This window comes from Rhodococcus sp. NPDC127593 (assembly GCF_042671975.1).
Taxonomy (GTDB): domain Bacteria; phylum Actinomycetota; class Actinomycetes; order Mycobacteriales; family Mycobacteriaceae; genus Rhodococcus_F.
The window spans coordinates 1-57500 of the sequence record NZ_JBHXWI010000036.1 but is presented as its reverse complement, the minus strand read 5'-3'; the positions used below and the strand labels follow the sequence as shown (position 1 = coordinate 57500).

The window sequence follows — 57500 nt, the reverse complement described above, 5'->3', positions numbered from 1 at the left end:
CGGGGCGATGGCAAGGGGCGGGGCGGGGCAGGCCACTCCGACGTCGCTCGATGAGCCGCTGCCTCAGCGCCGCGCAATCGATGCCCCATTCGGTCGCGCTTCGTCGTGGGATTGGGGCATTGTCGCGGTGACCGTTACCTCCAGGCCTGTCGTGCACTCGAGCGGTATTGGTAGAACCCCGTCGGGGTGATTCCGAACCCTTAAGACGGGCAGCGCGAACTTGTCGTTGGTGACGTAGTTGTAGGCGCGGTCGGCGATGAGATGGCGCGGCTTGCCGATGGTGTCACCGAGCGCTTCAACGGCGGGCAGGCCAAACTCATCTTCCGACACCAGGACTGACTGTCAGGAGCAGACGTTCAGCAGCGCCTTGGTCACCAGGAACTCCTCGAGCCCGCTGGCTCCGCACTCGCGCCCGTAGCCGGAGTCGCCTCGCCCGCCGAAGGGAGCCTTCGGGTCGAAAACTCCCCCGTTGATCGAGATCTGCCCGGTGCGCACCCGACGCGCGACGGCCTTGGCGTGCTCCGCGTCGGAGCTCCAGATCGCCCCGGACAGCCCGTACGGCGTGGAGTTCGCCACCGCGACCGCGTCGTCCTCGTCGTCGAATGCCAGGATCACCAGGACCGGACCGAACACCTCTTCGGTCGCCACAGCCATGTCGATCGTGACGTCCGAGAGGATCACGGGCTGCACGAAGAAGCCTCGACCTGGCATGTCGGCGGATCCTTGCGCCGCGACACGCGCGCCCTCACGGATCGCACCGTCGACATGCCGGGTGACCGAATCGCGCTGCACCTCGGAGACCATCGGGCCCACCGTCGTCGCCGCTGACGTCGGGTCCCCGATAATCCATCGTGCCAAGGCGCTCGTGGCCGCCTGCTCGGCCTCTCGCAGACGCGTACGGGGGACCAGCAGCCTGGACAGCGCGATGCATCGCTGGCCCGCGTTCAGCATGCAGTCCGAGACCGTGCGCTTGACCGCCTTCGCGTAGGCGTCAGGCTCCAGGTCGTTGAGGACGATGCTCGCGCTCTTGCCGCCCAGCTCGAGGGCCGCCGGGATCACGCGCTCGGCCGCCAGCGCCGCCACCCGGCGGCCGGCGCCGGTCGAACCGGTGAAGCTGACCAAGCCGGTGTCCGGCGAGGAGACCATGGCCTCACCTGCCGTCCGACCGTCGGCGGCGATGACCGAGACGACGCCGTCCGGCAGCCCGGCCTCGTCCATGACCTCCGCCAGGGCGAATAGGGCCAGCGGAGCCACGGGACTCGCCTTGACGACGATCGTGCATCCTGCGGCCAGTGCGTACGCGAGCTTGGTCGCAGCCTGGTGGAGTGGGAAGTTCCAGGGCACGATCGCCGCCACCACTCCCGCAGGTTCGAGCACCACGTCGGTGCTGCCGGTGGAGTACTCGAAGGCGAACTCCTCGACGAGCGCAGCCGCATCGTCGAAGAACACCGCGGACAGGTCGACCTGCAGCGCCTTCGACATCGACACCGGTGTTCCGACCTCGGCGGTGATCAGGGCCGCGAGCTCGTCTGCACGGTCACGGATCCCCGCGGCGATGGCGCGCAGGATCGCCGCTCGCTCCTTGACATCGGACGAACCCCAGGATTCCTGCGCGCGGCGAGCGGCCGACAGCGCTGCGAGAGCATCGTCGACACTGGCATGCGGGACCCGGCCGGCGATCTCCTCGGTGGAGGGATTCACGACGTCGTAGTAGGCGTCCGGGTCGGATGCCACAGCCCAGGTTCCGCCGAGCCAGTGCTGCTTCCATTCGTGGTTCACAAGACCTCCAGGTCTCTGTAGGGAGGGAGTTCTACAACGTCAGGTCGAGCACCGTGCGCAGGCCTCGGGCTTCACGCAGGTCATCGAGCGCTTCGTGGACCTCCCCGAGCGGGCGACGACTGGTCACGAGTTTGTCGATCGGCATGCGACCGCTGGTGTACAGCTCGAAGAGCCTCGGAAGGTCTCGTTGCGGGTCGATGCCACCCATGAAGCAACCGCGGATCTGCTTGTGGCTGACAGCGACCATCGCGGCGGGCAGGGTCATCGTCGCATCCATGCCGTGCAGGCCGACAGCCACCAGGACCCCGCCGAAGCGGATCACCCCGTAGCCGGCCTCCAGGAGCGCGGTCGAGCCGACCGCGTCGATCGCGACGTCGACCGTCGACGACCCGGTGAGCGCCTTCAACTGTTTGCGGAGAGGAAGGTCCTCGGACGGGTCCACCACGTGGGTCGCCCCGAACTCCAGCGCCTGCTTCCGCCGATGCTCCGACGGATCGGACACGATGACTTTGCCGGCTCCGACCGCGGCGGCGGCCATCACCGCGGCTAACCCGACTCCCCCCGCGCCCATGATGAGCACGCTGTCGCCGGGCTCCGGACACGCGACGTTGAGGACCGCGCCGGCACCCGTCGACACCCCACAGCCCACCAGCGCCGCGACGTCGTCCGGCACCTCGTCGGGCACCGGCACCAGGCCGTTGACCGGCATGACGACATGGGTGCTGAAGGCTCCGATGCCCAGGCCGCGGTAGACCGGTTCGCCGCCGCGGCTGGACGAGGTACGGCCGTCCAGCAGGGTGCCGCGAGCGGACATGCCGCCGCTGTTCTCGCACAGCTCCGCCCGGCCGTTGACGCAGGACCGGCACGCCCTGCACGGCGGACGCATCCACAGCGTCACACGGGATCCGATGCCGGGCGCCTCCGTGTCGGGGCCCAGTGCCTCGACGACCCCCATGGCCTCGTGTCCCAGCATCAGCGGTCGTGGATACGGGAGCTTCCCGTCGATCATCGCCAGGTCACTGCCGCACACACCGGCCGAGACCAGCCGGACGAGCGCTTCGCCTCGTCGCGGCTGATCGATGACGACGTCGTCGACAACATCGATCGAGTCCTCGACCAGCAGGGCTCCGCGAATGTGCAGCTGTCCGTCGTCGTACGAGGGGGTCATGGGCATGCCCTGCTCCTTCACGGTCATCGCAGGGAATCGTTCAGCGCGAGCAGACCGATGGATCCCAGGGTCTCAAGCGTGGACAATGCGGACGCTGGGCGTGCGTATGACCGGATCTGCGGCTTGGTCACCCGGATGAACAGGGCTGGATTGGCCCGGACCGTGGTGACGTACTCGTCCACCACATCGTCTAAGTCCTCTTCGGCGACGGCGCGCGTGATGAAGCCGGACATCATCAGTTCCTCGAAGGACGGCTTGCGCCCCGTCGCGATCCAGTCGAGGGCCCGACCCTCGCCCACCAGATCGATGAGCCCGCCGACCGCACCCCACGAGAGGGGAAGACCGAAGGTCGACTCGGGAACGGCAAGCCGTGCCCCCGTCACGACGACCCGGACGTCGCAGGCGGTCATCAGCAGCATCCCGCCGCCGATCGCGAACCCGCGCACAGCAGCGACCGTGATACCCGGGAACGACCGGATCTGCTCGAAGACCCGACCACCGAGGTCGAGGAACCTCGTGAGCTCCTGCACCTCACCGAGCTGCCCGTCCGGCAGCAGTCGCTCCGCGAGCGCGCGATCCATCCCGGCGCAAAAGCCGCGGCCCTCACCGGATAAGACGAGCGCGAAGACGTCGTCCCGACCGTGGAGGGCGTGAAGCTCTGCGGACAACTCCTCGAGCATCTGGGTGTTCAGCGAGTTCGCCTCGTCCGGCCGGTTGAGGACCATGCGGGCGACGCCGTCTTGAACGGCAACGGTGATCGTGGACAACTTTATCTCCTGTAATTAATGAGTCGTGGATCGACGAGTGCTTACGCGTGCGACTTGTCCTCCGAGGCCTGCGGCCGCGAACCCGGACCCTTCGTGGCGTCCCAGGTGGTCTCGGTCACTCCGATGTCCCGGATCACCGCCTTGCGAATCTTCGACGTGGCCGTCTTGGGGATTGCCTCCACAAAGCTGATGTACCGAGGCACCATGAATCGCGGCAGCCGCTCCTGGCAGTAGGTCCACAGCTCGGTCTCGGTGAGCTCGTCACGCAGGACGACAGCGGCCAGGATCTCGTCCTCGCCCCACTCGGAAGGAACCGCCACGACCGCGCACTCGGCGACAGCCGGATGGTGGAGGACCTGCGACTCGACCTCGACCGACGAGATGTTCTCACCACGTCGGCGAATCGCGTCCTTGATCCGGTCCACGAAGAAGTAGTGACCGTTCGCGTCGCGGATGAAGGCGTCACCGGTGTGCAGCCACAGGTTCGACCAAGCCTCGACGGTCTTCTCCGGCAGGCCCCAGTAGCCGTTCATGAGCGCCCACGGCTCGTCGGCTCGTACGACCAGCTCCCCGGCCTGACCGACCGGTACCTCGTTGTCGTCGCGATCGACGAGGCGAACTTGGTAGCCGTCCCGGACCTTGCCGCAGCTTCCGGCGGGTCCCAGGTCCCACATGTCGGAGACCAGAGGACAGCTGACCTCGGTCATGTTGAAGACGGTGTGGACCCGCAGGTCGAACCGGTCCCTGAACTCGTCGACTTCCGCGATGGCTGGGACCATCAGGACGTTGCGCAGGGGCGTGTCGGCGTCCGAGGCGCTCGGGGTCTGGCGGAAGAGGAAGTTGGTCATCGCTCCCAGCAGCATCGTCGTGGTGCAGCGGTGCTCCTCGATCTCGCTCCAGAACTCGGAGGTCTTGAACTGCTCCTTGATGACTACCCGTCCGCCACACAGCATCATGCTGTAGAACGGGAACTTGCCGCTCACGTGAAAGGGAGGGAACGGCGCGTAGAACGCGTCGTCCGGACCAAGCTCGGACTGGGGCATGATGCCGGTCGAAGTGGCGTACAGCTGCTGCCAGGGCACGATCACCCCCTTCGAGGGTCCCGTCGTGCCCGAGGTGTACAGGACGCACGACGTGTCCCGTGGACGCGGCTCGACGACCTGCGTGGGCGTGGCCCCGGGCCGCAGCGCCGCAGAGTCCCGGACGAGCGAGTGCTCGGAGGACGGGAGGTCCGTGCCGACGGGCGTGGTGTCGTCGTTCCACACCACGACCTGCCACCTGAGACCCGTTGTCCCGGCGGCAATCAGGAAGGTGTCGAGGTACCGCTCGGCCACCACGGCGACCTCGGCGCGCGAATCCGCGAGCACGTGCTCCAGGATGCTGCCCTTGTACTCGGTGTTGACCGGCACCTCCACCGCCCCCTGGGACGCGATCCCCAGCCAGAGCTCGATACCCGCGAAGCTGGGCGGAAGCATCACCAGGACGGTCTGCCCGCGCCCCACTCCCCTGTCCTCCAGCGCCGCAGCCCAGGCCATGGAGGATTCGAGCACCTCTCGCGCGCTGTGCGACCGTCCGTCCACGTGCTGTAGAACCACCCGATCAGGATCTTCCTGCGCCAGCTCGCGTACCAAGGTGGGCAGCATCTCGTCGCTCTTCATGCGGGCACTCCATTCTTGACGTTCTCGGCACCGTGCAGTCTCGCGGCACCCGGTCGGCGGGCGGCCTCGCTCCAACCCACGAGAAAGCTTCCGGCTCGTATCGCGCGGATCGGGTCGTCGAAAACCGGCACGCCGTCGGCCGCCAGCCTCTTGGCGGGCAGCCCGCTGCCCCCGGCCCACGTGACGATCAGCGGCTTGTCGCTGCGCGCGTGCACCGCGAGGATGGCATCGCAGATCGCCGCCTCGCTCGAGCTGGCGTTCCCGATCGAGACGAACACGATGTCCGTCGCCTCGTCATCGACGCACAGGTCCAAGGCTCCTCCGAAGGTCGAAAGGTTGTCGAGGGCCGAGCCGGTCAAGTCGACGGGATTACGCGTCGAGGCATACGCCGGCAACAGCTCGCCCAGCCCGTCGCGGATCACGCCGTCAAGCTCCGGCACGTCCATGCCCATGGCGATACAGGCGTCCGCCATCAGGACACCCGTTCCACCCGAGATCGACACGATGGCGGCACGGTTGCCCGCCGTGCGGCGACCATCCGCGAAGACTCGCCCAGCATCGACGAGTTCGGCCATGGACTCTGCTCGCACCACGCCATGCCTGGCGAACACCTCGGAGTAGTACGCGTCATCCCCCACAATCGATCCCGTGTGAGCCCGCGCGGCTTCTGCGCCGACCTGTGTCCTGCCGACCTTGACGGCGACGAGCGGCTTGTCGAGCTCACGTGCGCGACGCGCCGCCCGCTCGAAGGAGGGCATGTCACGAATGCCCTCGATGTGGGTGAGCGCGAGATGTACCTCCGGCAGCTCGATGACCTCGGCGAGCACCTCGCCGACCGTCAGGTCCGCCTCGTTGCCGGTGTTCGCCACGAAGTGGAAGCCGAGCCCGGCATCGCGGCCAGCGCTGAAGACGAAACTGGCGAACGCACCGCTCTGGGTTACGAGCGCGATCGGGCCGATCGGCAGGTCGCCGTCGTCCAGGGCCGACGCGAAGGTTGCGGTCACTCCATGCGCAAACCCGATCGCGCCGAGGCAGTTCGGTCCGAGGATCCTCATGCCGGACTCCTGGGCAATCGCCGTGATCTCGGCCTGCAGGTCGGGCTCCCCCGCCCGACGGGACTCGCCGAACCCCGATGCGTAGACCACGGCCACCACGATGCCCTGCTCAGCGCACTGTCGAAGCGCTGGAACGACGTCACGCTGCGGCAGCGAGAGTACGGCCACGTCGACCGGCTCAGGTACCTCGGCGACCGACTTGTACGCGACAACACCCTGCACGCCGTCCCGATGACTGTTGACCGGGTACACGGTTCCGCCGTAGCCGTAGCGCCGCAGGTAGGACATGGCGCGACCGGAGATCTTCGTCGGGTCGTCCGAGGCGCCGATCAGTGCGATGGAGCGTGCCGCCAGGATTGCCTGGAGCCATGCGGGGCTGAGCGTCACGGCGAGAACACCTTTCGTTGATCAAATCAGAAATCGATAGTCGGCCTGAGCCACGCACGGTGGGCTCGCTCATGCCACACGACGGGCGTCAGACCTTGGCCGGGTTCCAGAACTCGGGGATCTCCTGCGCCAGGTGGAAGCCGTCGAAGATAGGCATCGGCTCGAACGCGGCCATCGGCATCATGGGCTGGGGAAGCAGGCTGGCGGCGCCGTCGATCTTCAGCGTCTCGCCGGTGATGAAGGATGCAGCGTCGGTTAGCAGGAACGCCGTCGCTCCCGACACCTCACTCTCGGTGCCGATGCGTCCGGCCGGGATGCCTCGGGCCTGCTGGGCGATCCCCTCTCGCTGCTCCGGCGTGTAGGTGTCCATCCCACTGGAGAGGATGACCCCCGGGGCCACGGCGTTGACCCGTACGGCGTGGGAAGCCCATTCCAACGCCATGGTCTGCGTCAGGTTGACGACACCGGCGCGCGCGGCTCCCGTGTGGGCCATGAAGGGCATGCCGTTCCACATGTTCGCCACGATCGACACGATGGAGCCGCCGTGCGTCTGCATGGAGGATCGGTAGACGGCCCGGCTGACCAGGAACGTGCCCGTCAGGTTGAGGTCGATGACCGACCGCCAGCCGTTGGGTGAGATGTCCTCCACCGGCGCGGGGAACTGACCACCGGCATTGTTCACCAGACCGTCGATCCGCCCGTGCTTGTCCACCAGGGAACTGACAGCCCGCTCGACGCTGTCGGCGTCACGGATGTTCAAGGAGACGAAGTCGGCCTGGCCCCCGGCGTCCGCGATCTCTCGAGCAACCTGTTCGAGCGGCTCCGCGCGTCGGCCGGCCAACAGCGTCACTGCGCCCAGCGAGGCAACCTCGTGGGCGATGCAGCGCCCGATCCCCGTCCCACCCCCCGTCACCAGGATGACGCGGTCGGCCAGGCTGCCTTCGCGGAGAACGGACTTGAAAGAGGAGCTCATGATGGTGTGCCTCCAGGAGGTGTGGTTGCGGCAACGTCAGTTGCCATCAGGTGGGTGGACGAGTCGTGGTGTCGGCAAGGAAGTGCTGTCCTGGTCGACGGTGCCTGTCGGGGGCCAGAATCCGCGATCGCAGCGATGCGACGGCGAAGTCGCCACCCGGGGCACATCCGAGCGAGTGCCTCGGGGTCGTCTAAGACCGTTCAGCTCAGTGCGACAGCACCTTGTCCTTGTCGAGTCCCGCGCCCGTGAGCGCACGGACCTGGAGCTCGTCGAAGGATGCGTCGTCGATCTCCTCCTTGCTGAGCAGGCTTCCGACGATGCAGCCGATGAAGCCGAGCGGCATCGAGATCAGGATCGGGAAGCTCAACGGGAAGGGCGCCGTCACGGACAGCGAGTCCGAGATGAGCGGTGCCACTGTGGGCCAGAGCAGCGGTCCCAGCACGATGAGCACCAGCGAGCTGATGAGTCCGGTGAGTGAGCCGATGACCGCCCCGATGGTCCTCATCCGACGCCAGATCAGCGTCATGATCAGCACCGGGAAGTTCGCGCTCGCTGCGATAGACACGGCGAGCGTCGAGAGGAAGGTGATGTTCTGCCCACTTCCCAGCAGCAGCGTGACACCGACCGTGACCAGCACGATGCCGACCGCGGCGACTCGACCGACGGGGATCTCCTGCCGCTCCGGACGTCGGAATGCCTGCGACCACAGGTCGTGTGCGACGGCGCTGGAGGCACTGAGGACCAGCCCGGCCGACACTGCGAGAAGGGTCGCGATCGAGATCGCCACGACAAGTGCCAGCAGCAGGTCTGCACCGAACCCCTCACCTCCCCCGAGGAACACCGCCAGGGCTGGTAGTGCGAGGTTGCCGCCCGCACCAGCCTGCGCGTTACCTCCGTCGCCCAGGGCAGCTCGGGCTGCCAGCCCGAGGAAGATGATCAGGACGTTGAACACGGCGATAAGGCTGATGGCCCAGATGGCCGACTTCCGCGCCTGGGCGGCATCCGGGACGGTGAAGAACCGCATGAGCACGTGCGGCAGCCCGACCGCGGACAAAGTGACGGCGACCGCCATCGAGATGATGTTCAGCGAGCTGCCGTAGGCGTTGCCGCTGGCGAAGTACGAGTCTCCGAGCGCCGACTGCACGGAGGCCAGGTGCGCCACCTGCAACGGGTTCGGGTCGATGCGGATGAGGACCAGGATTGCGAGCAGACCTACGACCGCCATCAGGGATACGGCCTTGATGATCTGCAACCACGTGGTGGCCAGCATCCCGCCGAAGAGGACGTAAGACAGCATCAGCACGGCCGAAACGACAACGCCCCATGTGAAGGCGATGCCGGTGAGCGCTTCCATCAGAACACCGCCCGCCACCATCTGCGCGAGCAGGTAGAAGACACAGATGAACAGTGTCGAGATCGCCGAGACGATACGTACCGGCCCCGCCTGGAGACGGGTGGCCAGCGCATCGGCGAACGTGAAGCGGCCGAGGTTGCGCAGCTTCTCGGCCATCATGAACAGCACCATCAGAAAGATCCCGCACACGATCGCCGCGTAGACGATGCCGTCCATCCCAGTCAGGAAGACCAGGCCGGAGATGCCCAGCAGGGACGCCGAGCTCAGGAAGTCACCGGCGATCGCGATGCCGTTCTTCCGACCGGAGATCGCTCCTCCAGCGGTCCAGAAGTCCGCAGCGGTCCTCGTGCGTTTCGCGGCGGTATAGGTCGCGACCAGCGTGACCGCCAGCAGCATCAATGTCACCACGACGGCGGTCGGGTTGAAGCCTTCAGGCATCAGCGGACTCCGCTCGCGAGGTGAACCTGGTTCCCGCAATTGCCCTGGCGGCCATCGCGTCCCAGACCCGCGCACGCTGCACGTACCAGAACGTAACCACCATGACGATCGTGATGTAGGCGAGTGCCAGAACCAGTCCGACGCTCAGACCGTCCACGATCTCACTGCCCATGGTCTGCTTCGCGAACGCACTCACCCCGATCAGGGTGGTGAATCCGGCCCCGAACAGCGTCCAGGCGACGGCGAAGAAGGCTCGTCTGTCCCTCCTCAGTGCCTGCATATCGGGGCTCGCCCACAGACGGGTCCAGTCGGTGTCGGTTGTTGTCGATGCCACAAGCGCTCCTCAGGTTGCCGGGAATGTGCCGCAGATCACTACCTCCGCACTGTAGGGCACTGTTCCATATATGGGCAAGCGTTTCATATATGAAACGCCGTCGGGCTGTCGAACGTCGAGTTCTTCGAGGGCATCGCGACAGGCGGTGCCCCCACGTCGCGACTACTCGCGTAGGCCAGGAACGGCACGCCACCCTCGGGCGCCACGCGTCAAGGAACGGAAGGCTGAGCCGTGGGCCACCCCTCCGAAACTCGAGACACCGATTCCTCAGCCTGCCGTCACATGCGCATTGCAGCGCATCGCGATGCTCTGCATCATGGACCGAATGGGATCAAGCTCGTCCTCTTCGAACGAGTCCGAGAACCCCAGTGCGACAACAACGCCCTCGAGGTCGCCCCGCTGGTCCACCAGCGGGATCGACACGGCCAGGACTCCCGGTGCGTACTCCCCGCGCGAGACCAGGACGCCGTGCGGATCCAGTGCATCGCACTCGGCCAGGTAGGTCGCACGATCCGGGGTAACACGGGTGGCCGTGGTGGGAAGCACGGTCGGAACCATCGCATCGCGCTGCTCCGCATCGGCAAAGGCCACATACCACTTGCCGTACGACACTTGAAGAATCGGGAACCGGTTGCCCACCGAAACGTGCACGGTGCTGATCGCGGCGCCGTCAGACTTCGCGACGTACATCAGGCGATCGTCCGACACCCTCTGGACCAGGGCTGCGGTAAGGCCGCTGCGCTCAACGATCTCGGTCATCAACGGACGCGCTCGGTTGATAGCACTGTGCCCTTCCTCGGCCCGCGCACCGAGGACGACCGCAAAGAACCCGAGCGAATACCGCTTCGAATCCTCGCTGTAGGACACCAGACCGTGACGCGACAGCGTCAGCAGCACGCGAAGGCACGTGCTCTTGGGCACCTCCAGCGCCGACGCAATCTCGCTCAGCGTGCTTTGGCTCGTCCGATACCTGCTCAGGAACTCCAAGACTCGCGCTGCCGTATCCACGGCCGGCGCCAGATATTTCGACTCGTCCTTCACCAGATCCCATCCTTTCGAATATGAGACATTGTTCCACATATGAAACACATCTCGTGTGGTGTTCGTCCCGATCGTCGTGGCCGGAGTCGGCCTCGTGGCCGCAGTCGCGCGCGTCGAAACGACCTTCGCGCGTTTCCACAACCCACCGCAGAAGACGACGATCAGCAGTGCGACCCGCCTCAGGATGCCCCCTTCTATCAGGGCCTCACGGCCGCCGTTGGAGCCCCATGATGTAGTTGAATTTGTCCGACTGTTTGTAGAAGGCGACGATGATCGCCTTGGCTACCAGCGTCGACTTGTGCATCCCCAGGTCCCCGACACCACCAGTCGATGCTGAGTCCACTGGGGCTTAGACGCCCTGCCGTTTCCCGCCGGCCGCGGCGTGCAAGCAATGACCGGAGACCGCCCCAAGGACCGCGCTGAAATCAAGAGCCGCGAGAAACGGGATGGGATCCACGGAGTCCATGTGACCGGCGCTTGCCTCGGCGCCGCGCGGTTCGTAGCTGCCCATAGAATTGGATCGGGTACGACATCCACCAGCGAACAGGCCAGTACACACCTAGCTGGCGCCGAGGACTGACCGCTAAGCCTTGGGAGTCAGTTCTGACCATCGTCAAAACGGAAGCCCGCAGTTAGAGAGATCGCGCGCGACCCCCTGCGACAGGGTGCAGGGCGAACCCGGTCGGCTACCCAGCTCATCATTTATCGCGTAAACCATTGGGGTGGAACAAATGCAACTCTGACGTGACTAATTGTCATCGGCAATGAACCATGCCGAGTTTCATCTATGCTCGGCCGCCTCGCCGTCGATCTCGGGTGACGGATCGACGGCAAGGTCGTCGATATCGGCGAAGACCAGCCGCCCTCCTCATCCGAGCGCGATTACCGTCCCGAGGTCATGCGTGCTCGAATCCGGCGACACGGTGCACCGCTCGTGCTCGTCCAGGTACCCATATTCGTCCTCGTCCTCGTCCTCGTACGCACGCATCGCCCGTCCGATCACTGCTGCCTCGCCGATGACGAAGGCAACCGGGACTGCGATCACCATCGACGTCAGGGCGATCCCCGCATCGACAGCCAACCGCAGAATCCCGACACCACTAGCAAGATCCAACCTCATGAGCGAACCACCTTTTTCTCCTGAGGGGGCGGTCGGTACGGCGCACCAGTTGGGGGCGTCCCTCCTCGCCATCACGAGGCGATGGCGCGCAGGTAGGGCAGCGTCTGATCGAATGCGTGCGTGACCGATTGCGGGCCTGGGCAGGTTGACGCCGGTGACGGTGGGGTAGTCCGCGATGAACATGCCGCCTTCTCGCACGGAGGGCAGGTCGGCGAAGCCGGGCAGGGATTCGAGATCGCGGGCGGCGCCGCCGTTGACGAGGATGATGACCAGATCCGAGTTGAGGGCGTCCAGGCGCTCGGGGCTGACCACCAGCCGGCCGGTGCCTGCGGCTTGCTCGGCCGCCGCGGGTGGCAGGCTCATCCCGAGCCGCTTGAAGAAGGAGGCTGCGCCGTCTTCAGGGTCGGCGATGATGACCAGTTCTTGCGTCCCGGGGAGGTATTGGGCAACGAGCGCTGTTTTCGCAGAGAGGTCGGGCGTTGGCTGAGTGGCGGGCGATGTCTTCGTCCTCGGCGGGTGTGCCGCCGGAGATTCCGACTGCGCCGAGCAGCGTGGGGCGGGTATGGCCGGGTAGGTGAATGCGGATGGGCAGTGCGCCCTGGACGGCGAGTACGTCGTCGACGACGGCGGTGAGTGCGCTCAGTGCGGGTCGCTCGGGGTTGGCGACGAATGTTTCCAGCTCCCCGGAGGGCCGGTTGAACAGAGCGGCGGCGCGGGCTTTCGCGGCGCTGACTGCGGTGGCCGCCACATGGATCCCGTCTTGGCGATGTTGCAGGATGACGTGCCCGCCGGGATCGACGACGGTGATCGCGATCGGCGTACCCAACCGGTGGGCATGGTCTTCTGCGGCGGCGGCAGCACTCGCCGCTTCGGCGAGGGTGAGGTGTCCGGTCATCGTGGCAGCAGCCCGCCGTCGAGGGTGATGACCTTGTTGGTCAGGTAGCTGTTGCGCAGCATGGTGATCGCCATGTCCGCGACCTCGTCGGGTTCGCCCAGTCTGCCGACGGGGATGGGCATGGGGAGCTTCCCTTTCCCTTCCGGGTCGGTCGGGAGAATTCGGGTGTTGCCGATCAGGGCGGGAGCGAGGGCATTGACGGTGACTCCGCTGCCGGCGACGCGGGGAGCGAGGAAATGGGTCAGCCCGTGCAGGCCGGCCTTGCTCGCGGCGTAGTGCGGACCGACGACACCGCCGTTGAGGGCGGCGATCGAGGAGATGAACAGCACGCGTCCGAAGCCGCGGTCGATCATGGTCGGCAGCGCCCGCTGGGCCAGGAGGAACGGGGCGGTGAGATTGACGGCGAGGGTGGTGTTCCATTGGTCGAGGTCGACCTGATCCCAGGGGGTTTGGGCGCCGACTCCGGCGTTGGCGATCACGATGTCGACCGATCCGAGCTGCTCGGTGGCCTGATCGACCAGCGCGGCGGGGACGGCCGGATCAGCGAGGTCGCCGGGAGCGAGCGCGACTCGCCGACCGAGGCTGCGGGCGTGGTCGGCGACCTGTGCGGCGTCGTCGACGTGACGGCCGTGGGCGAGAAACAGATCGGCGCCGTCGGCGGCGAGGCGCCGGGCTATGGCACCGCCGATCCCGCCGGAGGCTCCGGTGATCAGCGCGACGCGCCCTGCCAGGGGACCGGTCTGCGGGGTGGATTCTGTGGTGGTCATCAGAGGGGTCCTTCGGTAAATGGGGTGGGCAGTGGTGGTCGAGTCACCACAGCGCGGGCACGGGCTCGGAGACCAGGGCGATGGTGTCGATTGCGGTCATCTCGCTGGGCGAGAGTCGGAAGCCGAAGCCGAAGCCGAAGACGTCGATGTTGAGCGCGAGGCGCTGTGGTGAGGTGGATTTCGGGATCACCACGACGTCGTGCTGGATGTGCCACCGCAGCACGACTTGGGCGGCGGTGACGCCGTGGCGGTCGGCGATGTCGGTCAGTACTGCGGCGGCCAGGTCGGTGGATTTGAGCGGAGCCCATCCCTCGGGGGTGACGCCGGTGGCGGCGCTCAGCTCGTCGATCTGGGCGAGGCTGTAGTTGCTCACCCCGATCGCGTGGACGGCGCCGCCGCGGCGGGCGTCGATGAATTTCTCCCAGGTCGCGGCCCTGGCGGCGCCGCCGGGTGGCCAATGCACGAGCCACAGGTCGAAGTAGTCCAGGCCGCTCTCCCGCAGGCTCTGCTGCAGTGTCTGCCGTTCGCGTCCGGCATCGGCCGGGGGCATCTTCGTGGTCACGAAGATCTCGGCCCGGTCGATCCCACTGTTACGGACCGCTCGTCCGACCGGTGCTTCGTTGCCGAAGAAGGTCGCGGTGTCGAGGTGACGGTAGCCGAGGTCGAGGGCGAGCCGCACCGCGTGGTAGGTGCCCTCGCCTGAGGTTTCCCAGGTTCCGAGGCCGAGGACCGGCATGGTCGTCCCGCTGTTGAGGGGAATGGTGTGTGTCATGCGTTCCTCCCTTGGTTCGGACTGCATGGATGTGGCAAGATTATCGATAATTCACCCACTGCGCTAGACCGCCGAACCGAGAGATATCGATAATCTGTTGGGTGACCCTCAACGAAAGGCCGAATCGATGCCTCCACGCCAGCCCCTGCGGGCGAAGATCCGCGAGTATCTGCTCGAACAGATACTCGACGGTGCGTACGAGCCCGGAGATCCCATCCGCGAGCTCGATGTGGCCGCGCGCCTCGAGGTCAGTCAGGCCCCGGTCCGTGAGGCACTGCGCGAGCTGGTCTCGACCGGGCTGGTGGAGTACGTCCCCAATCGGGGCACCAGGGTTCGCCGCATCGACTCCACCGAGTTGGAGCAGTACTATCCGGTGCGCGCCGCTCTCGAAGGGTTGGCGGGCGAGTTCGCAGCCCCCTATCTCGCCGGTGCCGCCGAGCCGTTGTACGGCCGGGTCGACGAGATGGTCGAGGCCGCCGGCCGATCGGCGGTACTGGAGTTCGCACGGGCGAGTGCTGGTTTCCATCGGACGATCGTGGAGGCGGCGCACAATCGGGCCCTGTTCGACGCGTGGCAGGCACTCGGGATCGAGGTCCTCACCGCGGTGAGCCTGGCGACGACGGCAATTCCGTTGATCGACGCAGCCGCCGAGCACCGGCCCATCGCCGACGCCCTCGCAGCCGGTGACGGCAAACGTGCGGGGAACCTGCTGCGCAACCATGTCGGGGACTACGGGATCCGCGCGAAACGACCGGCCCGCCGCCCGGTGTCCGTGTCCGCTGGGGTGAAGACCGGACATGGTGAGTGAGACCTTGACAGTGAGCACCTCCGCCGCCTGGGACCGCTATCGGGCCGGGGAATACGAGGTCGCGCTCGCCCTGTTCGAGGCTGTGCTCGCCGGGGACGGGCGGGGCTACTCGGCGCTGATCGGGCGTGGTCGGTGCCAGCGCATGCTCGGGCAGATCGACGAGGCGATCGAAACCTTCACCCAGACATTTGTGCTGCATCCCGAGCAGGCACGGCCGATGGTCGAACGTGGCGCCCTGTACGTGCTGCAGGAGCGGTGGGCGGACGCCGCCGAGGACTACCAGGTCGCGTACCGGCTCGATCCGCACTATCCGGGATTCGCCGCGTACGTCGCCGAGCTCGAGCTGTATACCGGGCGCCCCCAGCACGCCCATGATCTGTCCGTCGCCGCCCTGGGTAGGGAACCCGACAACCTGATGCACAGCATCAACCTCGCCCACAGCCTGCTGCTGCTCGGCTACGGCACCGCGGCCCGACTGCAGTACGAGGAGATCGCGTCGACGTGGCATCCGCAGAAGCGGGCCTCCGGTGCGGCGATCGCCGCCAATGACTTGCGGTTGATGCGCGCTGCTGGGCTCACCGCGCCCGGGTTCGACGACATCGAGGTCATGCTCACCCGGAGAGTGTGACCGGCCGGGCTGCTCGGCCGGCGAGGATGCGGGGTGGGTGCGTGTAGAGATTCATGGTGTCCCCCCGCAGAAAGCCGATGAGGGTCAGGCCGGCATCGTCGGCGAGGTCGATGGCCAGCGACGAGGGTGCCGAGACCGCGGCGAGGACGGGGATGCCGGCCATGACGGCCTTCTGGGCGAGCTCGAACGAGGCGCGGCCGCTGACCAGCAGAACCCTGCCTCGCAACGGAATACGGTCCTGTTCGACGGCCCAGCCGATGATCTTGTCGACGGCATTGTGCCGGCCGACGTCCTCCCGTACAGCCAGCAACTGGCCGTCGGCGGTGAACAGTCCGGCCGCATGCAGGCCGCCGGTGGAGTCGAAGACCTTCTGCGCCGCCCGCAGGGTCGCGGGCAGGGCGGCGACGGTGTCCGCGGCGACGACGACCGGGTCGTCGGCCGGGGAATGCCGGGAACGGGTCCGGATCGCCTCCAGCGACGCCTTCCCGCACACCCCGCACGAGGAGGTGGTGTAGAAGTTGCGTTCGAGACCGGTCTCCGGCAGGGATACTCCGGCGGCCAGATCGATGTCGAGGACGTTGTAGGTGTTGTGCCCGTTCTCGTCGAGGCTGTTGCAGTAGCGGATCGAGGTGATGTCCGACCGGCCGGTGATCACCCCTTCGGTGAGCAGGAAACCTTGCGCCAGTTCGATGTCGGAGCCGGGGGTGCGCATCGTCACCGCCAGCGGGGTGCCGTTGACCCGGATCTCGAGCGGTTCCTCGACGACCACGGTGTCCGGACGCGTCGACTGCCGGTCGGCGGTGATCCGCACGACCGGGGCGCGGGTGGTGACCCGGCCCATCACGGTCTCCGTTGCAGGCGGATCAGGATCGCTTTCGAGACCGGGGTGTTGGATTTGCGGGCCACGTGATCGAGCGGGACGAGGGGGTTCGTTTCGGGGTAGTAGGCGGCGACGTTGCCGACCGGGGTCGGGTAGGGCACCAGCCGGAAGTCGTTGGCTCGGCGCTCTTGCACGGTCCCGTCGGCGGCCTGCCATTCGGAGATCAGATCCACCCGGTCCCCGGCCGCGTACCCGAACGTCTCCAGATCGCTCTCGTTGACGAACAGCACCCGGCGGCCGTTCTTGATACCGCGGTAGCGGTCGTCGAGGCCGTAGATGGTGGTGTTGTACTGGTCGTGCGAGCGCATCGTCTGCAGCATCAACCGCCCGTCGGGGACCGGAAGCCAGCTCAGGTCGTTGACGGTGAAGTTCGCCTTGCCGGTGTGGGTTTCGAACCGGCGTTCGTCGCGCGGCGGGTGCGGCAATCCGAAACCGTCGGGCCCACGGACTTTGGTGTTGAAGTCCGCGAAGCCGGGGATGACGCGGGCGATCGAGTCGCGGATGCGGGCGTAGTCGACGGAGAACTCCGGCCAGGGGACCGGGTGATCCGGCCCGAACAGCGTCTGCGCGAGGCCGCAGACGATCGCAACTTCGCTGCGCAGGTGCTCACTGGCCGGTGTCAGGCCGCCGCGGGACAGGTGCACCATCGACATCGAGTCCTCGACCGTGACCTGCTGTTTTCTGCCGTTCTGGAGATCTTTGTCGGTACGCCCGAGTGAGGGCAGAATCAGCCCCGTCCGTCCGGTGACGAGGTGGCTGCGGTTGAGCTTCGTCGACACCTGCACGGTCAGCGCACACTTACGCAGGGCTGCCTCGGTGACCTCGGTGTCCGGGGTCGCGGACACGAAGTTTCCGCCCATCCCCATGAACACCGACGCCGTGCCGTCGCGCATCGCGCGGATGGAATCGACGGCGTCGAGGCCGTGCTCCCGCGGTGACCGGATGCCGAATTCGGTGTCCAATGCGGCAAGGAACGATTCGGGCATCTTCTCCCAGATGCCCATGGTGCGGTCACCCTGGACGTTGGAGTGGCCGCGGACCGGACAGACCCCGGCGCCGCGTTTGCCGATCATGCCCTGCATCAGCAGCAGGTTCACCGCGTCCTGGATGGTGGCGACCCCATGGGTCTGCTGCGTCAGGCCCATCGCCCAGCAGATGATCGTCTTCTTCGACGCGATCAACGCGTCCGCAGTGTCCTGGATCTGCTCGAATGTCAGCCCGGTCGCCGCGAGCACCGTGTCCATGTCGACCTGGCGGATGTGGGCCGCGTAATCCTCGAATCCGGCGCAGTGGGTGTCGATGAATTCCCGGTCCAGCACCGTGCCGGGGCTGCGGTCTTCCGCCTCGAGGAGGAGCCGGCCCAGGCCTTGGAAGAGGGCCTGGTCGCCGCCGATCCGGATCTGCAGGAACTCGTCCGCGATCTGGACGCCGTCACCGACGACGCCGTGCACCTTCTGCGGGTCCTTGAACCGCAGCAGGCCCGCCTCGGGCAGTGGGTTGATTGCGATCACCCTCGCCCCGTTGCCTTTCGATTTCTCCAGGGTGGAGAGCATGCGGGGATGGTTGGTGCCGGGGTTTTGTCCGGCGATCAGGATGAGATCGGCGTGCTCGAGGTCGGGGACGGACACCGACCCCTTGCCGATGCCGATGGTCTCGACCAGGGCGGTGCCGGAGGATTCGTGGCACATGTTCGAGCAGTCCGGCATGTTGTTGGTGCCGAACGCCCGGATCATCAGTTGGTACACGAACGCGGCCTCGTTGGAGGTGCGGCCGGAGGTGTAGAAGACCGCCTCGTGCGGGCTGGTCAGGGTGCGCAGCTCGTCGGCGATCAGGGTGAACGCCGCATCCCAGCCGATCGGCACGTAGTGGTCGGCGCCGGGTCTGAGCACCATCGGGTGCGTCAGCCGGCCCTGCTGACCGAGCCAGTAGTCGGTCTTGCCCAACAGCTCCGACACCGGGTGCGCGGCGAAGAAGTCCGGTGTCACCGTGTGGGTGGTCGCCTCTTCGGCGACCGCCTTGGCGCCGTTCTCACAGAATTCGGCGTGCTTGCGGTGCCCGGGGGTTTCCGGCCACGCGCAGCCGGGGCAGTCGAACCCCTTGCGCTGGTTCAGCTTCATCAGGGTGCGGGCGGTGCGCACCGGACCCATCTGCTCCATTCCGCGCTGCAACGACACCAATACCGCGGGAACCCCGGCGGCGTAGGACTTCGCGTGGGTGACGATGATGTCGTTCTCGTCGATGTCCTGGATGGGTCCGGCCATTCGGTGGGTGCTCCTGGTTCAGGGGTGTCTGCGGTGGGTGCGGCGCTCGTTCGCGCATGGCGACGAGACCGCCGAAGCCTGGTCCGACCGAGGGCCGGCGCTTCGCGGGTGGTGCTGTGGTGGTGCGGTCAGGCGTTGTCCCCCAGCAGGGTCGTGCGGACGTGCCGCAGATGCGCGCGCATCGCGGTGCGGGCGCTGTCCGGGTCCCGGTCGGCGATGGCTTCGACGATGTCCTCGTGCTCGCCGCAGTATTCGCGATGGAGTTCGGGGTTGAAGGTGCGTTTCTTCAGTCCGCCCCAGATCGGTTGTTGACGGCTGTCGATGAGGAGTTGGCTGACCCCGATGAGGACGATGTTGTGGGTGGCGAGTGCGAAGCTGTGGTGCAGCGCGGTGTCCCATCGTTCGAACTCTTCCGAGGATCGGGCGCCGTCACCGCCGCGCAGGCAGCGGCGCATTTCCTCGATGTCGTCGCGCGTTGCTGCGGCGACGGCGAGTGGGAGCAGTTCCGGTTCGAGGATGAGCCGCGAGCTCATGATCTCGCTGGGGCTGGGATGGTTCGCCGTCTCCGCGGCCGCGGATTCACTGGGGGCGAGGAACGTGCCCCGGCCGACGTAACGCACCACTGTTCCCCGGTTTTCGAGGTCCTCGAGTACAGACCGGATCACCGCACGGCTGACACCGGCCTCCGCGGCGAGCTCCCGCTCGGTCGGCAACTTGTCACCCGGGCCCAACTGCCGCTCGGCGACGAGGGCTTCGATGTGCCGCAGAGCGGCAGCCGTAGGTCCCACAGCCAGGGGCACGACAACTCCTCTCGACGAACCAATTCGAACCAATTATAGGGGCTTGGTTTACAGCTTTCCTGCCAACACTCGGAAAAATCAAGTGTTGACGATCACACCACCCTCGACCTATCGTAACCAATACGAACCGCAACCCGGTTTGGTTCACATTGGTTCATCAGGAGGTTTCATGCGCTTCGCGCGGATTCAAGGTAAGAACGGCGCGGTCGTCTGCGCTGTGGACGCGAACGGTGCTGCACTGCCCGTGCAGTTCGGTGACACCGGTGCCCCCGTGCGCGAGCTGCAGGAGATCATCACCGGCGGCCAGGCCGCACTCGGCCGGCTGAGCACCAGCACCCCCGCCGAGGGTGGCAAGCTGCTCGCCCCCATCACCCCGCACCGCAACGTGTTCTGCGTCGGGCGGAACTACTCCGAGCACGCCGCCGAGTTCGCCAAGAGCGGGTTCGACGCGACCGGCTCCGCGGACGGCCAGCACGTGCCGCAGTACCCGGTGGTCTTCACCAAGCCCGCCGCCACGGTCATCGCCTCCGGCGATCCGGTCGACCCGCACACCGACATCACTTCGGCCCTGGACTACGAGGGCGAGATCGGCATCATCATCGGCAAGCGTGCCTCCAAGGTCAGCCGCGACGACGCGATGGACTACGTGTGGGGCTACACCCTCATCAACGACGTCACCGCCCGCGACCTACAGCGCGACCACAAGCAGTGGTTCATCGGCAAGTCCCTCGACACGTTCTGCCCGCTCGGCCCCTGGGCCGTCACCGCGGACGAGATCGACATCAACGACCTGCAGCTGCAGACCCGGGTCAACGGCGAGCTGCGGCAGGACACCAACACCGCCCAGCTCATCTTCGACGTGCCGACCATCATCGAGACGCTCTCGGCCGGGATCACCCTCGAACCCGGTGACGTGATCGCGACCGGCACCCCGGTCGGTGTCGGTATCGGCTTCGACCCGCCGAAGTACCTGGTCGAGGGCGACGAGGTGATCGTCTCCGCGCCCGGCCTCGGCGAGCTGCGCAACAGCATCGGCATTCCCGCCGCGGTGGACCACCTCACCCCGGTCGGGACCAGCGAGCTGTTCGTCGAGAAGACCGGCAGCGGGCCGGCGGTCGTGCTGATCCACGGCCTCGGCGGTGCGACCACCGTGTACGAGCCGCAGGTGGCGACGCTCGCCGAAACCCACACTGTGCTGCGCTACGACCTGTCCGGTCACGGCCGGTCGCCGTTCGCCGGGCCGGCGAGCATCGACAACTGGGTCGAGGAGTTGCGCGCACTGCTCGACGCGGAGGGCATCGACCAGACCGCCCTGGTCGCGCACTCGATGGGCACCCTGGTCGCGAACACGTTCGTCGCCAAATACCCGGAGCGCGTCAGCAAGGTTGCGCTCCTCGGCGCGGTCCGCGCTCAGCCGGAGGCAGCCAAGACCGCCACCCGCACTCGCGCCCGCACCGTCCGCGAAGGCGGCATGTCCGCCGTCGCCGACACCATCGTCGGAGCAGCGCTGTCGCAGGAAACGCACAGCACCCGCCCGGCGTCGGTGGCCCTGGTCCGAGAGCTGCTGCTCGGTCAGGACCCGGAGGGCTACGCGAGCGCCTGCGAGGCCCTCGCCGCCGCCGTCGAACCCGACTTCGCGTCGATCGACGTCCCGGTGCTGCTGCTCACCGGCGACGAGGACAAGGTCAGCCCGGTCGCGGTCAACGACGAACTGCTCTCGATCTACCCCAATGCCCAGAAGCACGTGCTCGACGGGGTGGGCCATTGGCACTCCCTCGAAGATCCCAGTGCTGTCACCAACCGGCTTCAGGAATTCCTGAACAAGCCCTGAGCTTCTCCCAGAAAGGAGTGGCGACAATGACGTCAGCCAACACCCCCGATCAGTCCATCCTTTTCACCAACGTTCGGATTTTCGACTCCACCGGCTCCGACCCGTACGAGGGTGAAGTGCTGGTCGAAGGCGAACGCATTGCCGAGGTCCGCAAGGGCACCGGAGATCTGCCTCGCGACGGCGCGAGGGTCATCGACGGCCAGGGCAAGTTCCTGATGTCGGGTCTGTGTGATGCTCACACCCACTTCTCCTGGGTCAACTCCGCCGACCTGCCCGGTCTCGGGACGATGGGCGTCGAAGAGCACACCCTGCTGTGTGCCCGGTCGGCGCAGACCTACATCGATTCCGGCTACACCATGTGCGTCGGCGCCGCGGCCGCCAAGCCGCGACTCGATGTGGTCATCCGCAACGCCATCAACGCCGGCCAGATCCCCGGCCCCCGCTACCTGGCGAACTGTCAGGAGATCGCGGTCACCGGCGGCGCACTGGTCAAGGGCATCACCGCCTTCGCCGACGGTCCCGAGGAGATGCGCAAGGCCGTCCGGCGCAACGTCGACCTGGGTGCGGACCTGGTGAAGCTGAGCATGTCCGGCGAGGAGATCACCGGAAACCAGCACGCCGAGGACAACTACTTCTCGGACGAGGAAACCCTCGCCGCGGTCACCGAGGCGCACCGCCGCGGACTGCGGGTGTGCTCCCACGCCCGGTCCGGGGAGAGCGTGAAGATGTCGCTGCGCAACGGCGTCGACATCATCTACCACGCCTCCTTCACCGACGAGGAAGGTCTGGACATGCTCGAAGAGCAGAAAGACCGCATCTTCGTCGCACCCGGGCTGAACTGGCTGGTCGCCACCCTGCACGACGCCGAAGCGTTCGGGTATCCCCCCGAGGCCGCCGAAGCTGCCGGATACCAGCACGAGCTCGACTGTGCGATCGAGGCGCTGAAGAAGATGAAGGAACGGGGCATCCGGGTGCTGCCCGGCGGCGACTACGGCTTCGCGTGGACCCCGCACGGCACCTACGCCCGCGACCTGCAGCACTTCGTCGAACTGCTCGAGTTCTCCCCAAAGGACACGCTGCTCTCGGCCACCGCACTCGGCGGGCAGATCATGCGGATGCCCGACGACCTCGGGCAGGTCAAGGCCGGGTTCTACGCGGACATGATCCTCATCGACGGTGACCCGCTCGAAGACATCACCATCCTGCAGGACCAGTCCAAGATCGTCGGCATCATGAAGAACGGTGCCTTCCACAAGGACCCGGGCTCCGGACAGTCGGCGCGCCCGGCCGAACTCAGTGAAACCCACCGGGGCACCCCCATCCCCGCCTAGGCATCGCTGACCGTCGGCGGTCGGCGGGGTGGGGAGCGTGGCGCACCCACCCCGCCGGCCGGCCGCGGGCAACCACGTCCGCCGATATTCGTGTGCCCGGCGGCGGACCGTCACCGGGTCCCCGGAGGAGAACCACCATGCCGTCGACTCTGCTCTCGCGGCAGCAAGCCAAGCTCACCGCCGTCACCGAATTCTGGGACTGGCAGCTCCACGCCCGATGCCGCACCACCGGTTCGGCCACCTTTTTCGCCCCCGACGGCGAACCCGCCGGACAACGGATCCGCCGCGAGAACGCGGCCAAGAAGATCTGCGGCGACTGCCCGGTGCGGCCGCACTGCCTCGCCCATGCCCTGGGCACCCCCGAACCGCACGGGGTATGGGGCGGAATGACCGAACGCGAACGCGCCGGGACGAAGAACCCCACCACCGCCCGGTCCGCACCGCTCGCTTCCTGAGTTACCCACCCACCCGATCCGGTGCCTGCGCCTGCGGCGTCCGCACCAGCGTCGACGCCCACACGACGGTCGCTCCGGCAATGCCGCGTTACGCGCGCCCCTGTCGAGGCCGGCCGTGCCGAATTCAGCGAAGGACTATTTCGATGTGCAACCTCATCCATGAGGCTCACCAACATTCGCTTTCCCGCCGCGGACTGCTCGCGGGCGTCATGGCCCTCGGGACCGCGACCGCGCTGGCCGGATGCTCCTCGGCCGACACCACCACCTCCGAGGCGTCTACCGGCAGCTTCGCGTACGTCGACAACGCACGCTCGCACCGCACCCGCCTGGTCCTGCTCGGCACCGCCGGCGGCCCGATGACTTGGATCGCCCCCCACAACGGCACCGACCAGACCCGCCACGGCATCGCCACCGCGCTCGTCGTCGACGACGCGATCTATCTGGTCGACTGCGGAATGGGCGTCGCACACCAACTTCGGCTGGCCAACCTCGGTAAGGAGGGCGACTTCCACGGCTACGAGGGACTGCGCAGTGTCTTCCTGACGCACCTGCATTCCGATCACACCATGGACTACTTCAACGTCGTGCTCTCCGGCTGGTACCAGGGACTTCCCGGTCCGGCACCGGTCGAGGTGTACGGGCCCGGTGACCGGGGTGCCCTGCCCCCGATCTCCGGCAACACCGACGTCCCGGTGATCAACCCCGAGAACCCGACACCGGGCACGGTGGACATGACCAACTACCTCACCCAGGCATTCGCCACCGACATCAACGACCGGCTCCGCGACTCCGGTAAACCCGGTCTCGACAAGCTCATTCGCACCCACGACATCCCGATTCCCGCCGAAGTTGGGGCCCGGGCCAACGACAACCAGTTCCCGGTCATGGACCCGTTCCTGGTCATGGAGGACGACCGCGTCCGGGTGACCGCGACCCTCGTCGATCACGGCGCCGTCTATCCCGCATTCGCGTTCCGCTTCGACACCGACGACGGATCCATCGTCTTCTCCGGCGACACCGCACCCACGCCCAACCTGATCACGATGGCCACAGGCGCCGACGTCCTCGTCCACGAGGTGATCGACGCCGACTGGGTCAAATCACTCTACGGCGAACCGCCGTACAGCCCGGAAGAGGAAGGGTTCATCGAACACCTCCTGCACTCGCACACCACGATCGAGCAGGTCGGTCCGGTCGCCGAGGAGGCCGGGGTGAAAACACTGGTCCTCTCGCATCTCGCGCCGGGAAACAACCCGACCGAACGGTGGCAGGCCGCGGCCGCCGGTTTCTCCGGCGACCTGATCGTCGGCGAAGACCTGATGGAGATCGGCGTCGGAGAGCGCACCAGTTGATCGATACCGTGCTCCTGCTCGGGGCGGCGGTCGCCGCAGCGGTGATGGTCGGCGCCGTCCTGCAGCGGCTCAGCGGTACCGGTCTCGCGCTCGTCTCCGCCCCGCTGCTCACGCTGCTCCTCGGCCCCGCAACGGGGGTGCTGCTGGTCAACATCTGCAGCATCTGTTCGGCCGCACTGATCTTCGGTGTCGTGCGCCGCGACGTGGACTGGCGCCGGTACCGGATGCTGACCGCGGCGGCGACCCTCGGCGTCCTACCCGGCGCCGTGCTGGTCGCTGCGGTCCCGGCGTCGTGGCTGGCCCTCGTTGTCGGGGTCAGCGTCCTCGTCGGGCTCACCGCCACTGTGCTGGCTCGTCGGCGCCTGTGTCACCACGGCGATCGCCGAACCCCGGTGGTGGCTGCGGGTTTCGTATCCGGACTGATGAACACCACCGCCGGGGTCGCCGCACCCCCGGTGACGATCTACGCGCTCGCCACCCGGTGGCCGCAACAAGCCTTCGCCGCGACCCTGCAACCGTTCTTCCTCACCGTCGCCGGCCTGTCGATGGCCACCAAACTCGCGTCCGGTGGAGCCGTCCACATCGATCCGAGACTGGGTCTGACCGCGGCCGCCGCCCTGTTGGTCGGCGTCAAGATCGGCAGCACCCTGACCGGCCGGGTCGACCCGGCCCACGCCCGCACGGTTGCCGTCGCCCTGGCCTACGTAGGGGCGGCGGCCACCGTGCTGCGGGCAGTCACCTCGCTCTGAGCACCCTCCGGCCGGCACCGGTCATCGACGTGTCCCGGCAGCCGGCAAACCCAGCGGGACTAGTTCACCCCGGATTCGACGACGCCCGGGGGCGGGCTCAGCGGCTTGTCCGAGTCCACAGGGGGGACTGAACCGGTATCGAGCGCGGTAATGGAGTCGACCTCGTCCGCCGTGAGGGCGAAGTCGAAGACATCGATGTTCGCTGCGATCCGCCCGGGGTTCGCCGACTTCGGGGTGGCGACCAGGCCGAGATCCATGTGCCAGCGCAGGACCACCTGTCCGGGCTGCTTGCCGTACTCGCGGGCGAGATCGGTGATAGCCGGAATCTCCAGGAGATCGGTTCCGGGCCCGAGGGGACTCCACGATTCGGTGACGATCCCCTGTTCCCGGTGGTAGGCGCGTTCTTCCGGTCGGTTGGTGCGCGGGTTCAGTTCGATCTGATTCACGGCAGGAACGATGCCGGTTTCAGCGATCAACCGATCGAGGTGTGCAGGCTTGAAGTTCGACACGCCGATCGCACGAATCCGTCCGTCCTCCTGCAGCTTCGCCAACGCCCGCCAGGTCTCGACATAGCGATCGAGAAACGGCATCGGCCAGTGAATGAGGTACAGGTCGAGGTAGTCGAGTCCGAGCTCGTCCGACGACCGATCGAACGCCCGCAGGGCGTTGTCGTACCCGTGGTCGCAATTGTGCAGTTTGGTCGTGACGAAGACCTCCTCCCGGGGAAGGCCCGACTGACGGACCCCGCGGCCGACCGCGGCTTCGTTGCCATACGCGGCGGCAGTGTCGACCAACCGGTAGCCCTGCGTCAGGGCGGACTCGACCGCGCGTTCTGCTTCGGCGTCTTTCATCGGCCACGTCCCGAGGCCGAGGCGCGGCATGGACACGCTGCCGGAAAGATTAACGGTGGGTGCAGAGGCAACAGTCATCTGGGCTAGCTCCTGTAATCGGGAATCGTGCGGGTGTCGGGGCGCATGCCGTCGGGCGGGAGATCGGCCACGAGAGGGTCCCGCCGCGCGTCGGTTCGCAAACCACGCCGACTGGATGGGTCATTCGAACCCCGATCTAGATTATCGATAATCTTCGTGTCGGGCTAGCGTTGGCTCGCTCACAATCCCGCGCTCGCGCCACGCGGTCGTGGTGCGCAGAGTGCCGCCCTTCCTCGTCGGCGACCAGCGGGCAGGTCCGAGCGCCCTGGCAGTGCGCTACCGGCGCCACGATCCAGGGGGTGCGCCATGAAGTTCCCGGCCTCGCCGAACTCAGCGAGGACGAGTAACTCCCACCGCGCCGTTTTCGGCAGTCACCCCGCACAAATCATGAGTGACACGGGGACGGTCCCGACAGTGTCGAATCTGTGCAGGACTGGTCCCCGATGGGCTGGCCGGGTAAAGCGGGCCCGACCGTTCCGTTCCGGATCTGCTCGACCGAGAAACACGCAGACCCCCTTCGCTCTCCACCTTCCTTGCAGTGTCAACGTCGAGTTCTACCGCCCCGCGATGGAAATCACCCGCAGAGCCCTCTTGTCAGAGGGTTAACGTGGACTTAATATTGGACCAAACGGCAAGCGGTGAGGCCTCCAGTCCTCGTTCGTGACTGCAACGGCCCGCACGGGCCCTATCTCGTGAGCAGCACTTCTGATATCCAACGAGTCGTCAGTCGGTTATACCCTGCTAAACGACGCAGGTCAGCGTGCAGCCGACTCCTGAAACCGACACCCGTGCCGCCCGAGAGGAAGTCCACATGCAGTCGGAAGCCATGCCGGATGTGGTCAACACGGCAGAGCTCGCGGTCGCGGCGGCGGGCACCGAGGTCCAACGGTTGGCACGGGCGCTGTTGAGGCACACCACCGAGATCGCCGCCGACGTGACGAAAACCGTGGTCGAGGCGGTGCCCGAGGTGGCCCCCCTCGATATTCCTGATTCCCTCGCAGCTTTGGGGGAGAGCACCGAGCACAATATTGGAGCGATTCTCTCGATGTTCGCATTCGACGCGGTGCCGACCGCGATCGAGCCGCCGGCGGCGACTCTTCGGACCCTCCATGGCACGATCTCGGCAGGAGGTGACCTGGCTACGGTGTTGCGAGCCTTTCGTGCCGGGCACGCCGCGGTCTGGGAGCGTTGGTCCACGTACGTTCAGCGGGAGACCGAGTCTGCGCTGGTCCCGAGTGTTCTCGGATACTCGTCGAAGCGGCTCTTCGCCTATATCGACGGTGCCTGTGAACAACTCGTGACTCGGCACCGGGGGCTCTACCCGAACCGCGGTGATCAGCAGGCAGGACCGCGGACGCGTCAGGCCGCGTTGGCTGCCCTTCTAGATGGCTCGGCGGCCGACGAGCGTGCTGCCGCCGACGAGCTCGCGTACGACGTCCACGGCTACCATGTGGCGCTCGTACTTGCTCCGGCCGCGGCGTCAGCGAACGTTCGGGAGGCGCTCGGTGACCTGGTCGCCGCAGCCAGTCCGGTCCGCGCGTTCACGCACACGAGCGGGGACGGTCGGTGGTTCGTGTGGCTCGGGTGGGATGTGTCGCCGACGCCCCAGGTGCTGCGCGCTGTAGCCACCGCCGCTACCGACGGCGTTGTCGTCGGGATGGGGGCCGCTGCTTCAGGAATTCAGGGGTTCCGGCGATCTCATGCGCAGGCGTTGGAGACCCTCCGGACGGTGCAGCTGCGTCCCACGGCTCTGACGGGGGTTACACAGCACTGCGAGGTCGAGTTGGCCGCCGTCCTCGTCGCCGGAAACGCGGATCGGTCGCGTCGCTACGCCGCCGAGCACCTCGGGCTCCTCGGCGCGCGCGACGAGTCGACCGCCAGGCTCCGCGAGACGCTTCGCGTGTTCTTTGCGACCGGAGGTAGCCAGAAGCAGACGGCCGCACGGCTGTCCGTGCACGCCAAGACCGTCGCCTATCGGCTCGCGCGAACCGAGGAACTGCTCGGTCACTCGGTTGATCGGCATCGCACCGAGGTCGAGGTGGCGCTGCTGATTGACCACGCGCTGGCTGGCGCATAGGGACAAAGATCGTTATCTCGTTGAGAGTAAGGCGCGGGTCCGTGCACGCTTAAGCGAGCCGGCACGCCACTGCGGCACCAACGTGCGAGCGGTCGCTTAGCTCGGCGAGCGATTGTCGGACGGCGGAGTGCGTGTGAAGGATGGAGTGGGCCCCGTCACACGGACGAGGCCCGACCGGTAAGGCGCTCCCGCCGTCGCCGACGACACTATCCCGAACCAACCGAGGAGACTCATGGCGTCCACCGTCACGTCGACCGAGCACTTCGCCCGCCACACCCTCCGGCCGGAGGATGTGGCGCGAGAATCGTTCCTCTACAACGTCAAACTGCCCGATCAAGGACTGGCCGGCCTCGTCTACACCTGGGTCGACGCGCGGAGCGTCGCGGGCTGTGCCGCGTGGATCTACGGCGGAAACCCCGATGGATCGGCCATCTTCGAGATTGCCGACGGCATCCCGGTCCCAGCCGACCAGGGGTTCGACGCGTGGACGGTCGGTCCGCTGTCCGCCTCGATGCAGCCCAGCAATGAGGGGTCGACGGTCAGCTTCGCGGGCGATCGGATCGACGTCGAGATCGAATTCCATCCGATGCACGAGCGGTACCTCTACTCCGAGGCCCCGAGCGGATGCCCGTCGTACTTTGCCGACGACCGTATGGAGCAGAGCGGTCGGGTATTCGGCCGGCTTCGCATCGACGGTCGGTCGATCCCGTTCGACGCACTCGGCCACCACGACCATTCCTGGGGAACGCGGGACTGGGGCGCCGTGCAGCACTACAAGTGGCTCGAAAGCCAAGCCGAGGACACGGCGGTCCACGTCTTCGATCTTCAGGCCTACGGCGAGAGGCACCTCGCCGGCTACGTGTACCGCGACGGCGTCCGGTCCGAAGTCCACTCCGCGGACTGGGAGGTCACCTACGACGAACGATGGGTCCAGCAAACGGTGGAGCTGCGCGTCGTCGACGAGACGGGTCGCAAGACGACGGTGACCGGCCAGACGTTCTCTGACATCGCGTTCCCCGTAGATCCGAACGCGACTCTTGTCGAAGCGATGGTCCGAGGGGAGATCGGCGGTCGACCGGGCACCGCCTACCTCGACTTCCTCTGGCCGCCGGACTACATCGCGCACATCACCGCCAAGTAATCCGGGGCGTCGTGTCGACGCCCTGACCCTGACCCCCAGCGCCGCTGTCCGCGGCACGAACCAAAGGACCACACCATGGCTGTGCTCAACCACTTGGATGAAACCGCGACCAGGACCACCCTGACGCATTGGTTGTCGAAAAAGCTCGACGGCGCGTCGAACATCGAGATCCCGACGATCTCGATCCCAGCCTCGGCCGGAATGTCGATGACCACCATCTTGTTCTCGGTCAGCTACGACGCGGAGGGGAGCCGCCGCGAGCTCGATCTTGTGGCCCGAGTCACGCCCGCCACCCCCGGGATCTTCCGGGAGCCCGACCTGGCGGCAGAATTCGCGCTACTCACGGCAGTTGCCGAGCACACCGCGGTCCCGGTGCCCCGTGTTCGCTGGCTCGAAGACGATCCGGCGCTGCTGGGTGGCCCGTTCCTTGTGATGGACCGCGTCGATGGTCGGGTCCCGGGGGACGATCCGCCATTCGTTTCCGAGGGCTGGGTTGTGGATCTCCCGCCTGCTGACCGAGGACGCCTCTTCGACAACGCGCTGGGCGCACTGGCTGAACTCCACGACGCCGACCCAAAGGTGCTCGGGGTCGAGTTCTTGCACAACAGCGAGCTCCGCGAGCCCGGGATCGCGCACCAGCTCGCCGAGTGGCGCCAGTTCTACGACTGGACGGCAGAGTCCGGGCGGATCGCCAACATCGAGGCGGCATACGAATGGCTCGAGGAGCACCGTCCCCACGACGATGAGCTGGTGCTTTGTTGGGGCGACGCCCGGCTGGGGAACATCATCTTCGGCGCTGACCAGTCCGTAGCTGCGGTCCTCGATTGGGAAATGGCGACCATTGCCAGCCCTCAGCTGGACCTCGGGTGGTTCGTTCTTTTCGTGCGGTACTACTCGGAAGGCATCGGAGTTCCGCTGCTGAAAGGGCTTCCGGCCCGCGACGCCGTGATCGCGCGGTATCGCGAGCTCACGGGCCGCAGTGCGGCAGATGTCGACTACTACGAACGATTCGCCGCCTACCGCCTCGCGATCATCATGGCTCGGATCGGCCGTCTGATGATTTCGGGCGGAGCCCTGCCCGAAGACAGCGCGATGCCGGCGAACAACCCTGCCAGCCAGGTCCTGGCGCGTTTGTTCGACCTTCCATCCCCCGAAGGTGCGGAGGCTAACTACATCGGCCACCGCTGAGCGGGCGCCACACGTGGACCAGCAGTTCGGTGCCCGTCGCCGGTGACGCTGCCGCAGACGCTGCAGGCGATGTCGAATGCTGGCTGTCCGGGTTCGCAATGACGGCAGTGGTGTCGACCGATCAGCGTTCCGCGGTGGACAGGGTCCGGATTGGAGCCAAATCACGGTAGGTCAGCGCGGTGGTGCGCCGGGACGGTGCCGCGCGCCGGTAGTGCCCTGCAGGCTCGCGGCCCGGAAGGCTGGTGGTGTGCACATGGCTAAAACTGATTCCACCAGTACTCGGAGCGGTGCGCCACACCTGCGTGGCGGCGCCGGTTCTCCAGATCCGATGATGACGACGCGGTGGCGCGCGGGCGGGGACTGGGGGGCTTTCCGCGAACCGCACGCGTCGGAACAATTCACTCGAACGGGAAGATCGACTCGTGCCGTCGACGTTCGAGGTCCCTGACAGGCGTCACGGCGGGCGAGGCCCGTGGCGGCGCGACCGGTGGCGGTTTCAGGAGTGTCCTGGAGGGACGACGACCTGCGACAACCTCGAGTAGGGCGACAGCGCCGATCGCGGCGGCAAGCGCCACGGTGAGCGCCCAGCGCTGCAGATCCGGCTGCGGCGATGCCGCGATGGCCGCGTGGAGCAAGGTCACGAACAGCGCACCGGCGGCCGCGACCGCTACGAGCGTGGACCGTCGGTCTCGGGCGGAGGCGACAGCGTGGGGCAGGAGACTGCTTTCGGCACTGTCACAGAGCTTTACCGAGATCGGTATGCAGGACGGCGATCTCGTCGGCGGTGGCGCAGGAGCGACAGTACGCGGCGGTGGTCCGCCGAGTGCTGGGCGCGGAGGGCGACCCAGCCGATGAGGCCGTAGAGCATCTCACGGGTGCCCCGACCGAGATAGCCGGGACCGGTAGCGGTGGCGCCGACGTCGACGACGAGGGCCCGGGCGTCCTCGCGAATCGCGATCCCCGACCCAAGACGGGACGACTTGTCGATCAGCGGGACCCGGTGCCAGCGCAATAGTCCACGACAGGAGCGGGACGCGGCCCCCGCGCAGGGTGTGATGCCCGGTTCATCGACCAGTCGCCGTACCGTATCGACCACGTCGGTGTGGACCTCGATGACCAGGCCCTCGAGGGTTTCCCGATCGGTCCGGTGGCGGCCGCGAATTGTCAGGCTGCGCAGCGGCCGGTAGACCCGGGAGCTGGGTAGTCGGGTGTTTAGTCGCGGGAAGACGTCGATCGGGCTCGCCTCGGCCGTCAGGCCGAAGGGGCGAAGAAGTGCTTCGATGGCGGCCCAGAATTCTCGGCTACCGCCGTCGCGGAGCGGGGCATTGTGTCGGTCGATCAGGCTGCCGGAGCGGTCGGGGGTGAGTTCCTCGCAGGCCAGCACCAGTCCGTTGCCGGGTACTTCCCACAGTGACAGGCACGTGGCCGGGGGGCCGACGTACGGGCGTTGCGGGCCGTCGGGTGCGCGCTGTCTATCGAGTGCGAGGCCGAACGCTATCGGGGGACTGCTCCGATCGACGATGTGTCGGAACGCCAGCAACTGTGCGTGGGGCCCATCGTCTCCCGTTTCAGTGGGGGCGCTGATACAAGCCGGTAAAAACGGCTCGACCTCGTCGACCGCGGGTACCGGGACCGGGTCAGCGCTTTCGATGATATCCCACGGCAGCAGGATGACCCGCAACATTGCCCGGCGTCTCCTCGGCGACAGTGAAGTCGGGTCCGGCCGACGGGTGACGAGTCCAGGACGATTCATTTCTGTTCCATCAATTCTCGACGGCTCCGGCACTCCTGTACCGACCCTAGGGGTCGGCACAGAGACTGTGATCTCACCGGATGTCGTTGTGTGAGTAGCCTTGTCTCGCTCACCCTGCGGTGAGGTGTCCTGGCCTGTGGGCCGGCGCCCGGAGTCTTTCACGGCGGCGGCGAGGCGTGCGGTATTGCGGTACAGCCGCTTCCGCGGTCGGTCCGGGTCCTCGATCCGCCAACCTGATGATCCAGGGCCGGCGCTCGGTAGGGCGATGTCGTGCGTCGAGTGCCGGACACAGCAGCCGTGCGTGGAAGCGCCGCGTCCGCGGCCCGTGAGGTTGGGTGGCACGGGACGGTCGATAGGACTGCAGGCCGCCGAACTCGCGCAGGGTGGTCAGGTACTTCTCGTCGAGCTAACCGAGCAGGTAGTTGATGTCGTGCAGAACGGGGGAGGCGTGCGGATTGACCGACACCCGGTCACCCGGCTGGAGTTGCTCGAACCACAGCGAGGTCATGATCGAGACCATCGACGCGCACGACGCCTGGTGACCACCTACCTTCAGGCCGCTGGGGTTCGGCCGGATCCGATTGGCGTGGTGGATCATCGACGTCGACAACCACAACACCCGCTGCCGGATCGATTCGAGCGTCTCCAGATCCACCGAACCGCCGGCTGCTGCGACGGGGCTCGCGGTCCCGTGTTCGACTGACAGGGCGTTGTTCATTGTTTCTCTTTCGTTTACGAGTGCTGCGTGGGGGCAACAGGGCTGTTCCGAGGGGACTATCGCTCCCTGAGCAGGTCAGCCGCTCTCGCGCTGTTGCGGTGAAAGCGTTCGGCATAGTCGATGTACCAGTCGAGGGCAGCAGTGTCGGCGACGGTGGCGCGGTTGATTGCAATCTCGGGGGCCACTCCCTGGATCAGCTTCTTGACGGGAATCTCGAGCCGCTTGCCGGTGCGGGTGGTGGGAACTGCAGGGACATCGATGATCTCGTCCGGGACGTGCCGGGGCGAGGTCTCCCGGCGGATCGTGGTGCGAATCTTCTCCACGAGCGCCTCGTCGAGGTCATATTCTTCGCGCAGCACCACGAACAGCGGCATGTGGTAGCCGCCGTTGGGTAGTTCGGCGCCGATCACCAGTGCCTCGGCGATTTCGGGAAGCGCTTCGACGGCTTGGTAGATGTCGGCCGACCCCATCCGGACACCGCCGCGGTTGATCGTCGAGTCCGACCGCCCGCGGACCACGCAACCGCCGTCGGCTTCCATGCTGATCCAGTCGCCGTGCCGCCACACTCCGGGGTAGACCTCGAAATAGGCTTCCCGATAGCGGCTTCCGTCGGGGTCGTTCCAGAAGTGGATCGGCATCGACGGCATCGGCGCGGCGATCACCATTTCCCCGACCTCGCCGACGACCGCCTGACCGGCCTCGTTCCAGGCCTGCACATCGACCCCCAGGTAGGGGCCTTGGAGTTCCCCCACGCGAACGGGGGAGAGCGGATTGGCACCGATGAATCCGGTGGCCACGTCGGTGCCGCCGCTGTCCGACCCCAGGTGCACGTCCGCGCTGACTGCGTCGTAGATCCACCGCCAGGTGGTGTCCGGTAGCGGGGAACCGGTCGACATGATCGACCGCAAGCTCGACAGGTCGAAGTCGGCACCGGGCTGTGTGCCGGCTTTTTCACACAGCGTCAGATAGGCCGCACCGGTGCCGAATCTGGTTGCCTCGTATCGAGAACAGACCTCGAATTGGCGGTCGGGCCGGCCGTAGGTGGGGCTGCCGTCGTAGGTGATCACCGTGGCGCCGACCGCCAGGACGTCGACCAGCATGTTCCACACCACCCAGGCGGTGCTCGCGGCGATGAACACCCGATCCGCAGGGCCGAGGTCGTAGTGCAGCGCGTTGGCCTTGAGGGCTTCGAGCAGGATTCCGCCGTGCGAGTGGACGATGCCCTTGGGAAGGCCGGTGGTGCCGGAGCTGTAGAGGATCCACAACGGGTGATCGAATGGCACCTGCTCGTACTGTGGTGCGGCGTCCCCGACGACGAGGTCGGCGTAGTAGGCGATACTCTGCCGGTACTCACCCTCGAAGGGGAGGCCGAGGTTGTCGACGACGATGGCGTGGCGCACGCTCGGGAGCTGGTCCAGCAGGGCGGAGAAGACGTCGCGGCGGTCGATGCGCTTGCCGTTGAACTGGTAGCCGTCCACCCCGATCAGCACTGTCGGCTCGATCTGCGCGAAGCGGTCGACCAGTCCTTTGACACCGAAATCCGGTGCGCAGCATGACCACACCGCACCGACGCTGGCCGCGGCCAGCACCGCGACGACGGTGGGCGCGATGTTCGGCAGCATCGCGGCGACCCGGTCGCCGGGCCGCACTCCGATCTCGCGGAAGTGCGCGGCGAGGTTGGCAACCTGCGCGACCAGCTCGGCCCGCGAGAGTTCCCCGGTGGTACCGGTTTCGTCGACCGAGATGATTGCCGGCCCGGCATGGTCGGCATGGCGGACCAGGTTTTCGGCCCAGTTCAGATGGGCGTCGGGGAACCACCGAGCACCGGGCATCCGCGGGTCGGCGAGCACCGTGTGCGGTGGCGCCGAGGCGATGACGTCGAAATACTCCCAGATCGAGAGCCAGAACTTCTCGAGGTCACTGATAGACCAGCACCAGAGCGAGTCGAAGTCGGTGGTGGGGACCTGCCTCTCGGTAGCGAGCCAGCGTTGGTATCGGCTCATGTTCGAGGCCGAGACCCGCCCGGGCGGCGGCGTCCACAACACTTCACGTCCTGGCGCGGTCATTGTCGTGCGTCCTTTCCAGTGGCTCCCGCCGTCAGCGTGCGAGCACGGTGCCGAGTGCGCGGATGAGCTCGTCGGCGGCGTCGACGCTGGTACCGGTGCTGCGCCAGGCGACGTGGTTGTCCGGGCGGACCAGGATCGCCCCGGTGTCGTCGATCTGGCGGAGTTCACTCCAGCGACCGGTGGGGTCGGTGTAGTCGGTGCCGTCGCCGATCTGCGCGACCTTGATCTGGACCCCGAACTTGTCGTTGGCCAGTCGGGCGGCGTCGGACCAGGCGGCACCGCCGGTGGCGGTGATGAGCACGAAGTGCGCGTTGTTTCCGGTGAGGTCGTGGGTGGAGATCTGCCGGCCGTCGTGCTCGATCCACGCGTGGGGCAGGCGGTGCCCGGGACGGGTGGTGGGGAAGTAGGTGCGGCCCATCGGGTCTCGGGGCGGTGCCTCGGTGCCGTCCGGGACGAGTGCCCCGTCCCGGTAGGCGAAGCCGATCTCGAGGTCGTGAGCCTGGAATTCGGCGCGCTGGGTACTGATCACCTCGGCCGCACGCGCTCGGCGGGTTTCACCCATCGGGGTGTCGGAGAAGTAGTCCCGGAATACCTGGACCTGAGCTTCGACAGGCTGCCCGGGGATCAGGCCGAGTCCGGCGTCGATGACCATGTGGTTGAGGAAGGTGAACATGGCCCAGTCGACGTTGCGCATGCCGACGAGGCGGCGTTCGGGCTCGTAGGTGTCGAGCAGGGCGGGGGCGGCGTCGCCTTTAACGACCGCAGCCAGCTTCCAGACCAGGTTGTGGGCGTCCTGGATGGCGGTGTTCAGGCCCAGCCCGGTGGTGGGCGGGTGTCGGTGGGCGGCGTCGCCGGCGAGGAAGATGCGGCCCACCTGGTATTTGTCGGCGAGCACGCCCTCGAGGATCCAGTGGCTGACCTTGTGGATCTTCATTTCGAGGTCCGGCAGTCTGAGCAGTTCCCGGATGCGGGGAACGATGGCGTCTTCGTCGAACCGGGCGGGATCGTCCGGGCGGAAAGTGAAGTGCAGGACGAATTCTTCCGAGTGCTTGCCCCACGTGGGCCCCATGGCGGCCATCGCGCCGCTGTTCCAGGAACCGGCGCCCTCGGGGTTGAGGAGCCAGGTGATCAGGACGTCGTCCTCCCAGTGCTGCGACAGGTCCGCGGTGAAGTGGGTGCTGACCATGTCGAGGATCCCGGTCGGGCCCTCCATCGTCACTCCGAGTTCGGGGCCGACGGTTTTGCCGCCGTCGGCGGCGACCATGTACTGGGCGTGGACCGTATAGGTCTCCTGCGTGTCACAGTCCAGGATGATGGCGTGGATTCCGTCGGCGTCCTGTTGGAACGAGACGAGTTCGCGGCCGAAGTGGATCGATTCCGGTGCCCTCTTCTCCGCGTGCTCGCGCAGCAGCGGTTCGAGTCGGATCTGCGGGTAGTTGGTGGACGGGCACGGGCTGTCGACGGCGTATTCACTCTCGAGTCGTCCACCGCCGAAGGCGTCGAGGGTGTACAGGGTGCGCCCGTCCAGTTCGCCGTCGCCGCCGAGGGAGGTGACCCACCGGGTCGTGCCCATGTTCTTCGGCGGTGTGCCCACGTCGTAGACCGAGTCCGCGACACCGACCTGGCGCAGCACCTCCATCGTCCGCTGGTTCAGGTAGTGGGCCTTGGGCAGGTGGGAGGTGCCGGTGTGCCGCTCGACGAGATGGTGATCGATGCCGTGCTCGGAGAGGAGGATCGAGGTGGTCAGGCCACAGCCGCCTCCGCCGACGACGAGTACGGGGACGGTGATGTCAGACATGGTGTGTGCTCCTGGAAAGAGTGGTGAGGGGGTGCGGGCGATCGGTGGAGGTGAAGCGGTGCCGCATCTCGCCGATACCTTCGGCGCGGCTGACGAGTTCGTCGTCGATGTCGACGAGCCGTTTTGGGTCGCGGGTGAATCCGATTCCCGAGGGGGTGCCGGTGAAGATGAGGTCGCCGGGGCGCAACGGCAGAATCGAGGACAGGTAGGACACGAGGACCGGGATCGGGAAGATCAGGTGCCGTGTCCGCGACTTCTGCATCAGTTCGCCGGAGAGGATCGTGCTGATCTCGATGTCGTCGGGGTCGGCGAATTCGTCGGGCGTCACGAGCACCGGCCCGATCGGGGCGAATCCGGCGAACGACTTGCCGAGGTTGAACTGTTGTGGCGGGGGACCGGACAGCTGCAGGTCCCGCTCGGAGAGGTCCTGGCCGAGGGTCAGCCCGGCCACGTGGTCCCAGCCCTGGGAGGCGGGAACGTTGCGGGCTTCCTTGCCGATGACCGCCACGAGTTCGACCTCGAAATCGACTGACCCGCCGGGGTGTTCGATGGTGTCGTAAGGCCCGGTGATCGAGGCGGGGAACTTGGTGAACACGAATGGGGCGTCGGGCAGGGTGAGCCCTGATTCCTCGACGTGGTCGGCGTAGTTGACGCCGACGGCGAAGATCTGGCCGGGCCGGGGAACCGGAGCGTGCAGCGTCGACTCGTCCACCGGTACCCCGTCGGCGAAGTCCGCAGTGCGTGCCCATGCGGTGAACTCGTCCCACCGGTCGAAAATCTGCTGGGGTTCGGCGGAAAAGCGGCCCCCGCTGGCCGTCTCGACGTCGACGGCGACGCCGTCTGCCACGATCTGGAGCCGGCCGGCTTGGTTTGCTACACGCATGAAAGAAGTCCTTCGGTGGTCGATCGGAGTGCTGACCTGTCGGGCCGAGCGTGAGCTCGACGCGGTCAGCTGGTCAGCGCCGCCATCGGGTCGGGGAGGTCGGGGCTGGTCTGCAGGGCCCAGGAGTGGGTGGTGATCTGCGAGATCGGGGTGCCCTGCACGAGTGCTTCCCGCATCAATTCTGGTACGAACGACACCCCGACGGGGTTGTTGCCGTACTCCGGCCCGTTCATGTAGGCCGTCGCCTCGTCCGGTGTGGTGAAGTTGTCGATCTGCAGTTCGACGAAGTTTCCGTCCGGATCCTGGTAGTACAGCGACGTCGTCACCCCGTGCTGGATCGGCACCCTCGGCTCGATCCCCTTCTGCTTCAACGAGTCGTACCGGTCGAGCAGATCCTCGAGGGTGCCGAAGGTGTAGGCGGTGTGGTGCATACCCGCCGCTGCGGGATTACGCGGTTCGAGCTGCACCGGGGCACCGAGCAGGGCGACCCGGTGGTGCTCCTCGTCGAAGGTGATGAAGCACAAACCGTGGCCCTCGTAGACCACGTGCGCGTCCAACACCGTGCAGTACCAGTCGCGCATCTCCTCGAACCGGCTGGTCTGCAATACGACGTGTGCGAACTTGGGGGTGGCGGTCATCGTTGACTCCTTCGATTCTCGCGGTCGGCGACCGCGAGGGGGTAGGTGAAACCCGGTTACCGGATGTCCGTTCGACGGCGGCATGTGTCGTACCTGACAGACCTGCTATAGCTGATAACAGCGAGCGCACCGCCCTGGTGCCGTAGACCTTCGTTGTGGTCCCCGTCACGTAATGGGGCCTTTCCATTTCACGAAATTCCGCCGGGGTTGGCCAGTGGCTGGGGAACAGGAACTTCGACAGAAATTGGTTTACAACCCAAAACAGCTGGTGTGCTGGCTGTACCGTTGAGGTGGATCGGAAGGATGTCGCGTGGCGCACTGGACTGGTGAACTCTCGGGAACACGTGCCCGGCAATCGGAGCGCGAGTGGCTCAGCCCGGACGCCGAACGGATTCGCGCCGTGCTCGGCGACGGCGCGGTGACCTGGGCCGTCGAAGTCGGTCAGGACATCGCCACCACGATCTCCCGGAAAGTCCCCGCGCTGGGCGACGGGGTGGCACCTCCGGATGCGTTGCGGCGGGCGACCACCTCGACAGCGCTGCGGGCCCTGACGCTGGTCGCCGGTATCGGCGAGTCGGAGACCTCGCTGGCCAGTGCCGAGGTCGAGGAGATCGCCGTCGACTTCGCCCGCCGGGGTATGGAGCTCAACGATCTGCTCCGGGCCATCCGTGTCGGGTACGCCGTGCTGGCGGCGGCCCTACTCGACGCGGCGACCCGCCTGATCGCACCGAGCGAGAGCAGCACCGAGCTACGCCGCATCTCCCTGCTGCTCTTCGAGGTGCTCGACGACTTCACAGGTGTGGCCGCCGCGGCCTTCCTCGAAGAGCAGAGTGCGTGGGCCGCGGGGGTATCGGCGGCGCGGCTCGATCTCGTCACCAAGATCATCGCCGCGGACCCCATCGAGTCTGCCCACGCCGAAAAGACCCTCGGCTACCCCCTCGACGGCCACCACGTAGCCCTCATCGCCTGGAGTGGCCCGCACGCGAGCCACGACCTGCGGGCCGTCGTAGACCCGGTATTTCGGCACTGGGGAACACCGACGGCATCGTTGGTGATCCCGGTAGGGCTGCAGGCGATCTGGGCGTGGGGCGCCGTCACCCCGGACCCGACCCGTGCCGTGACATCCTCCCTGCCCGCCTTCGGCGACACCTTCGTCGTCGCCGGTCAACTCGGCTCCGGGATGGACGGATTCCGCAGAAGTCACCTCGAGGCCCGCGCGGTCGAGCGGCTGGTTCGCCTGCGGGTGGGCCATCCGCCCACCACCACCGCTCACGAGCACATCGCCCTCGAAGTGCTCCTGCTCGCCGACCCGGAAGCTGCAGTGCAGTTCGCCTCCCGCCTGCTCGGCCCGCTCGCCGACGACGACCCCCGGATGGCCGATCTGCGTTCGACCCTGAGCCTCTACCTCGACATGGACCACAGCCTCGCCAAAGTTGCTTCGGCAGAGCATATTTCGAAAAACACGGTGACCTATCGTGTGCAGAAGGCGTTGAGTCTGTGCACACCTTCGGACGGGTCGGCCACGGACCTGCGGGCCGCGCTCCGCATCTACGAGTGGCTTCGAGGCGCCCCCATCGCTCCGTGGTAGCGATCGCAGGTCGATAGGTCGAACCCGCCACCGATTGGTTCAGAAACCAAAAGTCGGCAGCAACCCTGGGTTCTGCGGTAGTGCGAACCACGCACCTCATGCGCTCTACTTGTGGTGTAGGACACACCAGCCCCGGTGATCGGGAGGGCCTTGGAGGCCAGCCACCGGACACCGTCCATCCGCCGGGATCCGCGGTGAGAACCGCAGTCGACAGAAGGAAGTCTACGATGCACACCCCCTTGAGTCCTGTCCAGGAAACGTTCAAGGACGTGATGGCACACGTGGCGACCCCGGTCGCCGTGGTGACCTCCATGGACGGCGGTCTGCCCTTCGGCACCACCGTCAGCGCCTTCACCTCCCTGTCGATGACACCTCCGATGGTCCTGGTCTCCCTGGACAAGGGATCGGAGACACTCGAGCTGATCACTGCATCGAAGAAATTCGGGTTGAACGTGCTGGCCAGCGACCAACAAGGCACCGCGCTCGAGTTCGCGAAGAAGGGTGGAATAGGCAAGTTCCACGGCGTCCGGTGGGAAGTCGACCATGGCCTCCCCCGAATCGCCGGCGCCGCCGGGTGGATCGCCTGTCACGTCGACCACTTCGTCGGGGGCGGCGACCATCTGGTCGTGCTCGGCAACGTCGTCGCAGCAGAAAACAGCTACGGCGATCCGCTCACGTACCACCGCCGCGTCTTCGGCACGCACTCGGCATTGGAGTCCGCATAGCACGGCCACCTCAGTCAAGCAGCGACCAGAGTAATAGCCCGCAGCACAGGTTTTCGCAGAAGGAACGCACGCCATGACAACATTGTTCGCGCCCCGCGCCTCGCACCAACGGTCATGGTCGACGATCGCAGCCGGGAGCCGCACCCTCGCCGCCGGCGAGCCGATCATCCTCAGCCATCATCGCCGCCTCGTGCTCGTCGGGTGCGCCGGCGCCGCGACCACCGAGCAGATGGCTTTCCTGATCCGCCACACCACAGGATTTCTGCAGGTGGCGCTGCACGAACGGATCTGCGACCGTCTCGTCCTCCCGGAAGCGACCCCCATGGTTCGGGCCACGTCCACGCTCGGCCACGGGCAATGTGTCACCGTCGACGCCGCTGTCGGCGTCACCACCGGGATCTCCGGAGCAGACCGGGCGCACACCGCCCGCATCCTCGCCGACCCGACCACGGACCCCGGCGACCTCACCCGGCCCGGACACCTGGTGCCGGTTCGCGTGACACCCACAGAGTTTCGCAGGCACCTGACCACCGCCGCCCTCGCCCTCGCACTCACCGACGCCGCCGCAGCCCAGTACTCGGGAGCGGTGTTCGCCGACCTCGAAGGCATCGGCGACCCCACCAGTGTCGGTGATCGACACGACGCCGAAATCCTCGCCGACCGGTACGGGCTCACACTGGTCGCCGGCCCGGACCCCGAGAACAACGTCCGCTGACAGCTACCCGCCGTGCCGCACGCGACACGCACACCAACCAGCACCCGCACATCACAGGCGCGGTCCCCGCATGCCCTGAGCTGCGCCGATTCGCACCCCACAGCACCAAAACAGCCACCCCTCACGCACCGGAGGAAACAATGGACATCACCCGCACCGAACTCATGAACCGGGTGCACGCCCTGGTACCGGCCTTCGCCGAACGCGCACAGAAGACCGAGGAGAATCGTGCTCCCCTCGACGAGACGATCACCGACCTCGTCGACTCGGGAATCCTGGCCACGCTGACACCCGAGGCCTACGGCGGACTCGAACTCGGACTCGACGTCGCCGCCGAGATCGTCCGCACCATCAGCGCGGCCTGCCCCTCGACCGGATGGGTCACCACCTTCTACATCGGAGCGGCCTGGCGAATGAACATCTTCACCGAGCAGGCACAACGAGAAGTGTTCGCAGACAAGCCCTACACCCTCACCGCCGGTACCGCGGCTCCCCTGGGGCAGGTACAGAAGGTCGACGGCGGCTACCGCATCACCGGGCAGACGGCATGGAACTCCGGCTCGGTGCACGCCGAATGGTTCACCTTCGCCGGCGTCGTGTTCGAGGAGGGAAGTGCCCCCACCCCGCTGTGGTTCCTCGTGCCCCGCGAGGACGTCAAGATCCTCGACACCTGGTACATCGCCGGCATGTCCGGCACCGGCAGCAACGATGTCAGTGTCGACGACGTCTTCGTCCCGGACTACCGCACCGGTCCGTTCGCTCTCGCCCTCGCCGGCGCCGCTCCCGGGCAGCTGATCCACCCCAACCCCACGTACCACCTGCCCTTCCTGCCGTTCGCGATGGCCGAGGTCACCCCGGTCGTCGTCGGTGCGCTGCGTGGCGCGGCGGACGCGTTCGTCCAGCGCACTCGGGAGCGGCAGGGAACCATCAGCCAGGAGAAGGCCTCCGGCAAACAGGCCGCCCAGATGCGGCTCGGCCGGGCGGTGGCCGCCGCGGACGCCGCCGAAACCCTCCTCGACGCCTTCTTCGAACGCCTCACCGCACAGCGGCCCGAGCAGTCCGACCCCCGCGATCGTGCCGAGATGAAGCTCAAGGCAGCATATCTGGCAGATATGGCCCGTAACGCCCTCAACGACATGGTGCGCGGAATCGGTGGCGACGGGTACCGAAACTCGGCACCGATCCAGCGGTTCTTCCGCGACCTGTCCGTGCTGTCCGTGCACGCCTTCCTCGATATCGACACGGCATCGGAAACGATCGGCCGGTTCACCCTCGACCTTCCCGTGTCCGATCCGCTCCTGTAACCGGATGTTGCTACCCCTCACCCCGAGCCTCGGCCGCAGCCCGCCCGCCCGGGGCTCGGGATGAGCAGTCGAGTAATTGCTCAGCGTCCGATCACCGCTCCGCTCCAATCACCGCCGAAACTCAGCCGGCCCAATGAACGATGCGATCATCGAGCAGCAACGAGACGGGCAACTCGGTGAATCGGCATCGACCGGCGCAAGATCACGAGAAGACACACAGGTGAGCAGTAACCCGACGATCGAACGCCTCGACGACGCGGCCAGCGACCTGCTGTTCGCGGGAGCGCGAACAGTCAACAACTTCGCATCGACCCCGGTCGGCGATGGCGAACTCGCGCAGATCTGGGAATGGGCCGCTGGGCGCCGACGGCCGCGAACTCCCAACCGCTGCGCGTGCAATTCGTGCGCACCAACGACGCCCGCCGCAGGCTGCTCGAGCACCTGGACGAGGTCAACCGTGAGAAGACGACATCAGCTCCCGTCGCCGCAATTCGCGAGGTAGACAGTGGACTTCACGATCACCTTCCCGGGGCTGCCCATCCGGCCACAGATGGGCGAGGTCTTCGCCACACGTCTCCCCAGACTCGACCCCGCAGAGACCGTGCACTGGGCGTGAGGAGCTGCAGACGGCTCTCCCGATCGTGCCCGTCTCAAATCCAGATCGACCCCACACACTCCCGGGTCCGTTTCCGTCACATCACCAGAGAAAGAGAGTCCGCGATGACCACAGACACGACCGAGGTCGAGACCACCCGCAAACTGCTCGAAGCCGCCGACACCGACATCGCAGCGTTCTTCGACTACTTCTCCGACGACTGCGTCTTCCGGATGGGGAACAACGCCCCCGTCGTCGGCAGGAGCGCGATCCAATCCTGGGTAGCGCAGTACCTCACCTCGGTGGCGTCGATGCGCCACGAGATCGTCGAAGAATGGTCGGAAGGCAACGTTGCCGCGCTTCGGGTGGAGGTCACCTACACCTTGCAGAACGGTGAATCCTTCACCCTCCCGGCCGTGACGCGCACCCGCGTCGAGCACAAGAAAGTGACCGAGTACCTGATCTTCATGGACCCCAGTCCCGTTGCCTCTGACACCACGCGATAGACGTCCACAGCGCCCCCCGGGGGGGCCGGCTGTCTCGTTGAGCACAACACCGAGACACGAAATCCCTGCGATAGCCCTGCCCCGCGATCTCCCGCGTGCAGGCGGGGCGCACCGGCCGGCGGTACACACCGTCGTCCGACAGATTCGCATAGGCTCACATTGTGCTGTGCTGCGCGTAGGTGTGCACCGAGCCGGCAGACGCCATCGAGTCGGCGGGGGAGGTTGACATCTCGTCACTACCGCAGAAGAACCGATCGGCGGTAGCTCAGCGCCCACCAGCAGTTGCCCTACCCCCAAAGACGCCGAAAATCCCGTCACGAACACGAAGGGCCCCACCCCGGATCCTCGGTGTGAGGCCCTTCGTGTCGGCAGGTCCTTAGCGGTGTGTGAAGTGCCGTGATCGCTCCTCCGAACGCGGCCATGCCTTCCTGTACGGCACCCTTCGGCGACCCGTAGGTTGAGCTGGAGAGTCGTTGACCAGGTGCTACGGCATTGTGACCACGGCGTATCCCTGGTGATCCCTGCCGGGCTGCAGGCGATCGAGCGTGGGCACTGTCACTCCGACCCGACGCGTGCCCTGACATCCTCTCTGTCCGCTTTCGGTGACGCCTTCGTCGTCGCCGGCCAACTCGGTTCCGGGGTGGACGGATTCCGCAGAAGTCACCATGAGGCCCGGGCGGTCGAACGGCTGGTTCGCCTCCCTTCAGGCCATCCACCCACCGCCACCGCTCACGAGCACGTTGCCCTCGAAGTGCTCCTGCTCGCCGACCTCGACATGGACCACAGTCTGGCCAAAGTCGTCTCTGCTGAGCATATTTCGAAAGACGCGGTGACCTATCGAGCGCAGAGGGCGTTAACGGTGGTGGTATCGAGAATGGTCATGGCGCGGCGGTCAGGTCGAGCGCGATGTCGGTGATCATGTCTTCTTGTCCGCCGACGAGTCCGCGTTTGCCGACTTCGAGGAGGATGGTGCGGACGTCGATGCCGTACTGCTTTGCGGCGGTTTCGGCGTGGCGGAGGAAGCTGGAGTAGACACCGGCGTAGCCGAGGGTGAGGGTTTCGCGGTCCACGCGCACGGGCCGGTCCTGGAGGGGTCGGACGAGGTCGTCGGCGGCGTCCTGGAGGGCGAACAGGTCGCAGCGGTGCTTCCAGTTCTGGAGGTTGGCGACGGCGACGAATGCCTCGAGTGGGCAGTTGCCGGCGCCGGCGCCGTGGCCGGCGAGGGAGGCGTCGACGCGGGTGACGCCCTCCTCGACGGCGACCACCGAGTTCGCGACCGAGAGGGAGAGGTTTTCGTGGGCGTGGATGCCGATCTGGGTGTTCGGGTCGAGGATGTTGCGGTAGGCGCGGACCCGGTCGCGGACGCCGTTCATGGTCAGCCGTCCACCGGAGTCGGTGACGTACACACACTGCGCACCATACGATTCCATCAGCTTCGCCTGCTTGGCCAGGTCGTCGGCGGGGGCCATGTGACTCATCATCAGGAACCCGGAGACGTCCATGCCGAGGTCGCGGGCCTTGGCGATGTGCTGGGCGGACACATCTGCCTCTGTGCAGTGGGTGGCGATGCGGATGGAGCGGACACCGAGCTTGTAGGCGTGCTCGAGTTCGGCGATGGTGCCGATGCCGGGCAGCAACAGCGTGGTGAGGGTGGCGTGGGTGAGGTTGTCGGCGGCGGCCTCGATCCATTCCCAGTCGGTATTCGAGCCGGGCCCGTAGTTCAGGGAGCCGCCGGCGAGGCCGTCGCCGTGGGCGACCTCGATGGCGTCGACACCGGCGGCATCGAGCGCGGAGACGATCCTCGCCACGTCGTCCGGTTCGATACGGTGCCGTACCGCGTGCATGCCGTCGCGCAGGGTGACGTCCTGGATGTACAGCTGGGGCTGGGGGGTGGTCACGAGCGGGCCTCCGCGGGAATCGTGGTCTGGATGCGTCGGGCGATGGATTCGGCGGTGCGCAGGGCCGCGGAGGTCATGATGTCGAGGTTGCCGGCGTAGGCGGGCAGGTAGTGGGCGGCGCCCTCGACCTCGAGGAAGATCGACACCTTGGTGGTGACCGGGCCGGCGCCGTCGGGCAGCAGGGTGTGCACGGGTTCGCCGTTGGGGATCGGGGTGAACTGGACGTCCTGCTTGAGCCGGTAGCCGGGGACGTACTCGGCGACCCGGGCGGCCATCTCGGTGACGGACGCGCGGATGGCGTCGTGGTCGGCGTCGCCGATCAGGGCGAGGACGGTGTCGCGCATCAGCAGGGGTGGTTCGGCGGGGTTGAGGATGATCACGGCCTTGCCGCGGGCGGCGCCGCCGACCTGTTCGATGGCGTGCGCGGTGGTTTCGGTGAATTCGTCGATGTTCGCGCGAGTGCCGGGTCCGGCGGACTTGGAGGCGATGGACGCGACGATCTCGGCGTAGGCGACGGGGGTGACGGCGGAGATGGCGGCGACCATGGGGATGGTGGCCTGGCCGCCGCAGGTGACCATGTTGACGTTGTCGGCGTCGCCGTCGAGGTGCTGTTCGAGGTTGACCGGGGGCACGACGTAGGGGCCGATCGCGGCGGGGGTGAGGTCGACGAGTTTTTTGCCGTAGGGGGCCAGCGCTGCGGCGTTGGCCTGGTGGGCCTTGGCGGAGGTGGCGTCGAAGATGATGTCGATGTCGGCGAAGCCGTTGAGGGCAATCAGGCCCTGCACACCGTCGGCAGTGGTGGGCACCTTCAGCCGGGCGGCGCGGGCGAGACCGTCGGAGGCGGCGTCGATGCCGACCATCGCTCCCATCTCGAGGATGTCGGAATTGCGGAGGACCTTGATCATCAGGTCGGTCCCGATATTGCCGGATCCGATGATCGCGACCTTGATCTTTGGGGTGTCGGTCATGAGTTCTCCTTCGAGAATGTGGCGGTCACGGTGCCGAGGCTGGTCAGTTCGGCGTGGATGACGGTGCCGGGTGGGGTGGGGACCATGGGGCCGAGAGCCCCGGACAATACGACCTGGCCGGCGCGCAGGGGCTGGCCGTAGTCGCGGGCGGTGCGGGCGAGCCAGGCGAGCGCCGCGAGGGGGTCGCCGAGGCAGGCGGCGCCGGTGCCCTCGGCGACCAGTTCGTCGCCGGAGAACAGCCGCATCTGAACGTCGCGGGGTTCGAATGCGTCGAGGGCGAGCCATGTTTCGCCGAGAACGTACAGGCCTGAGGAACCGTTGTCGGCGATGGTGTCGGTGATGGTGATGTCCCAGTCGGCGATGCGGGAGTCGACGATCTCCAATGCTGCCGCGGCACGGGCGACGGCGGCCCGCACCTGGGCGAGGTCGAGGTCGCCGTCGACGAGGTCGGCGCCGAGTTCGAACGCGATCTCGGCCTCGGCCTTCGGTTGCAGCAACCGGCCGCTGGGCACCTCGGCAAGAGAAGACACGTCCATGTCGGCGAACAGCACACCGAAATCGGGTTGATCCACCCCGAGTTGCTGTTGCACGGCGGGGGAGGTCAGGCCGATCTTGCGGCCGGTGATCGTCGCGCCGGCCGCGACGCGGTGGTCGGTCAACCGCTGCTGGACCGCGTAGGCGGCGTCGATGTCGTCGGTGCCGAGCAGATCCCGAATCGGGGGGCACGGTCTTGCAGCAGTGGCCGCCTCGGTGAGGCGATCTGCGGCGGCAACGGCCGCAGAACGAGTGTGTGTGCGTGGAGAGCGGGTGGCCATTCGAATCCTCGACAGTCGAGTTGTGTAATCGTTTCGTACACCGGACAAACCGTGGTCAGAGCATCGAACTGCCACCGTTCACGCTGATCACCTGACCGGTTACGTAGGAAGCCTCTTCGGAAGCGACGAAGGCTACTGTGGCCGCGACTTCTTCGACGGTCCCCGGTCGATCCATCGGGATGAGGTTGCGCATCTGGGCGCCGAAGACCGCCATGTCCTCTTTCGCTTCAGGGGCTGCGGACGCCAATTTGGCTGCGGCCTCCGGTGTCTCGATCCACGCGGGGGCGACCGTGTTCACGGTGATTCCGGCGTCTGCGAACTCTCGTGCGAGCCCGGTACCGAACGCATGCACCCCACCCTTTGCGGCGTTGTAGATCGCGTGCCGGTACAGCCCATTGCGCACGGATTCCGCTCCTATGTGCACGATCCGGCCGTAACCGGCGTCCACCATGTGGGGCAGCGCTTCTAGAGTGGTGTACAGGGTCGTCCAGAGATTGCGGTCGATGGTGGCCCGCAAAGTTTCCTCGGTGTGGTCGAACGTTGGAAGGATGACGCCACCGCCCGCGCAGTTCACCAGCACGTCTACCGCGCCGCGTTCCGTGACCGTCCGTCGGATGAGGTCGGCGGCGTCCTCACGTTGTGAGAGGTCTCCGACGACCGTGGTCACCGACGCCGCGTTGCCGGGCCGAAGGTGCTCGGCCACCGCCTCCACCGCGTCCGCACTGAGGTCTCCGAGGACGAGATCCGCCCCCTCGTCGGCGAGTCGCACGGCGATGGCGCGGCCGATGCCGCTACCGGCCCCGGTGACAACCGCAGTCCGGCCTTTGAACCTGTTCATGTGGGGTATTACCTTCCGATGGGATTCGCTCGACGCGAGGATGTTCAGTTTTCGTTCGGTGCTATGTACACCCGACCGTCGGTTACCACGGTCCGATACTTCGTCAATGCCAGCACCGCGGGAAAACACAGCGGTGCTCCGGTACGGACATCGAAGCGGGCCATGTGAAGCGTGCAGAGCACCTCGTGCCCTTCGAGTTCGCCCTCCTCGCCGAGCGACCACTTCTCGTGACTGCACGAGTCGGATGTCGCGAAGAACTCACCATCGACGCGATAGACGGCGATCCCACCTGCGGCTTCCAAGCGGAGGGTTTCGCCGTCGGCCAGATCCTCCTCGTTGCACGCGAAGATCAGTGCTTCGGTTGACGTTTCCGGTGCCATGGTCGGACCTCTCGTAAAGCGCGGATGCGGGAACGCCGATTTGTCGGCGGTGCCAATTCGTGGGTGTCGAACGATCTGATTCGTTTTAGATGATGAAGCTGATCTTGCCCTGGGGATTGAGCATGTCGTGAGCGAGAACGGCCCGCTTCCTGCGGATCAGGAAGGAGGAACCGTGAGGATCCAAGTCGTAGTCGTAGCGGCCAACGTACGTGTCGAACTTGCCGGCTTTCGCGCGGTTGATGATGAAATTGGCTGTGACGGAGATCGACTCGTTGTTCTGTGTCAGGATTCGCACATTGCCGACGATCCGACTGGTCTGTGAATGGGGAAATTCGGCATGCGCCTCCGGCTTCTTGAGGCGAATCACCCTCTGCTCGAGCATGGTGCGGCCGTCGTGGATGAGTGACCACGTGAGACCGGGGTCCGCGTCCGGCCGGTCCGTGGCGGGCACTTCGTACGTGCAGTCGAGTGTGAACAGGTCGAGCCACTCCTCGAGTCGCCATTCATCGATGAGGCCGGCTTCGTGGAACAGGAATTCCTCGACGGCGTTACGCGTCGTGATGGTTGGTGTCTCTGACACGGAAGTCATAGGGGTGTCCTTCTGAGGTGACTGGCGGATAGGAGGCTTATCGAACGAGGTCAGGCATCGGCAGCCTGCTTGTCGAAGGGAATGAAGGACGTGCCTTCGGTGGGGAGTTGCTCTCCGGTGATGCGCCGGTTCCATTCCCGCCACCAGGACCGCATCTGCAGTTCGTCGTTGGCCGCCGGCACGGGCTTGCCCATACCCTTCGACACGTCGGACCAGCCGACCTCGCCGCGTGCGCCGAACCCCTTCTGCGCCTGTTCGAGTGCCTCGACATCGTCGGGGGTCGCGAGACCCGCGGGCCCCCAGAAGGTGAGCGCATTGTTGATGCGGTACCTGACGAACTCCTCGTCGACACCCTTGGGGATGATCTGCCAACCGGTGACGAGCGTTTCCGATGGGCTCACCGGGTGGAATGTGCGCAGCGTCAAACCGAAGCTGAGATCGATCAGGATGAGGCTGGGGAAGAACACCGAATTTCGTGCCAAGCCGAACATCGCGTTGGCATAGTTCTCACCGAAGGACTGTTCGGCCTGCGACCGCAGACCGGCGAGCGTCTGCTTGACGCTGTCGGTGGCCAGGGGGAGTCCGTTGGCCGGATACATCAATGTGGCGTGCCCGTTGGGGAATTCGGTACCCATACCGGCCGGCGCCACACCGTTGACGGTCTCCTTGCCCAGCATCGGTGGTGTGGCGCCGAGTTCCATCATCATTTCGAAGTAGGTGTGATGAACGGACTTGGCGTGATATCCATCGATGCTGTTCTCGACGAGGAGCTTCCAGTTGGCCTTCAGCGAGTACTTGTGGGTTCCCTCCAGGATCGCGACGCCTTCGGGGGACTGATCGGCTGCCAGATCGATGAAATAGCGGGCTTCGCCGAGATACGTCAGCAGATCAGGCGCGTCGGGATCGAAGTTCACGAAGTAGAGCCCCCGGTAGGAATCCACCTGCGCCGGAGACTGCAGACCCTTGTACACGGCTGCCGGCTCGCTCTTGTAGTCCTCATTGCCGGGCACATTGACCAACTCGCCCGAGTTCCGGTATGCCCAGCCGTGGTAGAAGCAGGTGAAGATCTTCGCATTGCCGGAGCTGTGCCGGCAGACGGAGGACCCGCGGTGCAGGCAGGTGTTGAGCAGCACCCGGACGTCACCGTTGCGGTCCCGGTTGAAGATCACCGGTCGGCCGCCGACGTCCCGGGTCTGGAAGTCGTTCTTGCCGGGAATTTCGGACTCGTGTCCGACGTACAGCCACGTCTTGTCGAAGATCTCTTTTCGCTCGCGCTGCAACACGTCCTCGGAAGTGAAGGCTTCACGGTTGACCCGGAAAAGGTTGCTCTCGCGGTCGTCGATGATGAATTGCTCTGCGGTCATGGGGCTGATCCGTTCTGGTGAGTGCGGGCCGCGCCGGCGGCGTGAGTTAGTGGTGGTCGGCGACGCTGCGGTCGGTCGTGGTGAGGTCCCGGAAGAGCCAACTGTCGGGATCGGAGCCGGTGGCCGGGACGACCAGCACGGCGGTGGGGCCGATTGCCATCCAGTTCCGTCCGCCGTCGTCCGGTTCGGCGGGCAGGATTTCCACGGTGGTGAAGACTTCGTTGCTGAGGTCGTGCGTCCCGATGATCACGTTGACCTTGCAACCCTCGGTCTCGATGTGGAGGATCTTGTCCGGACCACCCTTGAAGTGCTGGATCTGACGCATGGGTGCCTTTCTTATCGGGCGGGTGTCTGTTCGCCGACGAGGTCCGCGAGACTCCCGCCGCGACGGTGGTTCTTGCGGAACGCAGCGACTGCTCTGGGGTCGTTGACGCTGACCTGGGCGATCGGGTTGTGGTCGGCGTCGGTATAGACGGCACGGAATCGGCCCTCCGCGATCGCACCCTCGCGATGGGCGAGTTCACCGAGCGAGGGCCTCCCGACTATCTGGATCCGGGAGCCGTACTGGTCCGACCACACGTACGGAAGCTGTGGTGCAGGGGGTTCTGCACCGGTCACGATCGCGGCGACCGCATCGGCCTGTTCGCCGGCGTTGGTCCAGTGCTCGATTCGTGCCCGGACGCCCAGCAGCGGATGTCGACGCAGGGCGAGGTCGCCGATGGCAAAGATCGACGGGAACCCCTCGACCTCGAAGCGGTCGCTGCAGTGCACCCCGCCGTCGATGGGAAGCCCACTGTCCTCGAGCCAGCGCGTGTTCGGTACTGCGCCGACGCCGACGACAACGAGGTCGGCGGGTACCTCAGTTCCGTCGGCGAGGACGACCCCCTCGACCTGCTCGCTGCCGCGGAAACGCTCCACCCGCGCTCCGGCGAGGAGCTGGGCACCGCTCAATGCGTGGATCGACGAGATCTCGCGTCCGACCTCGTCGCCGAGAACCTGACTCATCGGGATCTCGAGTGCCTCGATCAGAGTGACGTCGAGGCCGCGCCCCCGCGCCGCGGACGCGAATTCGGCGCCGATGAAGCCTGCGCCCACCACGGTCACCCGCGGCCCGCCGGTGAGAGCTTCTCTCAGAGCCGTAGCGTCGTCGAGCGTACGCAGCGTGTGAACCCCCGCCGGCACGGCAGGAATGGGAAGGGTGCGTGCGTGAGCTCCGGTAGCGATCACCAACTGCTCGTACGAGATCTGCTCGCCGGCGTGGGTGATCACCACCCGCCGTACCGGGTCCAGAGCGGTGGCTCGCACGCCCAGCCGGACGTCGAGGGCGAACTCCGCTGCGAGCTCCGGTGTGAGGAGCCGCGGAACATCCGGGACGTGCCCCTCGGCCAGGAGGTCCTTGGACAGAGGCGGTTTGTCGTACGGCCAGTGCTCCTCGCTCTCCAGGAGCACGATACGCCCGGCGAAACCGCGCTGCCGCAATGCGATTGCTGTTCTGGTGCCTGCAACCGAGGCGCCGACGATCAAGAAGGACATAGTCGAAACGTAGCCACGTATCACGCCCAGGTGGTGCGCAGTTCCGGCCGCTGGAACCGCGAATTGGTGACGAGTCGGCGAGTATGCACGCAGGACGCCGCGAGCGTATCGGCTCGGGCACTGTGATGGACCGGCTAGCGTCGACCGATGCGCGTCCGCGGCAGGATCCGCAGGATGACGGCACCTGCGACGTTGACAGCGACGGCTGCCGACGCCACGCCCAGCAACGTTGCAGGCGTGCCGATCGCATAGCAACTGTGCAGCCATGCGATCGCCGTCGGTAGTCCGAACCCCAGGTAACCCAGGCAGTAGACCCGGCCGGTCATCGTCCCCAGCCGGCCGGGCGGGGCCAATCGCTCGCAGTCACGCAAGCATCCGACCAACGTCAATCCGTATCCGATCCCCAGCACGGATACCGCGACCACGACCAGCCAGATCGACGTTGTTGCGGCGGCAACGGCGGCGGCGAGCGTGCCGGCCACGAAGAGTGTCAGTCCGATCCTGCGGACCGGGCCCGATCGCTCTGCGGTGTGCCCGACGAGTCGCTGCGCGACGAAGCCCAGTCCCAAACTCAGTAGACACAGCAGTCCGGAGAACGCCGTGTCGAAGCCTTCCAGCTGAGGCGCCACGATGGGCGGGAGCACCGCGTAAGCGATGCCGAGGGCGCCGAAGATCCACGGTGCCGCGGGTATCACCAGGAGGTGGAATGCGCGGGGAAGTGCTGTTCGATTCCCCTTCAACGGTTCTGGCCGAGCCCGCACCGCGCTGTACGTCGTCGGTCGCGTGATCAGCAGGGCGGCGGCGGCACAGAGAACCCCGTGCAGCACGAAAGGCGCGGTGGTGGGCGCGGGAGCCCACTGGGCGAGGGCGCCCGCGGCACCTGCACCCATCGCGAAGCCGCTCGTCAGGCTCATCGCCGACGCGCGTGGAGCACGGCCGGGTGTGGTCGTCAGCGAGTCGAGCGCCAGCCCGCCGATCACCATCCCGATCCCCAGCGCCACGCCGGTCGACATTCGCCCGGCGAACAACAGCGCGGGGTTGTGTGACCCGGCCGCGACCAGGATCGAACCCAGCGCGCTGACGGGTACGGCGAGCACCAGGGGAGTCCGGGTGCCCCAGCGGGTCGCCAGCCGATGCGCGAGGAGGAGCGAGGGGATCAGGCCGATGACATACGCGAACAGCAGTGTGTTCACGGCGAGTTCGCTGAATCCGCGTTCCGCCCGATACATGGTCAGCAGCGGAGTGAACTGATTGCCGCCCCAAGCGACCACGAACATCGCCGCACAGGGTGAAAACCAGTGCCGGTCAGAATGACCGGCTCGCAGCGATTCTGCCGGAGCAGTTGGGGACATCTCGGCCGGCACGGACCGCGGTCGGGACATCGGACACTTCCTAGGTTCGCGGAGGCGGAAACAACCGATGGCCGACGCCGGATCGTGGATTCCGGCGTCGGCCATCGGTTGTCGTCAGAGAATCAGGCAGAGACCAGGGAGCGATTGATCAGTGGCAGTTCGGGTCGGCGATCGGAGACGCCGGCGGCGTCGGCGAGATCTCCGGAAACCTTCCCGTCGCGGAAGAACTCGAGAAAGACCGGGTTGAACAGGTCCGGTCGGTCGGTCTGGCCCTGGTGGCCACACTCGTCGGGATAGAAGAACTGAACATTGGGCAGGTGGTCTTCCTGGACGTACCCCCACTCGACCGGTGTCAGGATGTCCTGGCGGCCGTAAAGGTAGAGCCCCGGAGTGCTCAACCGGTCGAGGCGCCCCTTGGTTACCAAACGGGCGGCGCGATTCTCGTCCGTCCAGTCCGTGATCCGCCGGTACTGCAAGAGAGTGGGCCAGAACTTCGCGTGCGCGTCCATCCGGTCCCTTGCGGAGAGGTAACGCATGTCGATCAGATCTTCACTGATGGCCTCACCGCGATGGATGATCGCCTCCATCATCGTGCGCATTCCGTCGCGTGTGCCGTCGTAGGCGGTGAGACGGAACTCGCCCGCCGGCGGGGTCAAGTGCTCCGGGACCACGTCGCCGACATCTCCCGCGATCAGAATGAAGCTCTTGACCTTGTCGGGGTGTGCAACCGTGTAATTGACCGTGTTCATGCAGCCCATGGAGTTGCCTGCGAGGTGGAACTCGTCGAGGCACAGTGCGGTGGCGAACTGGTCGATGAAGTCGACGAAGGACTCCATGCCGTCCGGCCAATACTCGTCACGGGTGTCCGACAGACCGAAGCCGGGCATGTCGGGGCAATAGACGCGGAAACCGTTCTCGCCGAGGTACGGGGCCATGAATCGCCATCCCGCGAGGCCGGAGGAGCCGGGCAATCCGCCGTGGAGCAGGATGACGGCGGGGCCCGAGGTGCCGGCGGTCATGTAGTGGGCGCGGGCGCCGTTCGCCAGTCGGACCCAACGGCTGGCCAAGCCGGGAACGTCGACGAGATTTTCAGCAGTGAGTGCCATGGTGATCTTCCTTTATCGGTGAGAAATGGTCGGTGACGAGTGTGCCGCGTGGCAGTCCGAGAAATTCGAGAGCATTCTCGCGCAGGATTCTCGGCACGGTACCGGGCGGCAACTGCTCTGTCGCAGAGTTCAAGTCCGCCAATCCATCTCCAGGTTGGCCGGGGATGAAGGGGTGGTCGCTGCCGAGTAGGACCTGGTTCGGGCCGAAGCGGTGTACCAATGCAGGCAGGAGCCCCGGGTCGAAGACCAATGTGTCTGCGTAGAGACGTGATACGAGGCGATCCAGATCGTCTGGGACGTGTGTGGCGGCCAAGTGGGCGCCGAGGCGAAGTCTCGGGTATGCCCAGGGGAAGGTGCCGCACCCGTGGACCATTGCGATGCGTAGTTGTCGATGACGTTGCAGCACCCCGCCGAAGACAAGCGCGGTAGCCGCCAACGCGGTATCCGAGGGCATCCCCAGTCCGAAGTCGTAAGTGAACCCCGAACGGCGCACCGCGCCACCGCCGCCGCCAACGGGATGGACGATTACCGCGAGTCCGAGACCGTCGACCGCATCGAAGAAGTACTCGAGTGCCGGGTCGTCCAATTCCATCCCGTTGATCCGGGTACCGATCTCGATCGCCCGCAGTCCCAGAACCGTGGATAGGTAGTGAAGTTCGGATAGGCAGTCACGAGGAGATAAGAGGGGAACTGTTCCGATTCCGATGAGCCTGCCATCGCCGTCTTCCACTGCGCGGGCGATGGACTCGTTCATCCACCGGCAGTAGGTGGCGAAGGGTGCCGGCGCGGCGCCGTACTCCAGGGTGACCGGAACAGGAGAAATCGCCTGAACCCCGATGCCCGCGCGATCCATGTCCTCCAAGCGCGCCGGCACATCCCAGAGGGCGCCCCGGACGGCGCGGAAGTCTTCGGATCCGCGGACGAGCCGTCCCTCCACGGGAGAATCGAGCACCAATCGGGGTGCTCGCGGAAAACCTGCGATGACGTCGGCAGGGGGTGCGTCCCGGGGGAAGTAGTGCGCATGCACATCGATGGTGCCGGGTGGAACCACGTGGGTCTCCTTTCGCGCGCAACCGTGGCTTGTTCCGTCCGGCCTGCCCGCGTCGTCGGGCAAGCCGGACGGAGGAAACGTTAGGGGCTCGGTGCGGTTGCGGCCGCTGTTGTTCCGGGGGCTGGAACCGATCGGCGGGCACGTACCCTGAATGTCAGCGCGCTGTGACCGCCGTTACAGCAGTTTTCCCGCGGGGTCGGTGGAGCGAAGATTGCGGAGGCCCGGATGATGCACATGGAACAAGACAAGCAGGACGACTGCGGTGCGGGGAGTTCCCCGCCTTCGATCCTGGCGAAGGCGTTCTCGATCATCGATGCGTTCAACGAGCGTGATCGGGTTCTGACCCTGACACAGATCAGCCGGAAGACTGGCCTGCCCAAGTCGACGGTGCACAGATTGCTGCAGCGGTTGGGTGAGCTGGCGGTGATCGAGGAGCACGGCGCGGGGTACCGGCTCGGCATCCGACTGTTGCGGCTGGTTTCTTCCATGCCGGTGGACGGAATGCGCGAGGTTGCGCTGCCGCACTTGGCGCAGTTGCAGGCCTGGTCGAAGGAATCCGTCCACTTCGGCGTCCTCAGGGGCAACGAAGTCGTAGTGCTGCAGGCGCTGTTCGCGGTGAACCACGCGCGACCCATAGGGGAGGTAGGCACCCGGATCCCCGCGCACCTGTCCGCGATGGGCCGGGCGATGATGGCGCATCTGCGTGAAGAGGAACTCACCGAACTGCTGGCCGGACCTCTGGTCGGACTGACGCCGAAGTCGATCACGGATCCGGTCCAAATTCGCCACGAGTTGAAGCACATTCGGGTGGCGGGAGTTGCCGTGCAGAAGGATGGTGTGGTTCTGGGTCTGGGTAACATCGCCGCGCCCGTGCTGATCAAGGGCCGTCCGATGGGTGCCGTCGCCGTTCAGTTCGACTCGGCGAAGGAGGTCTCGGAGTCGGTGATCAACGCCGTCAAACTGACTGCTCACCGCATCTGCCGTGACACCACCCAGATGCTCGCCCAGGGTAGGGCCGATCTCTTTCCGTTCGACGACTGACGCCGCGTTCCGGGCACTGGAACTTGCTGTGCGTGTGGCGCGTGCACGTCACACGATGGGGAGCGATACCCCCGGCGCGTGTGACGGCGCCGAGGCGCCACCTCAGAAAGGACGGCCAATGGGAGACTTCCTCGCTCTCGGCATGACCCACTACCCGCTGTTGGCGGGAACCGACGAGCACATGGCAGGTCTGCTGCGATGGACTCTCACCGACCCGGACATACCCGTCGAGGAGAAGGACCCGAGGATGTCCCGAGCTCCGTGGAACTTCGGTGGCGGCCCGGTGAGCTTCAGGCTGCGTTCTCCTGATCATTGTGCACGACGGGTGCGACAGATTC

General features: G+C 66.4%; 52 protein-coding genes and 2 pseudogenes. 17 read left to right on the top strand and 37 right to left on the bottom strand.

The genetic code is table 11. From position 1 onward, the window contains the following. Positions 1-63 precede the first annotated feature (63 nt). The 14 genes from ACFVJ3_RS30020 to ACFVJ3_RS29955 form a co-directional block, all read right to left on the bottom strand. Complete coding sequence (locus ACFVJ3_RS30020; protein ID WP_378455532.1) at positions 64-330, bottom strand: hypothetical protein; 267 nt, start codon at positions 328-330, stop codon at positions 64-66. Between the two features lie 12 nt (positions 331-342). After that, positions 343-1779 carry an aldehyde dehydrogenase family protein gene (locus ACFVJ3_RS30015; protein WP_378455531.1) on the bottom strand — a complete coding sequence of 479 codons (1437 nt, stop codon included), beginning with the start codon at positions 1777-1779 and terminating at the stop codon, positions 343-345. A gap of 31 nt (positions 1780-1810) precedes the next feature. Then, positions 1811-2953 (bottom strand): zinc-binding dehydrogenase, encoded by a 1143-nt coding sequence (locus tag ACFVJ3_RS30010; RefSeq protein ID WP_378455530.1) that lies wholly within the window; start codon positions 2951-2953, stop codon positions 1811-1813. Positions 2954-2970: 17 nt separating this feature from the next. Then, positions 2971-3714, bottom strand: coding sequence for an enoyl-CoA hydratase/isomerase family protein (locus tag ACFVJ3_RS30005; protein ID WP_378455529.1), 744 nt, complete (start codon positions 3712-3714; stop codon positions 2971-2973). A 41-nt stretch (positions 3715-3755) separates the two neighbouring features. Then, positions 3756-5372, bottom strand: coding sequence for an AMP-binding protein (locus ACFVJ3_RS30000; protein ID WP_378455528.1), 1617 nt, complete (start codon positions 5370-5372; stop codon positions 3756-3758). Next, complete coding sequence (locus tag ACFVJ3_RS29995) at positions 5369-6814, bottom strand: acetate--CoA ligase family protein (RefSeq protein ID WP_378455527.1); 1446 nt, start codon at positions 6812-6814, stop codon at positions 5369-5371. Before ACFVJ3_RS29995 ends, ACFVJ3_RS30000 begins: the two co-directional genes overlap by 4 nt. Before the next feature lie 88 nt (positions 6815-6902). After that, positions 6903-7787 carry an SDR family oxidoreductase gene (locus ACFVJ3_RS29990; protein ID WP_378455526.1) on the bottom strand — a complete coding sequence of 295 codons (885 nt, stop codon included), beginning with the start codon at positions 7785-7787 and terminating at the stop codon, positions 6903-6905. A 205-nt stretch (positions 7788-7992) separates the two neighbouring features. Continuing rightward, positions 7993-9579 carry a cation acetate symporter gene (locus ACFVJ3_RS29985; protein ID WP_378455525.1) on the bottom strand — a complete coding sequence of 529 codons (1587 nt, stop codon included), beginning with the start codon at positions 9577-9579 and terminating at the stop codon, positions 7993-7995. Further along, entirely contained in the window at positions 9572-9913 is a 342-nt protein-coding gene (locus ACFVJ3_RS29980; RefSeq protein WP_378455524.1) for a DUF485 domain-containing protein, read from the bottom strand. The genes ACFVJ3_RS29985 and ACFVJ3_RS29980 overlap by 8 nt, the downstream gene beginning before the upstream one ends. Before the next feature lie 267 nt (positions 9914-10180). Beyond that, a complete protein-coding gene (locus ACFVJ3_RS29975; protein ID WP_378455523.1) occupies positions 10181-10954 on the bottom strand; it encodes an IclR family transcriptional regulator in 774 nt (257 codons plus the stop codon). 868 nt (positions 10955-11822) lie between these two features. After that, positions 11823-12437: a hypothetical protein gene (locus tag ACFVJ3_RS29970; protein ID WP_378455522.1), complete on the bottom strand. Its 615-nt coding sequence runs from the start codon at positions 12435-12437 to the stop codon at positions 11823-11825. Positions 12438-12471: 34 nt separating this feature from the next. After that, a complete protein-coding gene (locus ACFVJ3_RS29965; protein ID WP_378455521.1) occupies positions 12472-12969 on the bottom strand; it encodes a heme-binding protein in 498 nt (165 codons plus the stop codon). Further along, positions 12966-13736 carry an SDR family NAD(P)-dependent oxidoreductase gene (locus tag ACFVJ3_RS29960; RefSeq protein WP_378455520.1) on the bottom strand — a complete coding sequence of 257 codons (771 nt, stop codon included), beginning with the start codon at positions 13734-13736 and terminating at the stop codon, positions 12966-12968. Before ACFVJ3_RS29960 ends, ACFVJ3_RS29965 begins: the two co-directional genes overlap by 4 nt. 43 nt (positions 13737-13779) lie before the next feature. After that, on the bottom strand, positions 13780-14508 hold the full coding sequence (locus ACFVJ3_RS29955; protein ID WP_378455519.1) for an aldo/keto reductase: 729 nt from the start codon (positions 14506-14508) through the stop codon (positions 13780-13782). 127 nt (positions 14509-14635) lie between these two features. Between ACFVJ3_RS29955 and ACFVJ3_RS29950 the strand changes: the two genes are divergently transcribed. Continuing rightward, a complete protein-coding gene (locus tag ACFVJ3_RS29950; RefSeq protein ID WP_378455518.1) occupies positions 14636-15316 on the top strand; it encodes a GntR family transcriptional regulator in 681 nt (226 codons plus the stop codon). Between the two features lie 10 nt (positions 15317-15326). Next, complete coding sequence (locus ACFVJ3_RS29945; protein ID WP_378455517.1) at positions 15327-15944, top strand: tetratricopeptide repeat protein; 618 nt, start codon at positions 15327-15329, stop codon at positions 15942-15944. Here ACFVJ3_RS29945 and fdhD read toward each other — a convergent pair. The 3 genes from fdhD to ACFVJ3_RS29930 form a co-directional block, all read right to left on the bottom strand. Beyond that, positions 15928-16785 (bottom strand): formate dehydrogenase accessory sulfurtransferase FdhD, encoded by an 858-nt coding sequence (gene fdhD / locus ACFVJ3_RS29940; RefSeq protein WP_378455516.1) that lies wholly within the window; start codon positions 16783-16785, stop codon positions 15928-15930. The genes ACFVJ3_RS29945 and fdhD overlap by 17 nt on opposite strands. Then, positions 16785-19085 carry an FdhF/YdeP family oxidoreductase gene (locus tag ACFVJ3_RS29935; protein WP_378455515.1) on the bottom strand — a complete coding sequence of 767 codons (2301 nt, stop codon included), beginning with the start codon at positions 19083-19085 and terminating at the stop codon, positions 16785-16787. The genes fdhD and ACFVJ3_RS29935 overlap by 1 nt, the downstream gene beginning before the upstream one ends. 128 nt (positions 19086-19213) lie before the next feature. Continuing rightward, complete coding sequence (locus tag ACFVJ3_RS29930) at positions 19214-19885, bottom strand: FadR/GntR family transcriptional regulator (RefSeq protein WP_378455514.1); 672 nt, start codon at positions 19883-19885, stop codon at positions 19214-19216. A 169-nt stretch (positions 19886-20054) separates the two neighbouring features. On the opposite strand from ACFVJ3_RS29930, the gene ACFVJ3_RS29925 reads away from it, so the two are divergent. The 5 genes from ACFVJ3_RS29925 to ACFVJ3_RS29905 all read left to right on the top strand — a co-directional run bounded on the left by ACFVJ3_RS29925 (position 20055) and on the right by ACFVJ3_RS29905 (position 25603). Then, positions 20055-21716, top strand: a complete 1662-nt coding sequence (locus ACFVJ3_RS29925) for an alpha/beta fold hydrolase (RefSeq protein WP_378455513.1) — start codon at positions 20055-20057, stop codon at positions 21714-21716. Positions 21717-21742: 26 nt separating this feature from the next. Next, on the top strand, positions 21743-23047 hold the full coding sequence (locus tag ACFVJ3_RS29920; protein WP_378455512.1) for an amidohydrolase family protein: 1305 nt from the start codon (positions 21743-21745) through the stop codon (positions 23045-23047). Between the two features lie 137 nt (positions 23048-23184). Further along, positions 23185-23502, top strand: a complete 318-nt coding sequence (locus ACFVJ3_RS29915; RefSeq protein ID WP_378455511.1) for a WhiB family transcriptional regulator — start codon at positions 23185-23187, stop codon at positions 23500-23502. Positions 23503-23645: 143 nt separating this feature from the next. After that, positions 23646-24854: an MBL fold metallo-hydrolase gene (locus ACFVJ3_RS29910; protein WP_378455510.1), complete on the top strand. Its 1209-nt coding sequence runs from the start codon at positions 23646-23648 to the stop codon at positions 24852-24854. Next, a complete protein-coding gene (locus tag ACFVJ3_RS29905; RefSeq protein ID WP_378455509.1) occupies positions 24851-25603 on the top strand; it encodes a TSUP family transporter in 753 nt (250 codons plus the stop codon). Before ACFVJ3_RS29910 ends, ACFVJ3_RS29905 begins: the two co-directional genes overlap by 4 nt. A 59-nt stretch (positions 25604-25662) precedes the next feature. Here ACFVJ3_RS29905 and ACFVJ3_RS29900 read toward each other — a convergent pair whose 3' ends face one another. Continuing rightward, positions 25663-26532 (bottom strand): aldo/keto reductase, encoded by an 870-nt coding sequence (locus ACFVJ3_RS29900; protein ID WP_378455508.1) that lies wholly within the window; start codon positions 26530-26532, stop codon positions 25663-25665. Between the two features lie 811 nt (positions 26533-27343). Here ACFVJ3_RS29900 and ACFVJ3_RS29895 point away from each other — a divergent pair. The 3 genes from ACFVJ3_RS29895 to ACFVJ3_RS29885 all read left to right on the top strand — a co-directional run bounded on the left by ACFVJ3_RS29895 (position 27344) and on the right by ACFVJ3_RS29885 (position 30938). After that, complete coding sequence (locus ACFVJ3_RS29895; protein WP_378455507.1) at positions 27344-28609, top strand: helix-turn-helix domain-containing protein; 1266 nt, start codon at positions 27344-27346, stop codon at positions 28607-28609. A gap of 232 nt (positions 28610-28841) precedes the next feature. Further along, positions 28842-29750, top strand: a complete 909-nt coding sequence (locus tag ACFVJ3_RS29890) for a hypothetical protein (RefSeq protein ID WP_378455506.1) — start codon at positions 28842-28844, stop codon at positions 29748-29750. Between the two features lie 75 nt (positions 29751-29825). Continuing rightward, positions 29826-30938, top strand: coding sequence for a phosphotransferase family protein (locus ACFVJ3_RS29885; RefSeq protein ID WP_378455505.1), 1113 nt, complete (start codon positions 29826-29828; stop codon positions 30936-30938). Positions 30939-31336: 398 nt separating this feature from the next. Here ACFVJ3_RS29885 and ACFVJ3_RS29880 read toward each other — a convergent pair whose 3' ends face one another. From ACFVJ3_RS29880 to ACFVJ3_RS29850, 7 genes and pseudogenes are all read right to left on the bottom strand, one after another. Continuing rightward, positions 31337-31579: a hypothetical protein gene (locus ACFVJ3_RS29880; RefSeq protein ID WP_378455504.1), complete on the bottom strand. Its 243-nt coding sequence runs from the start codon at positions 31577-31579 to the stop codon at positions 31337-31339. Positions 31580-31683: 104 nt separating this feature from the next. Continuing rightward, positions 31684-32622 (bottom strand): hypothetical protein, encoded by a 939-nt coding sequence (locus ACFVJ3_RS29875; RefSeq protein ID WP_378455503.1) that lies wholly within the window; start codon positions 32620-32622, stop codon positions 31684-31686. Between the two features lie 397 nt (positions 32623-33019). Further along, positions 33020-33409 (bottom strand): annotated as a pseudogene (locus tag ACFVJ3_RS29870) (pyruvate dehydrogenase); the annotation flags it as partial. 56 nt (positions 33410-33465) lie between these two features. Continuing rightward, the gene (locus tag ACFVJ3_RS29865; RefSeq protein ID WP_378455502.1) at positions 33466-35475 is read right to left on the bottom strand and encodes an acetoacetate--CoA ligase; all 2010 of its coding nucleotides are present in this window, start codon (positions 35473-35475) and stop codon (positions 33466-33468) included. 31 nt (positions 35476-35506) lie between these two features. Further along, positions 35507-37273, bottom strand: a complete 1767-nt coding sequence (locus tag ACFVJ3_RS29860) for an FAD-dependent oxidoreductase (RefSeq protein WP_378455501.1) — start codon at positions 37271-37273, stop codon at positions 35507-35509. After that, a complete protein-coding gene (locus ACFVJ3_RS29855; RefSeq protein ID WP_378455500.1) occupies positions 37266-38156 on the bottom strand; it encodes a fumarylacetoacetate hydrolase family protein in 891 nt (296 codons plus the stop codon). Before ACFVJ3_RS29855 ends, ACFVJ3_RS29860 begins: the two co-directional genes overlap by 8 nt. 65 nt (positions 38157-38221) lie before the next feature. Continuing rightward, positions 38222-38794 (bottom strand): VOC family protein, encoded by a 573-nt coding sequence (locus ACFVJ3_RS29850; RefSeq protein ID WP_378455499.1) that lies wholly within the window; start codon positions 38792-38794, stop codon positions 38222-38224. A gap of 310 nt (positions 38795-39104) precedes the next feature. Between ACFVJ3_RS29850 and ACFVJ3_RS29845 the strand changes: the two genes are divergently transcribed. The 5 genes from ACFVJ3_RS29845 (at position 39105) to ACFVJ3_RS29825 (ending at position 44227) form a co-directional block, all read left to right on the top strand. Next, positions 39105-40382 carry a PucR family transcriptional regulator gene (locus ACFVJ3_RS29845; protein WP_378455498.1) on the top strand — a complete coding sequence of 426 codons (1278 nt, stop codon included), beginning with the start codon at positions 39105-39107 and terminating at the stop codon, positions 40380-40382. A 227-nt stretch (positions 40383-40609) separates the two neighbouring features. Then, positions 40610-41107 carry a flavin reductase family protein gene (locus ACFVJ3_RS29840; RefSeq protein WP_378455497.1) on the top strand — a complete coding sequence of 166 codons (498 nt, stop codon included), beginning with the start codon at positions 40610-40612 and terminating at the stop codon, positions 41105-41107. A 73-nt stretch (positions 41108-41180) separates the two neighbouring features. Next, a complete protein-coding gene (locus ACFVJ3_RS29835; RefSeq protein WP_378455496.1) occupies positions 41181-41822 on the top strand; it encodes a 3,4-dihydroxy-2-butanone-4-phosphate synthase in 642 nt (213 codons plus the stop codon). A 140-nt stretch (positions 41823-41962) separates the two neighbouring features. Beyond that, positions 41963-43126, top strand: coding sequence for an acyl-CoA dehydrogenase family protein (locus tag ACFVJ3_RS29830; protein WP_378455495.1), 1164 nt, complete (start codon positions 41963-41965; stop codon positions 43124-43126). 720 nt (positions 43127-43846) lie between these two features. Further along, the gene (locus tag ACFVJ3_RS29825; protein ID WP_378455494.1) at positions 43847-44227 is read left to right on the top strand and encodes a nuclear transport factor 2 family protein; all 381 of its coding nucleotides are present in this window, start codon (positions 43847-43849) and stop codon (positions 44225-44227) included. A gap of 878 nt (positions 44228-45105) precedes the next feature. On the opposite strand, the gene dmpG is transcribed toward ACFVJ3_RS29825, so the two are convergent. From dmpG to ACFVJ3_RS29765, 12 genes are all read right to left on the bottom strand, one after another. Continuing rightward, entirely contained in the window at positions 45106-46125 is a 1020-nt protein-coding gene (gene dmpG, locus ACFVJ3_RS29820) for a 4-hydroxy-2-oxovalerate aldolase (protein ID WP_378455493.1), read from the bottom strand. Continuing rightward, positions 46122-47093, bottom strand: coding sequence for an acetaldehyde dehydrogenase (acetylating) (locus ACFVJ3_RS29815; RefSeq protein WP_378455492.1), 972 nt, complete (start codon positions 47091-47093; stop codon positions 46122-46124). Before ACFVJ3_RS29815 ends, dmpG begins: the two co-directional genes overlap by 4 nt. Then, entirely contained in the window at positions 47090-47908 is an 819-nt protein-coding gene (locus ACFVJ3_RS29810) for a 2-keto-4-pentenoate hydratase (protein WP_378455491.1), read from the bottom strand. Before ACFVJ3_RS29810 ends, ACFVJ3_RS29815 begins: the two co-directional genes overlap by 4 nt. Positions 47909-47963: 55 nt before the next feature. Next, on the bottom strand, positions 47964-48746 hold the full coding sequence (locus tag ACFVJ3_RS29805; protein WP_378455490.1) for an SDR family NAD(P)-dependent oxidoreductase: 783 nt from the start codon (positions 48744-48746) through the stop codon (positions 47964-47966). A 44-nt stretch (positions 48747-48790) separates the two neighbouring features. Then, positions 48791-49126: a non-heme iron oxygenase ferredoxin subunit gene (locus ACFVJ3_RS29800; protein ID WP_378455489.1), complete on the bottom strand. Its 336-nt coding sequence runs from the start codon at positions 49124-49126 to the stop codon at positions 48791-48793. An 85-nt stretch (positions 49127-49211) separates the two neighbouring features. Continuing rightward, the gene (locus ACFVJ3_RS29795; RefSeq protein WP_378455488.1) at positions 49212-49715 is read right to left on the bottom strand and encodes an aromatic-ring-hydroxylating dioxygenase subunit beta; all 504 of its coding nucleotides are present in this window, start codon (positions 49713-49715) and stop codon (positions 49212-49214) included. A gap of 50 nt (positions 49716-49765) precedes the next feature. After that, on the bottom strand, positions 49766-51079 hold the full coding sequence (locus ACFVJ3_RS29790) for a Rieske 2Fe-2S domain-containing protein (RefSeq protein WP_378455487.1): 1314 nt from the start codon (positions 51077-51079) through the stop codon (positions 49766-49768). Between the two features lie 46 nt (positions 51080-51125). Then, positions 51126-51404, bottom strand: coding sequence for a hypothetical protein (locus ACFVJ3_RS29785; protein WP_378455486.1), 279 nt, complete (start codon positions 51402-51404; stop codon positions 51126-51128). Between the two features lie 11 nt (positions 51405-51415). Continuing rightward, a complete protein-coding gene (locus ACFVJ3_RS29780; RefSeq protein WP_378455485.1) occupies positions 51416-52612 on the bottom strand; it encodes an NAD(P)/FAD-dependent oxidoreductase in 1197 nt (398 codons plus the stop codon). A 134-nt stretch (positions 52613-52746) separates the two neighbouring features. Beyond that, positions 52747-53889: an MFS transporter gene (locus tag ACFVJ3_RS29775; RefSeq protein WP_378455484.1), complete on the bottom strand. Its 1143-nt coding sequence runs from the start codon at positions 53887-53889 to the stop codon at positions 52747-52749. Positions 53890-54086: 197 nt separating this feature from the next. Next, positions 54087-55070, bottom strand: coding sequence for an alpha/beta fold hydrolase (locus ACFVJ3_RS29770; RefSeq protein ID WP_378455483.1), 984 nt, complete (start codon positions 55068-55070; stop codon positions 54087-54089). After that, the gene (locus tag ACFVJ3_RS29765; protein WP_378455482.1) at positions 55054-56121 is read right to left on the bottom strand and encodes an amidohydrolase family protein; all 1068 of its coding nucleotides are present in this window, start codon (positions 56119-56121) and stop codon (positions 55054-55056) included. Before ACFVJ3_RS29765 ends, ACFVJ3_RS29770 begins: the two co-directional genes overlap by 17 nt. Before the next feature lie 234 nt (positions 56122-56355). Here ACFVJ3_RS29765 and ACFVJ3_RS29760 point away from each other — a divergent pair, with 234 nt between their 5' ends. Together ACFVJ3_RS29760 and ACFVJ3_RS29755 are read left to right on the top strand one after the other, a co-directional pair. Then, entirely contained in the window at positions 56356-57162 is an 807-nt protein-coding gene (locus ACFVJ3_RS29760; protein WP_378455481.1) for an IclR family transcriptional regulator, read from the top strand. A gap of 118 nt (positions 57163-57280) precedes the next feature. Continuing rightward, a pseudogene (locus ACFVJ3_RS29755) lies at positions 57281-57500 on the top strand (extradiol ring-cleavage dioxygenase); the annotation flags it as partial.

Coding starts and splice junctions, on each gene's coding strand:
- ACFVJ3_RS30010 (WP_378455530.1), bottom strand. CDS start 2,953: ATGCCCATGACCCCCTCGTACGACGACGGACAGCTGCACATTCGCGGA.
- ACFVJ3_RS30000 (WP_378455528.1), bottom strand. CDS start 5,372: ATGAAGAGCGACGAGATGCTGCCCACCTTGGTACGCGAGCTGGCGCAG.
- ACFVJ3_RS29990 (WP_378455526.1), bottom strand. CDS start 7,787: ATGAGCTCCTCTTTCAAGTCCGTTCTCCGCGAAGGCAGCCTGGCCGAC.
- ACFVJ3_RS29985 (WP_378455525.1), bottom strand. CDS start 9,579: ATGCCTGAAGGCTTCAACCCGACCGCCGTCGTGGTGACATTGATGCTG.
- ACFVJ3_RS29970 (WP_378455522.1), bottom strand. CDS start 12,437: ATGAGCCTGCCACCCGCGGCGGCCGAGCAAGCCGCAGGCACCGGCCGG.
- ACFVJ3_RS29965 (WP_378455521.1), bottom strand. CDS start 12,969: ATGACCGGACACCTCACCCTCGCCGAAGCGGCGAGTGCTGCCGCCGCC.
- ACFVJ3_RS29960 (WP_378455520.1), bottom strand. CDS start 13,736: ATGACCACCACAGAATCCACCCCGCAGACCGGTCCCCTGGCAGGGCGC.
- ACFVJ3_RS29955 (WP_378455519.1), bottom strand. CDS start 14,508: ATGACACACACCATTCCCCTCAACAGCGGGACGACCATGCCGGTCCTC.
- ACFVJ3_RS29950 (WP_378455518.1), top strand. CDS start 14,636: ATGCCTCCACGCCAGCCCCTGCGGGCGAAGATCCGCGAGTATCTGCTC.
- fdhD (WP_378455516.1), bottom strand. CDS start 16,785: ATGGGCCGGGTCACCACCCGCGCCCCGGTCGTGCGGATCACCGCCGAC.
- ACFVJ3_RS29935 (WP_378455515.1), bottom strand. CDS start 19,085: ATGGCCGGACCCATCCAGGACATCGACGAGAACGACATCATCGTCACC.
- ACFVJ3_RS29925 (WP_378455513.1), top strand. CDS start 20,055: ATGCGCTTCGCGCGGATTCAAGGTAAGAACGGCGCGGTCGTCTGCGCT.
- ACFVJ3_RS29920 (WP_378455512.1), top strand. CDS start 21,743: ATGACGTCAGCCAACACCCCCGATCAGTCCATCCTTTTCACCAACGTT.
- ACFVJ3_RS29915 (WP_378455511.1), top strand. CDS start 23,185: ATGCCGTCGACTCTGCTCTCGCGGCAGCAAGCCAAGCTCACCGCCGTC.
- ACFVJ3_RS29910 (WP_378455510.1), top strand. CDS start 23,646: ATGTGCAACCTCATCCATGAGGCTCACCAACATTCGCTTTCCCGCCGC.
- ACFVJ3_RS29900 (WP_378455508.1), bottom strand. CDS start 26,532: ATGACTGTTGCCTCTGCACCCACCGTTAATCTTTCCGGCAGCGTGTCC.
- ACFVJ3_RS29895 (WP_378455507.1), top strand. CDS start 27,344: ATGCAGTCGGAAGCCATGCCGGATGTGGTCAACACGGCAGAGCTCGCG.
- ACFVJ3_RS29890 (WP_378455506.1), top strand. CDS start 28,842: ATGGCGTCCACCGTCACGTCGACCGAGCACTTCGCCCGCCACACCCTC.
- ACFVJ3_RS29885 (WP_378455505.1), top strand. CDS start 29,826: ATGGCTGTGCTCAACCACTTGGATGAAACCGCGACCAGGACCACCCTG.
- ACFVJ3_RS29875 (WP_378455503.1), bottom strand. CDS start 32,622: ATGTTGCGGGTCATCCTGCTGCCGTGGGATATCATCGAAAGCGCTGAC.
- ACFVJ3_RS29865 (WP_378455502.1), bottom strand. CDS start 35,475: ATGACCGCGCCAGGACGTGAAGTGTTGTGGACGCCGCCGCCCGGGCGG.
- ACFVJ3_RS29860 (WP_378455501.1), bottom strand. CDS start 37,273: ATGTCTGACATCACCGTCCCCGTACTCGTCGTCGGCGGAGGCGGCTGT.
- ACFVJ3_RS29855 (WP_378455500.1), bottom strand. CDS start 38,156: ATGCGTGTAGCAAACCAAGCCGGCCGGCTCCAGATCGTGGCAGACGGC.
- ACFVJ3_RS29850 (WP_378455499.1), bottom strand. CDS start 38,794: ATGACCGCCACCCCCAAGTTCGCACACGTCGTATTGCAGACCAGCCGG.
- ACFVJ3_RS29840 (WP_378455497.1), top strand. CDS start 40,610: ATGCACACCCCCTTGAGTCCTGTCCAGGAAACGTTCAAGGACGTGATG.
- ACFVJ3_RS29835 (WP_378455496.1), top strand. CDS start 41,181: ATGACAACATTGTTCGCGCCCCGCGCCTCGCACCAACGGTCATGGTCG.
- ACFVJ3_RS29830 (WP_378455495.1), top strand. CDS start 41,963: ATGGACATCACCCGCACCGAACTCATGAACCGGGTGCACGCCCTGGTA.
- ACFVJ3_RS29825 (WP_378455494.1), top strand. CDS start 43,847: ATGACCACAGACACGACCGAGGTCGAGACCACCCGCAAACTGCTCGAA.
- ACFVJ3_RS29815 (WP_378455492.1), bottom strand. CDS start 47,093: ATGACCGACACCCCAAAGATCAAGGTCGCGATCATCGGATCCGGCAAT.
- ACFVJ3_RS29810 (WP_378455491.1), bottom strand. CDS start 47,908: ATGGCCACCCGCTCTCCACGCACACACACTCGTTCTGCGGCCGTTGCC.
- ACFVJ3_RS29805 (WP_378455490.1), bottom strand. CDS start 48,746: ATGAACAGGTTCAAAGGCCGGACTGCGGTTGTCACCGGGGCCGGTAGC.
- ACFVJ3_RS29800 (WP_378455489.1), bottom strand. CDS start 49,126: ATGGCACCGGAAACGTCAACCGAAGCACTGATCTTCGCGTGCAACGAG.
- ACFVJ3_RS29795 (WP_378455488.1), bottom strand. CDS start 49,715: ATGACTTCCGTGTCAGAGACACCAACCATCACGACGCGTAACGCCGTC.
- ACFVJ3_RS29790 (WP_378455487.1), bottom strand. CDS start 51,079: ATGACCGCAGAGCAATTCATCATCGACGACCGCGAGAGCAACCTTTTC.
- ACFVJ3_RS29785 (WP_378455486.1), bottom strand. CDS start 51,404: ATGCGTCAGATCCAGCACTTCAAGGGTGGTCCGGACAAGATCCTCCAC.
- ACFVJ3_RS29780 (WP_378455485.1), bottom strand. CDS start 52,612: ATGTCCTTCTTGATCGTCGGCGCCTCGGTTGCAGGCACCAGAACAGCA.
- ACFVJ3_RS29775 (WP_378455484.1), bottom strand. CDS start 53,889: ATGTTCGTGGTCGCTTGGGGCGGCAATCAGTTCACTCCGCTGCTGACC.
- ACFVJ3_RS29770 (WP_378455483.1), bottom strand. CDS start 55,070: ATGGCACTCACTGCTGAAAATCTCGTCGACGTTCCCGGCTTGGCCAGC.
- ACFVJ3_RS29760 (WP_378455481.1), top strand. CDS start 56,356: ATGGAACAAGACAAGCAGGACGACTGCGGTGCGGGGAGTTCCCCGCCT.